Source organism: Pseudomonas mohnii (assembly GCF_900105115.1).
GTDB lineage: Bacteria > Pseudomonadota > Gammaproteobacteria > Pseudomonadales > Pseudomonadaceae > Aquipseudomonas > Aquipseudomonas mohnii.
Genome location: NZ_FNRV01000001.1, coordinates 1090261 through 1147931, shown reverse-complemented (window position 1 = coordinate 1147931; position 57671 = coordinate 1090261). Strand labels below are relative to the sequence as shown.

50 protein-coding genes (1 of these 50 running past the window's edge) are annotated in these 57671 nt (G+C 62.4%); 34 read left to right on the top strand and 16 right to left on the bottom strand.

Annotated features, from left to right (window positions below; all coding sequences use genetic code 11):
* Nucleotides 1-45: 45 nt before the first annotated feature.
* Nucleotides 46-273, bottom strand: a complete 228-nt coding sequence (locus tag BLV61_RS30755) for a hypothetical protein (RefSeq protein ID WP_139213604.1) — start codon at nt 271-273, stop codon at nt 46-48.
* Between the two features lie 159 nt (nt 274-432).
* Between BLV61_RS30755 and BLV61_RS05220 the strand changes: the two genes are divergently transcribed.
* Nucleotides 433-1161, top strand: coding sequence for a hypothetical protein (locus tag BLV61_RS05220; RefSeq protein ID WP_090463161.1), 729 nt, complete (start codon nt 433-435; stop codon nt 1159-1161).
* 60 nt (nt 1162-1221) lie between these two features.
* Here the strand turns inward: BLV61_RS05220 and BLV61_RS05215 are convergent, their stop codons facing one another.
* From BLV61_RS05215 to BLV61_RS05205, 3 genes are all read right to left on the bottom strand, one after another.
* Nucleotides 1222-2130, bottom strand: coding sequence for an alpha/beta hydrolase (locus tag BLV61_RS05215; protein WP_090463158.1), 909 nt, complete (start codon nt 2128-2130; stop codon nt 1222-1224).
* Between the two features lie 180 nt (nt 2131-2310).
* Entirely contained in the window at nt 2311-3309 is a 999-nt protein-coding gene (locus tag BLV61_RS05210; RefSeq protein WP_090463155.1) for an NAD(P)H-quinone oxidoreductase, read from the bottom strand.
* A 142-nt stretch (nt 3310-3451) separates the two neighbouring features.
* Entirely contained in the window at nt 3452-4681 is a 1230-nt protein-coding gene (locus tag BLV61_RS05205) for a YbfB/YjiJ family MFS transporter (protein ID WP_047530751.1), read from the bottom strand.
* Nucleotides 4682-4796: 115 nt separating this feature from the next.
* On the opposite strand from BLV61_RS05205, the gene BLV61_RS05200 reads away from it, so the two are divergent.
* A complete protein-coding gene (locus BLV61_RS05200) occupies nt 4797-5672 on the top strand; it encodes a LysR family transcriptional regulator (RefSeq protein WP_047530749.1) in 876 nt (291 codons plus the stop codon).
* A gap of 42 nt (nt 5673-5714) precedes the next feature.
* On the opposite strand, the gene BLV61_RS05195 is transcribed toward BLV61_RS05200, so the two are convergent.
* The gene (locus BLV61_RS05195) at nt 5715-6437 is read right to left on the bottom strand and encodes a pirin family protein (RefSeq protein WP_047530747.1); all 723 of its coding nucleotides are present in this window, start codon (nt 6435-6437) and stop codon (nt 5715-5717) included.
* A gap of 264 nt (nt 6438-6701) precedes the next feature.
* Here BLV61_RS05195 and BLV61_RS05190 point away from each other — a divergent pair, with 264 nt between their 5' ends.
* Both BLV61_RS05190 and BLV61_RS05185 read left to right on the top strand, forming a co-directional pair.
* Nucleotides 6702-7652, top strand: coding sequence for a GlxA family transcriptional regulator (locus BLV61_RS05190; protein ID WP_090463152.1), 951 nt, complete (start codon nt 6702-6704; stop codon nt 7650-7652).
* A 157-nt stretch (nt 7653-7809) separates the two neighbouring features.
* Nucleotides 7810-9294 carry an ATP-binding protein gene (locus BLV61_RS05185; protein WP_090463149.1) on the top strand — a complete coding sequence of 495 codons (1485 nt, stop codon included), beginning with the start codon at nt 7810-7812 and terminating at the stop codon, nt 9292-9294.
* Here BLV61_RS05185 and BLV61_RS05180 read toward each other — a convergent pair.
* The gene (locus BLV61_RS05180; RefSeq protein ID WP_090463146.1) at nt 9259-12063 is read right to left on the bottom strand and encodes an ATP-binding protein; all 2805 of its coding nucleotides are present in this window, start codon (nt 12061-12063) and stop codon (nt 9259-9261) included. The genes BLV61_RS05185 and BLV61_RS05180 overlap by 36 nt on opposite strands.
* A gap of 358 nt (nt 12064-12421) precedes the next feature.
* On the opposite strand from BLV61_RS05180, the gene BLV61_RS05175 reads away from it, so the two are divergent.
* A complete protein-coding gene (locus tag BLV61_RS05175; protein WP_090463143.1) occupies nt 12422-13018 on the top strand; it encodes a flavodoxin family protein in 597 nt (198 codons plus the stop codon).
* 13 nt (nt 13019-13031) lie between these two features.
* Nucleotides 13032-13856: an alpha/beta fold hydrolase gene (locus BLV61_RS05170; protein ID WP_047530737.1), complete on the top strand. Its 825-nt coding sequence runs from the start codon at nt 13032-13034 to the stop codon at nt 13854-13856.
* Between the two features lie 107 nt (nt 13857-13963).
* Here BLV61_RS05170 and BLV61_RS05165 read toward each other — a convergent pair whose 3' ends face one another.
* The gene (locus BLV61_RS05165) at nt 13964-14380 is read right to left on the bottom strand and encodes a helix-turn-helix domain-containing protein (RefSeq protein WP_090463140.1); all 417 of its coding nucleotides are present in this window, start codon (nt 14378-14380) and stop codon (nt 13964-13966) included.
* Nucleotides 14381-14607: 227 nt separating this feature from the next.
* On the opposite strand from BLV61_RS05165, the gene BLV61_RS05160 reads away from it, so the two are divergent.
* The 5 genes from BLV61_RS05160 (at nt 14608) to ycaC (ending at nt 19509) form a co-directional block, all read left to right on the top strand.
* Nucleotides 14608-15528, top strand: a complete 921-nt coding sequence (locus BLV61_RS05160) for a LysR family transcriptional regulator (RefSeq protein WP_047530733.1) — start codon at nt 14608-14610, stop codon at nt 15526-15528.
* Between the two features lie 429 nt (nt 15529-15957).
* Nucleotides 15958-16374 carry a DoxX family protein gene (locus BLV61_RS05155; RefSeq protein WP_047538863.1) on the top strand — a complete coding sequence of 139 codons (417 nt, stop codon included), beginning with the start codon at nt 15958-15960 and terminating at the stop codon, nt 16372-16374.
* Nucleotides 16367-16978, top strand: coding sequence for an antibiotic biosynthesis monooxygenase (locus BLV61_RS05150; protein WP_047530731.1), 612 nt, complete (start codon nt 16367-16369; stop codon nt 16976-16978). The genes BLV61_RS05155 and BLV61_RS05150 overlap by 8 nt, the downstream gene beginning before the upstream one ends.
* Nucleotides 16975-18813, top strand: a complete 1839-nt coding sequence (locus BLV61_RS05145) for an amidohydrolase (RefSeq protein ID WP_090463138.1) — start codon at nt 16975-16977, stop codon at nt 18811-18813. The genes BLV61_RS05150 and BLV61_RS05145 overlap by 4 nt, the downstream gene beginning before the upstream one ends.
* A gap of 69 nt (nt 18814-18882) precedes the next feature.
* On the top strand, nt 18883-19509 hold the full coding sequence (gene ycaC / locus BLV61_RS05140) for an isochorismate family cysteine hydrolase YcaC (protein ID WP_090463135.1): 627 nt from the start codon (nt 18883-18885) through the stop codon (nt 19507-19509).
* A gap of 221 nt (nt 19510-19730) precedes the next feature.
* Here the strand turns inward: ycaC and BLV61_RS05130 are convergent, their stop codons facing one another.
* Nucleotides 19731-21158, bottom strand: coding sequence for a mechanosensitive ion channel family protein (locus BLV61_RS05130; RefSeq protein ID WP_090463130.1), 1428 nt, complete (start codon nt 21156-21158; stop codon nt 19731-19733).
* Between the two features lie 201 nt (nt 21159-21359).
* Nucleotides 21360-22379, bottom strand: a complete 1020-nt coding sequence (locus BLV61_RS05125; RefSeq protein ID WP_047530719.1) for an alpha/beta hydrolase — start codon at nt 22377-22379, stop codon at nt 21360-21362.
* 160 nt (nt 22380-22539) lie between these two features.
* Here BLV61_RS05125 and BLV61_RS05120 point away from each other — a divergent pair, with 160 nt between their 5' ends.
* Nucleotides 22540-23457, top strand: a complete 918-nt coding sequence (locus tag BLV61_RS05120; protein ID WP_090463126.1) for a LysR family transcriptional regulator — start codon at nt 22540-22542, stop codon at nt 23455-23457.
* Between the two features lie 117 nt (nt 23458-23574).
* On the opposite strand, the gene BLV61_RS05115 is transcribed toward BLV61_RS05120, so the two are convergent.
* The 3 genes from BLV61_RS05115 to gspG all read right to left on the bottom strand — a co-directional run bounded on the left by BLV61_RS05115 (nt 23575) and on the right by gspG (nt 26021).
* Nucleotides 23575-24225 (bottom strand): hypothetical protein, encoded by a 651-nt coding sequence (locus tag BLV61_RS05115; RefSeq protein WP_090463123.1) that lies wholly within the window; start codon nt 24223-24225, stop codon nt 23575-23577.
* 159 nt (nt 24226-24384) lie between these two features.
* Entirely contained in the window at nt 24385-25572 is a 1188-nt protein-coding gene (locus tag BLV61_RS05110) for a type II secretion system F family protein (RefSeq protein WP_090469765.1), read from the bottom strand.
* Nucleotides 25573-25586: 14 nt separating this feature from the next.
* Complete coding sequence (gspG, locus tag BLV61_RS05105) at nt 25587-26021, bottom strand: type II secretion system major pseudopilin GspG (RefSeq protein ID WP_047530712.1); 435 nt, start codon at nt 26019-26021, stop codon at nt 25587-25589.
* A gap of 206 nt (nt 26022-26227) precedes the next feature.
* Between gspG and BLV61_RS05100 the strand changes: the two genes are divergently transcribed.
* From BLV61_RS05100 to BLV61_RS05000, 21 genes are all read left to right on the top strand, one after another.
* A complete protein-coding gene (locus BLV61_RS05100; RefSeq protein ID WP_047530709.1) occupies nt 26228-26836 on the top strand; it encodes a transglycosylase SLT domain-containing protein in 609 nt (202 codons plus the stop codon).
* A 206-nt stretch (nt 26837-27042) separates the two neighbouring features.
* Entirely contained in the window at nt 27043-32862 is a 5820-nt protein-coding gene (gene mnxG, locus BLV61_RS05095) for a manganese-oxidizing multicopper oxidase MnxG (protein ID WP_090463120.1), read from the top strand.
* Nucleotides 32863-33014: 152 nt separating this feature from the next.
* Nucleotides 33015-34967, top strand: a complete 1953-nt coding sequence (locus BLV61_RS05090; RefSeq protein WP_090463117.1) for a YncE family protein — start codon at nt 33015-33017, stop codon at nt 34965-34967.
* Between the two features lie 13 nt (nt 34968-34980).
* The gene (locus tag BLV61_RS05085; protein WP_047530701.1) at nt 34981-35637 is read left to right on the top strand and encodes an SCO family protein; all 657 of its coding nucleotides are present in this window, start codon (nt 34981-34983) and stop codon (nt 35635-35637) included.
* Complete coding sequence (locus BLV61_RS05080) at nt 35634-36260, top strand: SCO family protein (protein ID WP_047530698.1); 627 nt, start codon at nt 35634-35636, stop codon at nt 36258-36260. The genes BLV61_RS05085 and BLV61_RS05080 overlap by 4 nt, the downstream gene beginning before the upstream one ends.
* A 9-nt stretch (nt 36261-36269) precedes the next feature.
* Complete coding sequence (locus BLV61_RS05075; RefSeq protein WP_047530695.1) at nt 36270-37820, top strand: ABC transporter substrate-binding protein; 1551 nt, start codon at nt 36270-36272, stop codon at nt 37818-37820.
* A gap of 13 nt (nt 37821-37833) precedes the next feature.
* The gene (locus BLV61_RS05070) at nt 37834-38787 is read left to right on the top strand and encodes a peptidylprolyl isomerase (protein ID WP_090463113.1); all 954 of its coding nucleotides are present in this window, start codon (nt 37834-37836) and stop codon (nt 38785-38787) included.
* Between the two features lie 223 nt (nt 38788-39010).
* Nucleotides 39011-39544 carry a response regulator gene (locus BLV61_RS05065; RefSeq protein WP_047530689.1) on the top strand — a complete coding sequence of 178 codons (534 nt, stop codon included), beginning with the start codon at nt 39011-39013 and terminating at the stop codon, nt 39542-39544.
* A gap of 84 nt (nt 39545-39628) precedes the next feature.
* A complete protein-coding gene (locus tag BLV61_RS05060; RefSeq protein ID WP_090463110.1) occupies nt 39629-41335 on the top strand; it encodes a GspE/PulE family protein in 1707 nt (568 codons plus the stop codon).
* Nucleotides 41316-42119 (top strand): hypothetical protein, encoded by an 804-nt coding sequence (locus BLV61_RS05055; RefSeq protein ID WP_090463107.1) that lies wholly within the window; start codon nt 41316-41318, stop codon nt 42117-42119. The genes BLV61_RS05060 and BLV61_RS05055 overlap by 20 nt, the downstream gene beginning before the upstream one ends.
* Nucleotide 42120: 1 nt before the next feature.
* Nucleotides 42121-42666: a PilN domain-containing protein gene (locus tag BLV61_RS05050; protein ID WP_090463104.1), complete on the top strand. Its 546-nt coding sequence runs from the start codon at nt 42121-42123 to the stop codon at nt 42664-42666.
* Complete coding sequence (locus tag BLV61_RS05045; RefSeq protein WP_090463102.1) at nt 42653-43201, top strand: GspMb/PilO family protein; 549 nt, start codon at nt 42653-42655, stop codon at nt 43199-43201. Before BLV61_RS05050 ends, BLV61_RS05045 begins: the two co-directional genes overlap by 14 nt.
* The gene (locus BLV61_RS05040; protein ID WP_090463099.1) at nt 43201-43719 is read left to right on the top strand and encodes a hypothetical protein; all 519 of its coding nucleotides are present in this window, start codon (nt 43201-43203) and stop codon (nt 43717-43719) included. The genes BLV61_RS05045 and BLV61_RS05040 overlap by 1 nt, the downstream gene beginning before the upstream one ends.
* On the top strand, nt 43716-45551 hold the full coding sequence (locus BLV61_RS05035; protein ID WP_090463096.1) for a secretin N-terminal domain-containing protein: 1836 nt from the start codon (nt 43716-43718) through the stop codon (nt 45549-45551). Before BLV61_RS05040 ends, BLV61_RS05035 begins: the two co-directional genes overlap by 4 nt.
* A 2-nt stretch (nt 45552-45553) precedes the next feature.
* Nucleotides 45554-46027, top strand: a complete 474-nt coding sequence (locus BLV61_RS05030) for a type II secretion system protein (protein WP_047530670.1) — start codon at nt 45554-45556, stop codon at nt 46025-46027.
* Nucleotides 46028-46031: 4 nt separating this feature from the next.
* The gene (locus BLV61_RS05025) at nt 46032-46406 is read left to right on the top strand and encodes a type II secretion system protein (RefSeq protein WP_047530667.1); all 375 of its coding nucleotides are present in this window, start codon (nt 46032-46034) and stop codon (nt 46404-46406) included.
* Entirely contained in the window at nt 46381-46920 is a 540-nt protein-coding gene (locus BLV61_RS05020; RefSeq protein ID WP_090463093.1) for a type II secretion system protein, read from the top strand. Before BLV61_RS05025 ends, BLV61_RS05020 begins: the two co-directional genes overlap by 26 nt.
* Complete coding sequence (csgE, locus tag BLV61_RS05015; protein ID WP_047530662.1) at nt 46917-47306, top strand: curli production assembly/transport protein CsgE; 390 nt, start codon at nt 46917-46919, stop codon at nt 47304-47306. The genes BLV61_RS05020 and csgE overlap by 4 nt, the downstream gene beginning before the upstream one ends.
* A complete protein-coding gene (locus tag BLV61_RS05010; protein WP_047530660.1) occupies nt 47303-47722 on the top strand; it encodes a curli assembly protein CsgF in 420 nt (139 codons plus the stop codon). Before csgE ends, BLV61_RS05010 begins: the two co-directional genes overlap by 4 nt.
* A 31-nt stretch (nt 47723-47753) precedes the next feature.
* On the top strand, nt 47754-48617 hold the full coding sequence (locus tag BLV61_RS05005; protein WP_047530657.1) for a CsgG/HfaB family protein: 864 nt from the start codon (nt 47754-47756) through the stop codon (nt 48615-48617).
* 256 nt (nt 48618-48873) lie between these two features.
* Nucleotides 48874-50411 (top strand): IS3 family transposase gene (locus BLV61_RS05000; protein ID WP_090463090.1). Its coding sequence is split into 2 segments (ribosomal slippage): nt 48874-49324 and nt 49324-50411, totalling 1539 coding nucleotides; the frame shifts between segments, so codons are not numbered across the junction.
* An 891-nt stretch (nt 50412-51302) separates the two neighbouring features.
* Here BLV61_RS05000 and BLV61_RS04990 read toward each other — a convergent pair.
* Genes BLV61_RS04990 through BLV61_RS04975 form a run of 4 tightly spaced genes read right to left on the bottom strand, consistent with a single transcriptional unit; the run spans nt 51303 to nt 56928 of the window.
* On the bottom strand, nt 51303-52751 hold the full coding sequence (locus tag BLV61_RS04990; RefSeq protein ID WP_090463087.1) for a curlin: 1449 nt from the start codon (nt 52749-52751) through the stop codon (nt 51303-51305).
* A gap of 27 nt (nt 52752-52778) precedes the next feature.
* Nucleotides 52779-53240 (bottom strand): curlin, encoded by a 462-nt coding sequence (locus tag BLV61_RS04985; protein ID WP_090463084.1) that lies wholly within the window; start codon nt 53238-53240, stop codon nt 52779-52781.
* 59 nt (nt 53241-53299) lie between these two features.
* Entirely contained in the window at nt 53300-55546 is a 2247-nt protein-coding gene (locus BLV61_RS04980) for an Ig-like domain-containing protein (RefSeq protein ID WP_090463081.1), read from the bottom strand.
* Nucleotides 55547-55581: 35 nt separating this feature from the next.
* Nucleotides 55582-56928, bottom strand: coding sequence for a hypothetical protein (locus tag BLV61_RS04975; protein ID WP_090463078.1), 1347 nt, complete (start codon nt 56926-56928; stop codon nt 55582-55584).
* Nucleotides 56929-57220: 292 nt separating this feature from the next.
* On the opposite strand from BLV61_RS04975, the gene BLV61_RS04970 reads away from it, so the two are divergent.
* A protein-coding gene (locus BLV61_RS04970) for an ATP-binding protein (RefSeq protein ID WP_090463075.1) crosses the window boundary here: on the top strand, nt 57221-57671 show its beginning. 998 nt of this gene lie beyond the right edge of the window; 451 of the gene's 1449 nt are visible here — the first part of the coding sequence; the start codon lies at nt 57221-57223; its stop codon lies beyond the right edge, outside the window.

The following is a 57671-nucleotide window of genomic DNA, read 5'->3' as shown; positions in this document are numbered from 1 at the left end:
CGTTATGGCCTCCCACCCCTGAGGCTTCTTTTCCTTGAATCTGGATCAGCCAAAAGCCCAGATTGTAAAAGACATCGCCGGTGCTACGCCGGCCACCAGGAACATTCCCCAAAACAATAGCACCGAGCGTACCCCGATATTTTTAAAGCAAGTAATCCACATGATGACGTTCTCATAATTTAAATCAGATGCCAGAAGTAAAAGTTCTGGAGCGGTTGTGCCCAAGCAGGCATCTGTATTTAAGCGTTCTCCTCTTTGTAAAAGACGGTACATATTTATCGCTGGCGTTACAGCAGGCCTTTTATCTTGGTCAGCAACGACCTACTCGAAAATACCTACTTGTTGTTCGGATTTATCCTACGCATTTATCAGGTCATCCATTTCCCGTTCTGGCCGTTATGCAACATGGAATCCCCATGACGAGAAGTTGATATGAATATAAATGCCGCTGCATCAACTCAAATGCCCAACCCGAAAATGGTGAAGGCAACCACTGAACACAACCCACCAGACGAAGCAGAAAAGCCGCTGATTGATAAGAAAGTGAGGTTGGCCATCGAGAAACTCCAGGCGCCTGCTATTACAGGCCTCACCATGGATGACTTGGATGCAGTGGAGGCTTTTATTGATACATCCCCTTTAGGCGCCGGGTACGTTGGTCTATACAGTCGGATAGACAGCTTTAGATTTACAATCCTCTGGGCAAAAGAATCCCGCGCAGCCGATGCGCTCAAAGAAATCGACGCAATCTACTCCGACTTCAAAGCCGATCTTCACAGCAAATGGCCCCAATTGGCCGCAAAACCGTTCGGCTACACGGTCGCCGATAACGGCCAGTTGCAAGTCACTGCGCCCCCGAACGTTCTGACGGACTATGAAAAAGACATGTTGAACATCCTGTTAAACAAGAGAAAGGACCTGCAATCCTTGACGTTCAACCACGCCAAGGCCGTGGTTGAGCTAGTCGAACTGGATAAAAAACAGTTCGAGTGTAAGGTGACGTTGGACCTGAATAACTTCCATAAGATGATTGACTATGGATTGTTGTTTAAAAGAAGCGCGCTGGAACTGACATCAACAGATTCCTGGCTGGATCAGCTACGTAAGAAAGCCAGACAGGAGCCGATCGAGAGAACACAGGGGCTGCACATCGAGGCCTGATTAACGGATCAAGCCCGGCAAAGTGAATCCGCATAACGCTTTGCCGGGTGCGTAACAGGCTTAGCTGGCCTTCATCAAACTGTCGAGTGCCTGGCGATACTGCCTGCCGCCCAGGCTCATGCTGTTGTTGTGCGTACCGCCGGGGATCAGCAACAAGCGCTTGGGTTCGTTGGCCGCATTAAACAACTGCTGGCTGAATCGCGACGGCATGAACGGGTCGGCCAGGCCATGGACCACCAACAACGGCATGTCGATGTCGACGATCTTGTCGATGGAGTCGAACTTCTGCGACAGCAGCCAGCGCACCGGCAGCCAGTTGACCGGCAGGTTGTTGTCGGCGACTTCCGCCACCGCATCGCCCAGCGAGGTAAAGGTGGATTCGATCACCAGGCCGCGCACCGGCACCGCAACATGATCCTTTTTCGCCTGCGCGGCCAGGTCGGCGGCGAGGTCGATGGCCACCGCGCCGCCCAGTGAGTGACCGTAGATCAGACGCTTTCCGGCATCCGGCTGCATGGCCGTGAAACGCTCCCACGCGGCCCGGGCGTCTTCGTAAACGCTGGCTTCCGATGGCAGGTCACCGTGGCTCTGGCCGAACCCTCGGTAATCGATGGCCAGCACCGAATACCCCATGGCGCGCAATTGCTCGATGCGAAACGCCTGGCCGGTCAGGTTCCAGCGCACGCCATGCAGGTAGAGAATCGCCGGCGCATCGCGGCGCGCCGCCGGCCACCACCAGGCATGCAGGTTCTGCCCGGCCTTGAAGCTCGCGGGCTTGATATCGAACTCCTGAACGTCCCCCGGCAAGCCGCGATACCAGCCGGCCGTGCCCGGTTCGATGCGAAACAGCAGCTCGCGCTCTTTGTACTTGAGTGCGCCACAACTCACCGGCAGGCCGACAAGCAGCGCGGCCATGCACAGCAGCGGTAGCCAGCGTGGGCGCAAACGGGTGAGAAAAGCAGAGGGCATCGGGTGGTCTACCGGCACAGACATGAAGTGCGCGTTTTAACAGATGTGTGCCGGCAACAGGAATAATTTCGACTTGTGGGGGCGAGCTTGCTCGCGATGAGGCTGTGACATTCCACATTCATGTCAATTGCCAGGCCGCTTTCGGGAGCAGGCATGCGCCCACAGGGATTTGCGCGGATATCAATCCACACGCAGCACGATCTTGCCAATGTGATCGCCACCTTCCATGCGCGTATGGGCTTGGGCCGCATCGTTGAGCGCATAGACCTGGTCGATCATCGGCCGGCACCGCCCGGCGGCGAGCACGGGCCAGACATACTCATGCAGTTGTTCGGCGATCGAGGCTTTTTCTTCTCGGGTGCGTGCGCGCAACAGCGAGCCGGTGATCACCGCGCGCTTGCCCATGATCGCCAGCAGATCGACGTCCCTGGCATGAGCGCCACCGAGAAAACCGAGCATCACCACTCGGCCGTCCATGCCCAATGCCGCGATGTTCTGGTTCAGGTACGAACCGCCCATGATGTCGAGAACGACATTAACCCCCTGGCCGGCGGTTTTTTCCTGAATGACCTGGACGAAGTCCTGATCGCGGTAGTTGATCGCTTCGGCCCCCAATTGACGGATCGCCGCACACTTTTCCTCGCTGCCCGCGGTGGCGAATGCCTTGATGCCGAACTCGCGGCACAACATGAGTGCAGTGGTGCCGATGCCGCTGGTGCCACCATGAATCAGCGCTCGCTGGCCTTTGCTGGCGCCGCCCATGTCGAACAGATTGGCCCATACCGTGAAATAGGTTTCCGGGACCGCTGCCGCTTGCACCCAGTCCATGCCCTCGGGAGTCGGTAGCGTCTGGCTGGCCGGGACGGCGCAATACTGGGCATACCCGCCACCGTTGGTCAGTGCGCAGACTTTGTCGCCGACCATGAAGTCACTGACTCCTGAACCGATGGCGATCACTTCACCGGCCACCTCCAGCCCCGGAATCGGGTTCATGCCGGGTTTCATCGGGTACTTCCCGGCGCGTTGAAGCACGTCAGGACGATTTACCCCGGCGGCGTGCACGCGGATCAGCACTTCGCCGGGGCCCGCCACAGGCAAGGGTACCTGACGCGGTTGCAGGACTTCGGGTGCACCGGGCTGGGTGATTTCAATCTGGGTCATGGTTTGGGGGAGGGTCATGTTTGTTACCTCTCAGGAATTGAAACATTTGAATAACTGTAGGCGCGAGCTTGCTCGCGATGGCGGTTTGGCAGGCGCGATCAATGTTGAAGGTGTCGACCTCATCGCGGGCAAGCGCGGTCCCGCATGGGGGCTGTCTGGTTCACGCAACGGTCGGTTTGATGCAGGCAGCCTCTTTCGGTTGGCCCGATAAACGCACCGCCAGTTCCAACAGCAATGCAACGACGATAGCCCCGGCCGCGATCACGAACATCAGGGCGTGATGGCCGCCACTGGCGTTGAACAGCGCCGAGTAGGCAAAACCGGCGATGGCCTGGAAGGTGGCAAAGGACACGGTGGCGCGACTCCAGGCGATCTGCTGCTGGTGATGTCCGGGAATCAGTTCGTGAACCCGCGCCAGGGCCAGTGGCACGATGCCGGGCGGGAACGAACCGAGGATCACCGCCAGCAAGGCCAGTGCCCAAAAAGCGCTGGAGATCGACAGCAGGCCAACGGCAATCGCTTGCACTGCCAGCACCAGTCGAATGCTCAATTTCGCCCCCAGTTGATCGGCCAGAAAGCCGTAGCTCACCGGTCCGACAATCGCCCCGAGGCCGTACATCACCCAAATCAGCGCGCCGACATGTTGCCCGGCCCCCAGCCCGCGGGCCACGTAGTCCACCAGGAATACCATGGCCGGCACCAGCCCGGCCGCCATGAACGCGTACTGGGCAAACAACAGGTAGACACTCGGGTTTGTCGCCGTTGACGCGCTATCGGTCGGCGTGGTCGCCAGCGCATGGGGTGTGGCCGATGGCCAGCCGAACCAGCTGACCGCAGTCAGGACCAGCGCCAGCACGCCCAGGCCGAGCCAGGTTTGTTGCAGGCCCAGGCTCAGCAGTGGCGGAACGATCGTCCCCGACCCGGCGATGCCCAGGCCAATCCCGAGAAAGATCGCGCCACTGGCCAGGCCTTTGCGCGAAGCCGGCACATGCGGCAACACCGTTGCCGCCACCAGCACCATGATCGCGCCACCGGCAATGCCGGACAGCAAGCGCCAGGCGAAAAACCAGCTCACCGACAACGGAAAGGCACAGGCGAAAAACGCCAGGGTCACCGCCAGCATCATCAGGCGCAGCGCAGTATTGTTGGAGGTGCGCCGAGCCAGCGGGTGACCGATCAGCGCGCCGATCAGATAGCCCACCAGATTGGCGGCGCCGAGAAATACCACGTCACTGGCGCTGAACCAGTGGGCCTGGATCAGCGAGGGAATCAACGGCGTGTAGGCAAAACGCGCCAGACCGATGCTGACCAGGCTGGCGCAAAGGCCGGCGAAGATCGGCATCCAGATTGCGCTGCGCGGGGCAGGGGTGGGAGATGAGGCGTTGAGCATGAGCTTTGTCCTGTGGGTTTACTCTGGAGGCCAGCATATCGGGGATTTATGATGCAATAATGCTGCAATTTCACGTTGCAGCGATGCGAATGTGCATCAGTCGGGGAGAGGCCTTATGAACTGGGATGACGCACGGGTATTTCTCGCGGTCTGCCGCGAATCAACGCTGCGCGGAGCCGCGCGGGTGCTGGGGGTGGATCAGGCCACCGTAGGGCGGCGAATCACGGCGCTGGAGAAGTCCTTGAGCGCAACGTTGTTTTTGCGTACCTCCGAAGGCTATGCCCTGACGGCGGTAGGCGAAGCAGCGATGCGCGCGGTGGAGAAAATGGAGCTTTCGGCGCTGGAACTGGAGCGCCGAATCCAGGGCCTCGATGATCGGCTCACCGGCACCGTGCGCGTCACCACCACCGATTCCCTGGCCATCGACTTCCTGATTCCGGCCGTCGCCCGTCTGCATCAATTGCATCCTGATGTGCGGGTGCAACTGGACGCCTCGACACAAATCCTCAGCCTGGCCAAACGCGAAGCCGACATCGCCGTGCGCAATACCCGGCCGGATAACCCCGACCTGATCGCCCGGCGAATCGCCCGCTGGCCCGTGGGCCTGTTCGCCTCACAGGATTATGTGGACGCCCACGGCGTGCCGGAGCCGGGAGCGGCCTTCGAGGGGCATGATCTGGTGGTGTATCAGCCTTATTTGCAGGCCGGCAAAGACATGAGCCTGGTCAACGAGCCCTTGGGGCGTGGGCGGATCGTCGCCAGCCTGAGTTCCAGTCTGTTGGTGCGCCGCTCCATCGCGGCAGGCGTCGGGCTGGGGGAGGTGCCGGTGTACTTGGGGGAGAGGGACGGGCTGGTCAGGTTATGGCCCGAGCGGACGCGGCCGCTGCCCTATGACGTCTGGCTGGTGACCCACGCGGACTTGCGGCATACCGCCCGGGTGCGGGCGGTGATCGATGAGATTGTCGCGGGGTTTGCAGGGACAGGGGAATAAACGGTGGCCAGGGAGCAAGCTCCCTGGCCTTACAGTTGGTGTTCAAGGCATTTCTGGCAACTCTTGCGGACGCAGATCGAACACCAGGACTTCGGCATCCACGCCGTTGCTCAAGGTCAACAGCTGTTCCTCGCGAACCCGTACGCCATCGCCTTCCTGCAACGACAAACCGTTAAGTTCGACACTGCCACGAGCCACGTGCACGTAGGCATAGCGGTTGGCGGCCAGTTCCAGGGTCGCACTTTCCTTGCCATCGATCAGTCCTGCGTACACCCGCGCATCCTGACGCACCTTCAACGAACCCTGGGCGCCGTCGGGGGAGATGATCAGCTGCAGGCGACCGCGTTTTTTCTGCGTGCTGAAGTGCTCCTGTTGGTAGCGTGGCTTGGCGCCGCTGACGTCCGGCACGATCCAGATCTGCAGAAAGTGCACCGGCCGGCTGTCCGAATGATTGAATTCACTGTGCGCCACGCCGCTGCCGGCACTCATCAGCTGCACGTCGCCGGGGCGGATCACCGAACCGGTGCCCAGGGTGTCCTTGTGTTCCAGCGCGCCTTCGAGCACGTAGGAGAAAATCTCCATGTCGCGGTGCGGGTGCTGGCCGAAGCCTTTGCCGGCCGCCACGCGGTCGTCGTTGATCACCAGCAGGTCGGAGAAGCCTTGCTCCCGTGGGTTGCGGTAGTTGGCGAAGGAGAAGGTATGGAACGACTTCAACCAACCGTGATTGGCGGCGCCGCGTTCCGAGGCTTTGCGAAGGGTCAGCATGATGAAATCTCCTGTGGGGACGTTGATTCGTCCGAGTGAGGAGAAGGTTAATATTTACTCGTTGATGCAATAAGTAGATGAAAATTGAAATACTGTCCCCCTCAGGTTGACAGTTTTGCGAAATGAATCACCGACGTTCGCCGTGAATTTAGCCATAATGCTCAACACACATTTTTAATGCCGGGCGCGAACCCTGTGGGGGCGGACTTGCTCCTGCGGGTTCGATGCGCGGGTCTTCCTTGATTTCAATGATGATTCAAACCCATGAAAACCGTGGCAATGGTGCTGTTCCCCAACTTTCTCCTGCTCGATATGGCCGGGCCGATGGAGGTATTTTCCATTGCCAACCGCTATCTCAAACCCGCCGACCACTATGTGCTGACGACCATCGGCACTGAACCCGGCGCACTGCGGGCGTCCAATGGCGTGAAGGTGCAGGCCGACCAGCCTATCGACCAGGCCTGTGACGGCTTTGATTTGCTGCTGGTGCCCGGCGGCCCCGGTGCCTACAACGAAAAACATCCGCCCTTGCTCGAGTGGCTCAAGCACAACGTCAGTCGATCCCGAACCTATGGCTCGATCTGCACCGGGGCGTTTGTGCTGGGCCATGCCGGTCTGCTCGACGGCTTTCGCGTGACCACCCACTGGCACTACACCGAGCGCCTGATCAAGGGCTTCCCCAGGGCCACCGTAGAGACTGACCAGATTTACGTCCAGGACCGCAACCTCATCACCTCTGGAGGCGTGACCGCGGGCATCGACCTGGCGCTGGCGGTGGTCGCTGAAGACCATGGCAAAAAAGTCGCCCAGGATGTGGCCAAGGTGCTGCTGGTGGTGATGAAACGCCAGGGCGGTCAGGCACAGTTCAGTCCGTTGATGGCGGCGGTGGCCCCCCATGAAACGGCCATCACCCGGGTGCAGAACCATGTGCTCGAACACCTCGACGAAGCCTTCAGCATCGAGCGCATGGCCAGTCTGGCCAGCATGAGCCCACGGCATTTCGCCAGGGTGTTTGCCCGGGAAGTCGACATGACGCCCATGGAGTTTCTACAAAGTGCCCGCATCGACCGTGCCCGCAACCTCCTGGAAACCGGCGATTTACCGCTCAAGACCGTGGCGTTCAAGAGTGGCTTTGGCAGCGTGCGACACATGCGTTTTCTGTTCAGTGAAAAGCTTGGCCTGACCCCGACCCAGTACCGAGAGCAGTTCAGCTAGCCCGTGTCCGTCGTGCGCACCGTAATGGCCGTGACGCTCCCCCTGTGGCAGTTGTACCGTCACCCAAGCCTGCCAAGATATCGCTGAACTCATTGCAAGGAAGGTACGGAGCCTGGATGGACTCGCGTGCCGGGCAGGTTCCAGCAGGTGACGATGCATGAATAGCCTCAGAGATATCAACGGCGACACGGTGCTGCACTTCGGCCCCTTCGCGTTCCATCTGAATCAACGCCTGGTCGTGGAAGGCGATCAGCCGCTGCGCCTGGGCGGACGGGCCCTGGATATTTTGCAGGTGCTGGTCGAGCACGCCGGCTCGGTGGTCAGCAAAGACGAACTGATCGCTCAGGTCTGGCCAAGGTCGGTGGTTGAGGAAATCAACCTGCGCGTGCACATCGCCGCACTGCGCCGGGCCTTTCGTGACGGGCAGAACGGTCACTGTTACATCGTCAACATTCCCCAGCGTGGTTACAGCTTCGTCGCACCGGTGCGCCAGGCCGCGGCGGCCGCGTCCGTCGCCTTCGAAAACCTACAGAAACCTCAGCACAATCTGCCCGCGCGCCTGACACCGGTCACCGGTCGCGATGCGGTGGTCGGCAGCCTGGTGCGGCAACTGCCGGTACGACGCTTCATGACCCTGGTCGGGCCGTGCGGCATCGGCAAGACCACCGTGGCCGTGCGAGTCGCCGAGCTGCTGCTGCAGCATTACCGTGACGGAGTGTGGCGGGTGGATCTGGCGATGATCGATGACCCGGCGCAAGTGGTCGATCATCTGACCAGCACCCTGGATCTGGAGGTGGGCGCCGACCTCGATGCGCTGGGGCAATGGCATGCGTTGCTGGTTCTCGACAATTGCGAGCACCTGCTCGAACGTTGCCGGACACTGGTCGAGGCGCTGCTGATCGCGGCACCCCGGCTGTCGATTCTCGCCACCAGCCGCGAACCGCTGTTGGCCAAGGGAGAATCGGTCCAGTTGCTGCCACCGCTTCTGGTCCCGAAAGCGTCGGCCCTGGGCAGTGTCGCCGAGGTCATGGGCTATTCGGCGGTGCAGCTGTTTGTCAGCTGTGCCCGAGCCCGCCAACAAAGCTTTGCCTTGCGCGAACAGGACCTCAAGGCCATACGCGAAATCTGTCAGCACCTCGACGGCTTGCCCCTGGCGATAGAGCTGGCGGCGGCGCAGATCGATGCGTTGGCGTTGGTGGGGCTGCAAGCCCAGCTGGGTAACTGTTTTCAACTGCTGACCCAGGGGCGACGCACCGCCGTGCCGCGCCACCAGACGCTCAAGGCCGCCCTGGACTGGAGCTATGAGCGGCTGAGCCCGGTGGAACAAATCGTGCTGCAGCGTCTGGCGGTGTTCAAGTCGGCGTTTACCCTGGACGCCGCGATGGGTGTGATCAGTTGCGCCACCTTGTTGCCCGCCACCCTGCGCCACGTGATGGAGGGCCTGGCGCTCAAATCGCTGCTGTCGCGCGAACAGGTCGATGGGCTGACGCGCTACCGTTTTCTCAACACCACCCGCCGCTATGCCCTGGAAAAACTCGAACACAGTGGCGCCTTATGCACCTTCGAAATGCGTTACGCCACTCACATCGCTCGGGCACCCAAGCCATCAGGCCGGCAAGTGCTCCTGCAACTCGCCGAGTAGGCGTCGCACGGCAATCAGGTCCGGGGTGGCATAGCCTTCGGTAAAGCGCTGGTAGATCGGCGCCAGCAGCTCATGAGCTTGCCGATAGCGTCCCTGACGCTGAAACAGCCGCGCCAGCGAAGTGGCGCTGCGCAACTCCCAGGCCAGGGCCCCCTGGTGCTGCGCTACATTGAGCGCCCTGATCAGCACGCTCTCGGCAGCGTCGTGGTTCACCGGGCTGCCGGCTGCCAGCAGTGCGTCGGCCCGGGCCCGCAGAATCTCTGCCGTGCACCAGCCCGCCGCGCCGGTGTCGGCGCGTTGCAGCAAATCGTCATCGATGAGTGTGCTGTCCAGCGTGACCATGATTTCCTTGATCAAACCCGCGCCCGGGCCTGGCAATGCCGGCGCGTCGGCACGGTGGATGACCCGCGCATAGTGCTGAGCCCAGGAATAGAACAGCTGTACCGAGTGTTTTTGCGCCTGTTCCTGCAGCAGGTACAAGAGCTCGCGGGCGGTGCGGGTGTCGCCGTTGTAGTGGGCGATCAGGCAACCCGACAGTGCCAGGGTGTAGCAGATGGACGTGCCGTGATTGATCTGCAGCGCAATGTCCAGCGCCTGTCGGGCCGTGCGCCAGGCCTGTTCCGGTTGGCCCTGGATCCAGAGGATGCGCGCAAGGATGGTCAGGGCGGCAACGCTCTGGTCATATTGCACACCAAAACCATGGGTGAAACGGTTGAGATGGCCGCTGTGGGCCATGCGCTGGAGGACTTCCTCGGCATTCATCCGTGCCCGATGCTGATCCCCGGCGAAGTGCAGGGCCAGTACCCGCAGGCGGTGGGTACTGAGGTCCAGTACCGCATCGCCGTTGAGCCCCAGGCGGTCGAATTGCTGGCTCTGTTCCAGGGCCATTTGATAGTTGCCGCAGCTGAGGTTGACCGCCAGATGCCCGGACACCGCACGCAATTGCCCGGCCACATCGTCACAGCGCCTGGCCAGGGCGCGGGCGCAGACGAAGGCTTCGATGGTTTCCGCCGTGCCGCCCTGAGCGTGATAACAGGCGCTGCCCAAGGCCAGTTTCAGGGACATTTTCAAGCGCGGGCAGGGCTCGGGCGCCGCTTCGAGCAAGGCCAGCGCCTTGCGCACATACCCGCCGTGCTCCTTGAGCAGCGACAGTTCCTGCCACAGGGGCGTCGAGGTCGCCGTCAGACGGATCGCCAGGGTGTGCGGCCCCGTTACGGCCAAGCCCCAATCGAGTGCCGAACGGACGTCTTCCAGGCTACGGGCATAGCGCTCGATCCACAGGCCGGTCGGAATGTGCTCCCAGTCGTTTTGCGCCTGATGCATCAAGGCCAGGCAGCGTTCGGCATGGCGTTCGCGGGTGGCGGGCAACTCGCCGGCCTGTTCGAGTTTTTCCAGGGCATAGCTGCGCGTGGTGTCGAGCAGACGGTAGAACACCTCTTCGTCACCGACGTCCACGTTCAGCAGGGATTTGGCCACCAGTTGCGTGATCGAGCCAAACACCTCGCGCGTTTCCACCTGTTCGCCGACGATCACCGCCGCTGCCGACGTCAGGGTAAAGCCGCCACGGAACAACCCGAGTCGGCGCAGGCACGTTTGTTCGCAGACACTGAGCAGATCGAAGCTCCAGTCCAGGGTGGCGCGCAGGGTCTGATGCCGACCCAGGGCTGACTGGTTGTGCGGGGTGAGCTGGCGAAAGCTGCCTTGCAGTTGCCTGAGCAAACCTTCGAGGCCAAGGCTGGCGACTTGCCCGGCCGCCAGTTCCAGCGCCAGCGGGATGCCATCGAGGCGACGGCAGATATCGATGACCCGCGGCAGATCGGCATCAGTCAATTCGAAGCTGTCGTGGCTGGCCATGGCCCGTTCGACGAAGAGTTGCAGCGCGGAAAAATTCAGGGCCTGGGCGCGGTCCAGCACGGCGATGGGCGGGGGGCAGTCCAGGGACTCCAGGCGTTGAACGAATTCGCCTTCAGCCCGCAGGTACTCGCGGCTGGTGGCCAGGATGTGCAGATGCGGCGCGCCACGCAGCAGGCTTTCACACAGCAGCGCCACGCTGTCGATCAGGTGCTCGCAATTGTCGATGACCAGCAGCATCTGGCGTTCACGCAGGAACATGGCGAGGTTGTTCAAGGGTTCTGCATCATGCAGGGACAGCTCGAGCAGCGTCGCCAGATGACCGGTGATCATCGACGGATCGTGGATCGGCGCCAGGTCCAGCAGGCGAATTCCGTCCCGATAGCGACCGATCAGCTGTTCGGCGACCCGCAGCGCCACGGTGGTCTTGCCGATCCCGCCGGGGCCGACCAGGGTGATGAAACGCTGGTGCGGCAGGTGCGTCATCAGGCTGTCGACCAGCGCTTGCCGGCCGATCATGCGGGTGCGGCGCAGGGGCAGGTTATGGCTGCTCGATTCAACCGGCTCGCTTGGCCGGTCGAGCTCGATGTGCTCCAGCGAGTACGGCGCGACAAAGCTGTAGCCACGCTGAGCCACGGTGACGATGTAGCGCTGACCGGCCTGACCGTCCCCCAGCGCCTTGCGCAGGGCAGCCATGTGCACCCGCAGGTTGATTTCTTCCACCACGCTGTTGGGCCAGATTTCGGTCATCAGGTGTTGCTTGCTGACCACATTCCCGGCGTGTTCCAGCAGGATCAACAGGATATCCATGGCCCGCCGGCCCAGGCGCAGGGGCCGCTCGGCCTCCATCACGAGGCGTTGTCCGGGGTAGATCCTGTAGGGTCCGAAATGGACAGCCTGCTCGGGGGGAAAGGTCAACGGTTTACTCCTGATCGCATACGTCTAGTTCGCGGCTTTCAAACATGTTTATCAGGTTATTTCCCGAACGCAATGCATGGCTCGGATGACTGCATGATGCCAGTATCGACCGCTGTGTTTGCCAGCCTATTGCCCGGTCCCGTGTTGATTGGGGCCGAAGCTGACAAAGGTGCGGTCGAGGCTTTTGGCGCGCCAGGAAAAATTAACAACGTTTAACTCGTCCTGCGTCCGCTCTACACCCAAAACTCCAATCCTGTAAGCGTTGCCGTCGCCTGCGAATCGTTGATTTTAGCTTCTAAAATCAAGCGCAGCCTGCGGCGGCACCTACATGGATTTTGCCTGTCTGGAGGACACCGCAATGAGCAAGGTGGTCGTGGTCTATCACAGCGGCTACGGCCACACCCGGGTCATGGCCGAAGCCGTGGCGCAAGGGGTGGAGCGGCACCTGGGCAGCACCTGCCGGCTGATCGCGGTAGAAGAGGTGGACGAGCACTGGGAGCACTTGCACCAGGCCGACGCGATCATTTTCGGCGCCCCGACCTACATGGGCAGCGCCTCCGCCGCCTTCAAGGGCTTCATGGAAGCCACGGCCGCGTTTTACCTGGCGCAGCCGTGGCGCGACAAGCTGGCAGCCGGCTTCACCAATTCCGGCTGCCTGTGCGGCGACAAACTCAATACCTTGCTGCAAATGGCCGTGTTCGCCGCCCAGCATTCGATGATCTGGGTCGGCCTCGACCTGTTGCCCGCGCGCTCTGGCACCGGCGTGTTCGACGGGCAATTGAACCGGCTGGGCAGTTCGCTGGGCGCCATGGCCCAGTCGAATGTCGAACAGTCCCCCGACCTGGCGCCGCCCCCTGAAGACCGCTGCACCGCCGCCCATTTGGGTGAGCGGGTGGCGCGGCTGGCCGAGCGCATGGGGCCCGTATCCCATTGCATCACCCCAACCCCGACGTAAAGGAGCACGCCTCATGAGCACGTTCACCACCCGCGATGGCACCGAGATCTACTACAAGGACTGGGGCACCGGTCAGCCGATTGTCTTCAGCCACGGTTGGCCGTTGAATGCCGACAGCTGGGAGTCGCAAATGATCTTCCTGGCATCCGAGGGCTACCGCGTCATCGCCCACGACCGGCGTGGGCACGGCCGTTCCAGCCAGCCGTGGTTTGGCAACGACATGGACACCTACGCCGATGACCTGGCGCAACTGATCGAACACCTGGATTTGCGCGACGCCGTGCTGTTCGGTTTCTCCACCGGAGGCGGCGAAGTGGCGCGCTACATCGGTCGTCATGGCACCGGTCGGGTGGCCAAGGCCGGGCTGATTTCCTCGGTGCCGCCGCTGATGCTCAAGACGGCGGCCAACCCCGGCGGGCTGCCGATCGAGGTGTTCGACGGCATTCGTCAGGCCTCACTGGCGAACCGTTCGCAACTCTATAAAGACCTCGCCAGCGGCCCGTTCTTCGGCTTCAACAAACCTGACGCCAAGCCGTCCCAAGGCATGATCGACTGGTTCTGGATGCAGGGCATGACCTCCGGCCACAAGAACGCCTACGACTGCATCAAGGCGTTTTCGGAAACCGACTTCACTGAGGACCTGAAGAAGTTCGACGTGCCGACCCTGGTGGTACACGGCGACGCCGATCAGGTGGTGCCGATCGAGGCGGCGGGCATCGCTTCGGCGGGGCTGGTCAAGGGTTCTACGTTGAAGGTCTACCCTGGCGCGCCCCATGGCTTGACGGACACCCACAAGGATCAACTCAACAGCGATTTGCTGGCGTTTCTGAAGGGTTAAGTCCTGGAGAACCACCGCAGGGTTGCATCGCGATAACGCAACCCTGCAGCAGCACGGCTTGCCGACGAAGGTGATCGTGAAATCGCCAGCGCCGGCAAACCGTGGGCTTACAGGGACAATTGAAGGACGGAGCGTACCACCCGGCAGCGCCAGGCAAACGGATTGATGCCTTCGCTGCGGGTGAACATGTGACAGAAGTGCGCCTGATCGCAAAAGCCGCATTCGAGGCTGATTTGCGTGAGGCTCAGGTCAGTGTGTTGAATCAACAGCTTGGCCCGGGCGATGCGCTGCTGGCGAATCCATTCCTGGGGCGAATAGCCGGTGCTGCATTTGAACGCACGGGAGAAATGACTGCGCGAGAGGGCGCAGGCCCGGGCCAGTTCGGTGACTTCCAGGCTTTCGCCGAGGCGATCGAGGATCAGTTGTTTCACCAGCCGTTCGCGCTGCGGACTGAGCCCGCCACTGCTGGTGTTGCACGGTTCGCGGACCGGGGCGCGGGCGGCGGTTTGCTGTGAATAAACCATGTCCAATGTCCGTGTCGGTGGGAACGCAACGGCGTACGGCCTGTTGGCCAGTGCCTTCCCTCTGGAAGAAAAACAGCTCTGCGCAGAGGTTTTCATTCTTGGGCGCGGCCCTGTGCCTGACGAGTTAAACGTTGTTAATTCCTCCCGGGTGAAGCGGGCAGTTTTCAGTAAAGTCAGAGACAATCATTGCCTTCGCGCCTGGTTAATCACACAAGGGAACCGTGCCCATGAACCGTAACGATCTGCGCCGTGTAGACATGAATCTGCTAGTGATTTTCGAAGCCTTGATGTTCGAAAAAAACCTGACCCGCGTGGCGGAAAAGCTGTTCATGGGCCAACCGGCGGTCAGTGCTGCCCTGGGGCGGTTGCGCGACCTGTTCGATGACCCGCTGCTGTTGCGCAATGGCCGTGGCATGGAGCCGACCGCGCGGGCGCTGGCGATTCTCAAGGAGCTGCAACCGGCGATGGACACCATCTCCGGGGCGGTCAGCCGGGCCAAGGAGTTTGACCCGGCGACCAGTTGCGAAGTGTTTCGTATCGGCCTGTCGGACGATGCCGAGTTCGGCTTGTTTCCACCGCTGTTGCGTCAGCTGCAAGAAGAGGCGCCAGGCATTGTCGTGGTCGTGCGCCGGGCCAATTACCTGTTGATGCCGGCGTTGCTGGCATCGGGGGAAATCTCCGTGGGCGTGAGCTACACCACGGACCTGCCGGCCAATGCCAAGCGCAAGAAACTGCGCGACATTCCCTGCAAAGTGCTGCGTGGCGACAAGCGGCCGGGGACCCTGACCCTGGACGAATATTGTGAACGGCCCCATGCCATGGTGTCGTTTTCCGGGGACCTGAGCGGCAACATTGATCTGGACCTGGCCAAGCTCGGTCGCACCCGCCGGGTGGTGTTGGGTGTGCCGCAGTTCAGTGGCTTGCGCGCCTTGCTCGCCGGCACCGAAATGATCGCCACGGTGCCGGACTATGCGGCCTGTGCGTTGGTGGAAGGGTGTGGCTTGCGTGCCGAAGACCCGCCGTTCCCCATCGACGCGGCGCAACTGTCGATGGCCTGGAGCGGGGTGCATGACAATGATCCGGCGGAGCGTTGGTTGCGTTCGCGGATCAGTCAGTTCATGTCGGTGCCGTTGCCGATTCCGGCTTGATCGTGGTCGCCTTTGATCTACTGCAGGAGCTGGCTTGTCGGGGCGCCGCATCGCAGCGAAGGCGGCCTCACAGCCAACCAATTACCCGCCGGTGTACCAGATCTACTGTGGGAGCTGGCCTGCCAGCGATGGCGGCCTGACAGCCAACCAATCATCTGCTGGTGCACCTTATCCAATGTAGGAGCGAGCCCGCTCGCGATGAACGTCCGGGCAACGCGGGCATTCAGACAGCCCGCGTCATCGTTGACGACCATCGTCGGAACGCCGCCCGGAGCAGGCTCGCTCCTACAGGCGCCTACGTCGCCCCGTGGCCACGAGCCCCGCGCAAAAAGAGCACGTACATCCAATTTTTCCCGTCCTGGCCCCGTCACTATCGAATCAAGTTCCGGTGCCTTCATGCCGGTCGTTTTTCATTTGTGCGGGGCGGTCATGATTGTTTCGCGTTGGGATGAACGGGCCAGGGACGTCGGGCTGCTTTTCTTGCGGGTCAGCGCGGCGTTGTTCCTGTTGTGGGTGCATGGTTTGCCGAAGCTGCTCAACTACGCTGTCGAGTTGCAGCGCATTGAAGACCCGTTCCACCTGGGGGCGAATCTCACGCTGATGCTGGCGATTTTTGCCGAGGTGCTGTGCCCGTTGCTGATCGTCGCCGGGGTGCTGGTGCGCCTGGCCTGCTTGCCTGTTCTGTTTGTGCTGCTGGTGGCGTTGTTGATCGTGCATCCGCAATGGAGCTTGGCCGAAGGCCAGTTCGGCTGGCTGCTGTTGATTCTGTTCACCAGCATCCTCATCGCCGGGCCGGGGCCGCTGGCGTTCAATCACCGATTTTCCGGAGCCTTTCGTTATGCCTGAATCCAATTTGCTCGACACACCTGTGCGCGGTTTCGAAGAGGTCGTGACACTGATCATCAAGCACCGGGTCAAGGCCGGGTTTGAAGCGCCTTACGAAGCCTGGCTGCGCAACATTGTCCGAGTGGCCGGGCAGTGGGACGGGCACTTGGGGGTGGACGTGGTTCGTGGCAAGCACGCCGGCCTCGACACCTACACCTGCGTCTTGCGGTTTTGCTCCACCGAGGCGATGCAACGCTGGCTCGACTCGGAGCAGCGTCAGGCGCTGATCAGCGAAGCCACACCCATGCTGGCCGACGGTGACCAGACCGAAGTCAACCCGGTGAACGAGTTCTGGTTCGCTCCAGCGTCCGAGGCGGGCTCGCCGCCGCCACGCTGGAAGCAGGCCGTGGTGACGCTGTTGGTGATTCTGCCGCACACCTTGCTGGTGCCGCTGCTCTGGGGGCCGCTGTTGAAGCTCAATGCCTGGCTCTCCAACTACGTGGTCGCGACCTTCCTGATCACCCTGACCATCGTGTTGTCGGTGGTGTACCTGTTCATGCCAATGGCAACGCGTTTGTTCGCGCCTTGGCTATCCTCATCCACCCAGACCAAGGAAACGCGATGAACGCCGATCTGATTCTGTTCAATGGCCAATTTCATACCGTTGACCGTGAGAAGCCACTCGCCAGCGCGGTGGCCATCAGCGACGGCCGCTTCGTCGCCGTGGGCAGCGATGCCGAAGCGATGGCCCTGCGCGGTTCGGCCACGCAAGTGATCGACCTCAAGGGGCGCTGCGTCATTCCGGGCCTCAATGACTCGCACTTGCACCTGATCCGTGGCGGCCTGAACTACAACCTCGAACTGCGCTGGGAAGGCGTGCCGTCCCTGGCCGATGCCTTGCGCATGCTCAAGGACCAGGCCGATCGTACGCCGACGCCGCAGTGGGTGCGGGTGGTGGGGGGCTGGAACGAATTCCAGTTCGCCGAAAAACGCATGCCAACCCTCGAGGAACTGAACCAGGCCGCGCCCGATACCCCGGTGTTCGTCCTGCATTTGTATGACCGCGCCTTGCTCAACCGCGCGGCGCTGCGCGTGGCCGGTTATACCCGCAACACCCCGAACCCGCCGGGCGGCGAGATTGTCCGGGATGCCAATGGCGAGCCGACCGGCATGCTGGTGGCACGACCCAACGCGATGATTCTGTACTCGACGCTGGCCAAGGGGCCGAAGTTGCCACTGGAGTATCAGGTCAACTCGACACGCCAGTTCATGCGTGAACTCAACCGCCTGGGCCTGACCAGTGCCATCGATGCCGGTGGTGGTTTCCAGAATTACCCGGACGACTACCAGGTCATCGAGCAGTTGGCCAAGGACCAGCAACTGACCGTGCGCATCGCCTACAACCTGTTCACCCAGAAGCCCAAGGAAGAACTGACCGACTTCAAAAACTGGACCAGTAGCGTGACCCTGCACCAGGGCGACGATTACCTGCGGCACAACGGCGCCGGGGAAATGCTGGTGTTCTCGGCGGCGGATTTCGAGGACTTCCTCGAGCCGCGTCCGGACCTGCCGCAAACCATGGAAGACGAACTGGAACCGGTGGTGCGTCATTTGGTCGAGCAGCGCTGGCCGTTCCGTTTGCACGCCACGTACAACGAATCCATCAGCCGCATGCTCGACGTGTTCGAGAAGGTCAACCGCGACATCCCGTTCAACGGTTTGCCCTGGTTTTTCGATCACGCCGAAACCATCACCCCGCAAAACATCGAGCGGGTGAGGGCGCTGGGGGGCGGCATCGCGATTCAGGATCGCATGGCGTTCCAGGGCGAATATTTCGTCGAGCGTTACGGCGCCAAAGCCGCCGAAGCTACGCCGCCGATCAAACGCATGCTGGCCGAAGGCGTGCCGGTGGGCGCCGGCACCGATGCGACGCGGGTGTCGAGCTACAACCCGTGGACTTCGCTGTACTGGATGGTCAGCGGCCGCACCGTCGGCGGCATGGAATTGCATGCCGAAGGCCTGTCGCGCCAGACCGCCCTGGAACTGTTCACCCACGGCAGCGCCTGGTTCTCGTCCGAGCAGGGCAAGAAGGGCCAGATCAAGGTCGGGCAATTGGCGGACGTCGCGGCGTTGAGCGCGGACTTTTTCAGCGTCGATGAAGAAGCGATCAAGTGGATCGAGTCGGTGTTGACCGTGGTCGGCGGCAAGGTGGTGTACGCCGCCGGTGATTTCGAAAAACTCGGGCCGGCCAGTGTGCCGGTGCTGCCGGACTGGTCGCCGGTGGTCAAAGTGCCGGGGCACTGGCGGCCGAGCTCGCCGCTGCAGGCGCAGGTTCACCAGTGCAGCGGGCCTTGCAAGGTGCACTCCCACAGCCATGAGCGGGCGCGACTGTCAAATGCACCGGTGAGCGATTTCGCCGGTTTCTGGGGCGCTTTCGGCTGCTCGTGCTTTGCTTTCTGACGAATACAAAAAAGCGCCGGCCCGATGGCCCGGCGCTACCTGCAATATCCATCCACCAAGGAGTTTCTTATGAGCAATGTTCCGTACAAACGCCTGAACAAAGACGATGCCGTTGTACTGCTGGTTGACCACCAGACCGGCCTGATCTCGCTGGTGCAGGATTTCTCGCCCAACGAGTTCAAGAACAACGTGCTGGCCCTGGGTGACATCGCCAAGTTCTTCAACCTGCCGACCATCCTCACCACCAGTTTCGACAGCGGCCCCAACGGCCCGATCGTGCCTGAACTGAAAGAGCAATTCCCGGATGCGCCCTTCATTGCCCGTCCTGGCCAGATCAACGCCTGGGACAACGCGGATTTTGTCAAAGCCGTGAAGGCCACCGGTCGCAAGCAACTGATCATTGCCGGTGTGGTGACGGATGTTTGCGTGGCGTTCCCGACCCTGTCGGCCATCGCCGAAGGCTATGAAGTGTTCGTCGTCACCGACTCGTCCGGTACCTTCAACACCACCGTGCAACAAGCCGCCTGGGCGCGCATGTCGGCGGCCGGTGCGCACCTGCTGAACTGGTTCGCCGTGGCGTGCGAGCTGCAGGGCGACTGGCGCAACGACATGGAAGGCCTGGCGAATCTGCTGTCGAACCGCCTGCCGAACTACCGCAACCTGATCAACAGCTATACCAAGTTCACTGCCAAATAAGCCGTCTCACTGGCACCGCGAAATGCCCGCGCGTTGCGGGTAATGCTGTCCTGTAGGAGCGAGCCTGCTCGCGATGGTCGTTAACGATAACGCGTGTTTACTGGCTAAACGCGGTGTTCTCGAGTCCATCGTCGGAACGCCGCCCGGAGCAAGCTCGCTCCTACAGTGGTTCACTTTCTCCTGGCTGAACAACATCGCACCAACCCGCGGGCATTTTTGCCTCAGCGTTTTTGCAACCAGCCGAGAAAACCGCCTTTCTTGATCGGTACCGGTTTGCTCATCAGCGCCAGCCGGCTGTTCTGCTCCCGAACGGCTTGCAGCTTGTTCAAGGCCTGGCCGACTTCGCTGCGCTGCTCCATGCAGTGGCGGGTGAGGGATTTGTCGAGGCGGTAAATGATGCACGAAGTCAGGGTGGTGAACGTGGCTTGCGAGGGGGTGTCGGCGAGGATGCTTTGTTCGCCCATGACCTCGCTCGGCCCCATCCGGCCGGCTTCGGTTTGACCAGAGCCGTCGGGCACCGAAGCACTGACGACGCCAGTGGCAATCACGAACAGGCTGTCGGGCACTTCGCCCAGTCCCAATACCACCTGGCCCGCTGCGTACTGTTGCGCGGTCATGGACTGCGCCAATTGATCGCGTTCGTCTTCGCTCAGCGAACGGAAAATCTTCACCTCGTCGAGCAAGGCTCGCGCCCGCGTCGAAGGCTCGATCACCCCATCGAGCTGCCGGGAAATACCGGCCGCTTCCAGGTGCCGATGGGCCAGGTCGAACAACTGATTGCGCACTTCGCTTTTTTTGCCGAGTTCGGCGATGAAACCGCTGGCCACATACTCGGACAGGGTTTCGCCAGCCTCTTTCAATACCGCTTTGGGTGCCGGGTTCAAGAGCAGGCTGCTGCTGCCTTGGAGCGTGCGGTCCAACGCGTCGAGGACTCGACGCGGACGAATGTGGTTAGGCACTTGAATACTGATCGACACCCCGTGCATGTTGCTGGGGCGACTGAGGTTGACGATCTTCGCCTTGGCCGCCACCGAGTTCGGCACCACGGCGGTACTGCCGGCGCTGGTGAGCAGGTGGGTGGCGCGCCAGTCGATGTCCAGCACCTTGCCTTCGACGCCGTCGATCGAGATCCAGTCATCCACCTGATACGGCTTGGTGGTGTTGAGCACGATGCCGGAAAACACATCGCTCAAGGTGCTCTGCAACGCCAGGCCGACCACGATGGCCACCACCCCGGAAGTCGCCAGCAGCCCCTTGACCGGAAGCTCCAGCACGTAGCCCGCCGCGGCGACGATAGCGGCCAGAAACACCAGTGCACCGATCACATCCTGTAACAGCCGGCCGCTGTGGCCGATGCGACGCATCAGCACCAGGCCAATGACTTCGGTGAGCACCCGCGCCGCATACAGCCACCAGAGAATCCCGAGTGCGGTGGCCCCCAGTTGCGCCACGCGATCATCGGCGAACAACGGTGCCTGCAACGGGCTGACGCCTGCATTGATGATGAGCGTGCTGAAGGCCAGGAAGAGGCCGGTGCGCCAGCCGATCTGGGTGACGCGGTGCTTGAACGGTGCGAGATGCCAGAGCAGTGCATCGATCACCAGCAACAGGGCACTCCAGGACAGCAGGTGAGCCAGGAGAAAGGACATGGGCAAACTCCATTTAAAAAGGCGGACCGAAAAAAGCCTGCCCGAAGGCCGATGTTGTAGGAGCGAGCCTGCTCGCGATGGTCGTTAACGATAACGCGCGTTTACTGATTAAACGCGGCGTTCTTAAGTCCATCGTCGGAACTCCGCCCGGAGCAGGCTCGCTCCTACAACATTGGTTCGAAGGCAGGCTTTTTACAGGACTCAGTTCAAGTGTGTCTTGAGCTCCAGTGCTGCCTGGCGCACCGCTGCCTGGACTTCGGGAATCTGGCTCAGCGGGTTCAACAGGCCGAAGTCGTGGATCATGCCGTTGTAGCGCACCGCCGTGACCGGCACGCCCGCCGCGTCGAGGTGACGGGCATAGGCTTCGCCTTCATCGCGCAAGACGTCGAATTCGGCTGTCTGCACCAGGGCGGCCGGCAAGCCTTTGAGCTGTTCGGCGCCGGCCTTGAGGGGCGAGGCGTGGATCTGCGCACGTTCGGCCTTGTCGGTGGTGTAGTTGTCCCAGAACCACTGCATCATGCCCTTGGTCAGGAAGTGGCCCTCGGCAAATTGCTGGTAGGAGCCTGTGTCGAACTGTGCGTTGGTCACCGGCCACATCAACAGCTGGAAGCGCAGTGCCGGGGTTTTCTGTTCCTTGGCCATCAAGGCTACGACTGCGGCCATGTTGCCGCCGACGCTGTTGCCGGCCACGCCCAGGCGCTGGCCATCGACGCCGATTTCCTTGCCGTGCTCGGCCACCCAGCGGGTCGCGGCGTAGGCCTGGTTGATCGCGGTCGGGTAATGCGCCTCAGGCGAGGGTGTGTAATCGACATACACCGCGACGGCACCGGAACCCACCACCAGATCGCGAATCAGCCGCTGGTGCGTCGGGAAGTCGCCCAGTACCCAGCCGCCACCGTGGAAGAACATGAACACGGGCAATTCACCGTTGACCTTGGCCGGGCGCACGACCTTGAGGTTGAGGGTCTGGCCATCGACCTTGATCGCGCGGTCGCTCACCTCGACACCGGACAGGTCCACTTTCACCGAGGCCTGGGCGCCGGTCAGCACCGCACGCGCCTCTTTCGGGCTCAGTTGCTCCAGCGGTTTGCCACCCCCGGCAGCGAGGGCTTCGAGGAAGGCCTGGGTGTTGTGTTCGACGCCGGGGCTGCCTGCGGCGAATGCATTGCCGATGGACAGGGCGAGGAGGGAAGCGGTCAGGGTTTTCTTGACGATGTTCATGGCAAATCCTTTTTGAATTCTTGGACGTTAAGTACCTGGGTTTCAGGCTGCTGGTGGCTGTGTGATTCAGGCCTCAGCAACACCGTGAGCACAGATTAATAGGGTGCCTAAACGGGAAAAAGCCGCTATAAAGTGTTTGACTGTCAACCGGGATGTGACAATGAACCCCTTCGAAGATATGCGTATTTTCTGCCAGGTGATGGACTCCGGCAGCTTCACGGCCGCTGCCGATCAACTGGGGCTGTCCAAGCAATTTGTCAGTCGGCGCTTGATGCAACTCGAAGAGCGCCTCGGCGTGCGATTGCTCAATCGATCGACCCGGCGACTGGACGTCACGCCCCTGGGGCAGAGTTATTACGAGTCGGCCCTGCGCTTGCTGAGCGAGGTTGAGCAAGTGGAGCAGGGTATCGCCGGCCAGACCACCGAACCGCGCGGCACCCTTCGCGTCAGTGCGCCGCTGTCCTTTGCCCTGGCCCATCTGGGGTGCTTGCTGCCAGCGTTTTTGCAGCGCTACCGCGAGGTCGCGGTGGAAGTGGACTTGAGTGACCGGCCGGTGGACCTGCTGGGCGAGGGCTACGACCTGGCGCTGCGCATTGGCATTCTCGAAGACTCGACGCTGATCGCCCGTCGCATCGCCTCCATCCAGCGAGTGTATTGCGCCAGCCCGGCTTACCTGAGCGAGCGCGGCACGCCGCTCAAACCCGAAGACTTGCACAACCATGACTGCCTGCCTTATGGCCACGGCCGTCAGGTGCAATGGCGTTTCGCAGGGCAGGGCAAGCCGCTGGCCGTCAACGTCACCGGGCGCATGCGGGTCAACAACGGCGAGTTGCTCAAGGACGCAGCGATTGCGGGAATGGGCATCACATACCTGCCGACCTTCATTGTCGGTTCGGCATTGGAGGATGGGCGGCTGGTGTCGGTGCTGGATGAGTATCGACCCGAGCCGTTGACCCTGTCGGCGGTGTACCCGCAACACCGCCAGTCATCGCGACCGGTGCAGGCGTTGATCGAGTTTTTGCGCGAGCGGCTGGATCAGAGTGATGGGGGCGGGCCATTCAACAGGGATGGGGCCTGATAGACCGTCTTCGCTGGCAAGCCAGCTCCAGGGGATTTGTGTCGGGCGCAGATGTTGTGGGTGCCTTGGATATCTGTGGGAGCGAGCTCCCACAGATCGTGTGTTGATGAGTGAATGTCAGGTCCGTTTGTCATCGCCTGCTTCGCCACCCACATGCACGCCGCGATCGTCCCCGACTTCGCCAGCACGATGGGCTCCGCGGTCGTCGCCTACCTCACCGGCATGATGAGCGCCGTGGTCGTCGCCTGCCTGTTGTCCGGCATGGTGCACGCCGTGGTCGTCGCCCACCTCGCCGGCACGATGAACCCCATGGTCATCACCCGGTTCTGCGTGGCTGCTGTTGCGTCCCGAGCCGGAGGAAGCTGTGCTGCCGCTGTGCCCCGAAGCATGGTCGCTGCCGCTGTTGCCGCTGCTGCCACTTCCACCGTGGCCACTGCCGCTTCCACCACCATTACCGCCGCCGCCACTTCCGCCGCCGCCACCACCACCGTGGCCGCCACCGCCGCCGCCACCGCCACTACCGCCGCCGCCACCACCGTGGCCGCCACCGCCGCCGCCACCGCCACTACCGCCGCCGCCACCACCGTGGCCGCCACCGCCACCGCCACTACCGCCGCCACCACCACCGTGGCCGCCGCCACCTCCACCACTACCCCCTTCTCTTGCGTGAGCGCTCGAAACCCCGGACAGGTTGTCCGGAATCAGTACGGTAGATGCCGACAGAACTGCGCCAATTGCAACAGCCAGCATAAGCTTGTTCATGTGCATATCGATCTCCGTCTTCTTCTTCAGGTGGAACGTTGATAAACAATGCAATGCATTGCTTTATTCAGCAGGAACTGTCGATAAACACCTCAACGTCCCGCTTTATTCATTTGCGACGTCGATAAATCGTCCGTCGCGGTGCCAGGCCCCGTTCCAGAGCGGTCAGTGAATGCTCGAGGCCAGTTCGAAAATGGGGATGTACATCAGGATCACGATCACCCCGATCAACAGGCCAATGAAGGTCATCAGCAAGGGTTCGAACAAGCGCACGAACCATTCGATCCAGCGGCTGATTTCTTCGTCGTAGAAGTCGGCGCTGCGCTCCATCATTTGCCCGAGGTTGCCGGACTGTTCACCGGCACGCAGCAGGCGCAGGGACACCGGGGTCACCAGATGATTGAGCTCCAGCGCCGTCGACAGCGATTGCCCTTCGCGTACCCGCTCGCACGCCTGGTCCAGGCGTGTGCGCGAGGCCACCGTGAGCAGGCCACGGACCATGCCCATGGCGGTGACCAGGGGAATGCCGCCTTGCAAGAGGATCCCCAGGGAGCGATAAAAACGCGCCAGTTCGTACATGAAAATGCGCTGGTGTACCGCCGGGAGTTTTTCGATCAGGTGGTCCACGCCCCGGCGAAAGGCCGGTTGGCGCTTGAGCAGCACCAGGACGACGATGACGGCCAGCAAGGCGCCGAAGAACTCGCCCTGGTGGGCGTGCAGGAACATGCCGCTGCTCATCAGGATCTGCGACAGCCACGGCAGGTTTGACCCCAGTCCTTCGAACACCAGACTGAAGCGCGGCACCACATAGCCCATCAGGAATAGCACCACGCCACCCCCGACCACCAACAACAGCATGGGGTAGATCGAGGCGCTGATGATCTTCTGGCGGACCTCGTCCATGCGCTGGCGATAGCTGACATAGCGGCCCAGTGCTTCGCCGACGGCGCCGGTCTTCTCGCTGGATTGCACCAGAGCCACGTACAACGGCGGGAACACCGCCGACAACTGGGCCAACGCCTGGGAAAACGACTTGCCTTCATAAAGCAGGCGCACCAGCTCGCTCAAGGTCTTGCGGGCCTGGGGCGCGGTTTCTTTTTCCGCCAGGCTTTCGAGGGCATCGATCAACGGCAGGCCGGCATTGAGCAACGTGGTCAATTCCTGGCTGAACAACACCAGGTTGAACGTCTCGCGCTGCTTCAGGCGCAACGCCCGCCAATGACGTTCGGCGTGCAGGCTGACCACCCGCAGGCCCTGGTCTTCGGCGATGCGCCGCGCCTCGCTGTGACCCGGTGCCTCGACGGTCATGGAAACCACGCCGGCCTTGCCGACGGCTTTGAGATGAAATCGCATGGTGGCCATGTCCGTCACTGCCAACTGGTGACTTCAGCGTTCTCGCCTTCGCCGCCGGGTTGCCCGTCCTTGCCCATGGACAGCAGGTCGTACTCGCCGTTTTCGCCAGGGTAGCGGTAGGTGTAGTTACGGCCCCACGGGTCCTGAGGCAGCTTTTTCTGCAAGTACGGACCGGTCCAGTGGGGTTCGTCACTGGGCGCGGTGACCAGCGCCTGCAAACCCTGTTCGGTCGACGGGTAATGGCCGACCTCCAGGCGGTAAAGGTCCAGGGCCTTGCCCAGTCCTTCAATTTGCGCCTTGGCCACCTTCACTTCGGAGCGGCCCAACTGAGCGAAATATTTCGGCGCGACGATGCCGGCCAACAACCCCAGCACCACCAGCACCACCAGCAGTTCGAGCAGAGTGAAGCCGCGTTGGGCACGCGGGGCGAAACACAGTCGCTGATTCATGATGACCTCACACAGTCGGCAGAAGGGTCGCATCAGGGCCTTATGCAATTGCCATGCAAAGGGTTGGTCAAGGCTTGGGCGTCTCCCTGTAACCCGCGTGCCACGGGCTTCTGCGCTTTCGGCACAGTGCTTGCGTATGGCTGATTCACGACTGGCCATTGGGGCATAACCCCCAATTTTCGGGGCCGGGCAGGGGAGGCATAACAATGAAAACACTCACCACGGGAATGCTCGGCTGTCTGCTGCTGGCGGGCGTCGCTCAAGCCGATGTGTTCGTGTCCACGGATGCCAACGGCAACTTCGTCCTGTCCAACGTCCACCGCCCCGGCCGGCACTATGAACGGGTCATTCACGAGCCCGCGGCGGCGGTGGTCAGCCTCGATCAACAGCCGCAGATGATTGCCGCGCAACCCTACGCCGAGCTGGTGTCGGCGGCGGCCACGGCCAACCAGTTGCCGGCCGCCCTATTGCACGCGGTGATCAAGACCGAGTCGGCCTACAACCCCAGTGCGGTGTCCGCCAAGGGGGCCGGTGGCTTGATGCAGTTGATGCCCGACACGGCCCGCGAGATGGGCGTGACCGACGTCTACGACCCCAAGGCCAACATCCAGGGCGGCGCCCGTTATCTCAAGCGGCTGATGACCCTGTTCGACAACGACATCGCCCTCGCCGTGGCGGCCTACAACGCCGGGCCGCAAGCGGTGCTCAGCCGTGGCGGCGTGATCCCGCCGTTCGCCGAAACCCAGCGTTATGTGCCCAGCGTGCTGCGCCAGTACCGGCGTTTGCAGGGCTTGTCGGCCGACGCCCCGCTGTGAACGTAAGCCGTGGGGTGGTTTTCCCCAACATTGGGGCATGGTGGCCCCGGCGAAAAAGTGGGGAATAAGTGGGGAATTATCCCCCGATGTATCAAGTGCCAATCGTAACCGTATGAAAAGTAAACGTAATTTTTATGGCATGCAGATTGCTCAACGGAGTTGTCGAGAATTATTCCCTGTGAGCACCCACAGCGAGGCCCTTGATCATGACCGGCATTTTCCACGTTCCATCCGTCTTTCATTTGTTGCTGCTGGCGGCCTCGATGTTCGGCGTCGAGTTGGCCGAAGCGGCTGCGCGCTGTGAGCGCAATCTGGTGGCCAACGTCGTGGCGCTGGATCAGCCGCTGATGTTCAACCGCCTCGGTGCGCAAAACGTTAACGGCATGATGTTCGCCCTGCGTCGCGATGTGGTCGATGATCATGAGATATCCCTGGCTCAGGGCGGCGCCGCGGTGCCGGGCAAGGTGTCGCTGCGCCCCGACAAGCGTCCGCGTCCGCTGGTATTGCGGGTCGCTGCCGGCGACTGCCTGACCATCAACCTGCAGAACCTCCTGGCCTATCAGGCCAACCCCGGTTCGCACGAAAATGGCGGCGTGGAGGGCGAAGTCGAAGTCGGCAACGAGAATGCCTTCAAGGTCGATGAGCAGGTCACTGACCGCCATGTCGGTTTCCAGGTCAACGGCATGCAAGCGGTCAACAGCATCGACGACATCGCTTCGTTTACCGGACGCAACGCCAATACCTTGATCCCGCCGGGTGCCACGCGCAGCTACACCTTGTACGCCGAGCGTGAAGGCGCATTCGCCGCCAGCAGCCGTGGCGCGACCTTCGGTGGCGAAGGGGCGGCCGGCAACGTGGCCAACGGGCTGTTCGGCGAAGTGGTGGTGGTGCCCAAGGGCGGTCGCACCTACCGCAACACCGTGACCGAAGAAGAGATGCGCCTGGCCACCACCGGGCGCACCCCGGCCGGCCAGCCGATCGTCGATTACCAGGCGCGCTACCCGCAGCGCCAGCCCTGGATACGTGAAGGCAAGGCCGGCACGCCGATCATCAACATGGTCGACGGCAACGAAATCATTTCCAGCGAAAGTGACGCCATTGTCATGGGCAGCAACGCCGACGGCAGCTTCCCGCCCTCGACCTATCCGCTGGAATCCATGGGCAAACGCAACCCGGCGCTGCCCAATCGTCTGGAGCCTTTCCGCGACTTCGCTTCGCAGTTCCAGGATGAAACCGCCGCGACCCAGGCGTTTCCAGGCTACTGGGCCGACCCGGTCATGGCCCACGTGCTGGAGCCGACCCGCGATGGCTTCATGATCAACTACGGTTCCGGCGGCATGGGCGCCGAGGTCGTGGCCAACCGACTGGGCGTGGGGCCGATGCACGATTGCCTGTCGTGTGCCTATGAAGAATTCTTCCTCAGCTCTCACACCGTCGGCGACGTGGCGATGCTGGTGGACGTACCGGCCAACGCCGGGCTGGAAAACATTCGTCCCGGTGAAGTGCCCAGGGCCGATCAGGTCGGGGTCAAGGCGACCATGGCGCTGTATCCGTCCGAGCCGTCCAACGTCAACCACAGCTACATCGGCGACTTCGTCAAATTCCGCAACACCCACAACGGCCATGAGCAGCACATCTTCCACCTGCACGGGCATCAGTGGCTGTTCAACCCCAACGACGACAACTCCGACTACGTGGACGCCCAGGGCATCGGGCCGGGCGCCGGCTACACCTATGAAATCGCCAACGGCGGTTCGGGCAACCGTAACCGGGTAGCGGGCGATGCGATTTATCACTGCCACTTCTACCCGCACTTTGCCCAAGGCATGTGGAGCATGTGGCGGGTCCATGACGTCTTTGAAGAAGGCACCAAACTCGAAGTCTCGCAACAGGGCGCCGACGGTTACCACAGCGAACCCTATGCCCTGCGCAGCGGTAAACCGGCGGCGGGTGCACGGGCCTTGCCCGATGGTGAGATTGTGGCCGGCACGCCGATTCCGGCGGTGGTACCGCTGCCGGGCAAAGCCATGGCGCCGATGCCGGGCAAAGTCGCGGTCGTACCGAAAATCAGCGAGTCCCTGGTGGCCGCCAATGACGATGACGACGATGAAGAGGGCGACGATGACAGCGGGCATCATGGCGGCAACGGGGTGGGCCAGGCGATTGGTTCGCTGGCGCTGGTGGATCGCAGCGAAGCCAACCGCAATGCCGACGGCAGCCTGAAAAACCCCGGCTATCCCTTCTGGATCGGCGGTATGGAAAGTTCGGTCGGCCAACGCCCGCCGACCCCACCGCTGGACATGCTCGACGCGGCCAAGGCCCAGGCCTTGAAATCGAGTGGCAATGCCTTGTGGGCCAACCTCGATCCGGCGCAGTCCGGTGGCTGGGATGGTGGCCTGGGGCGTCACTCGCTGGACGGTTTCGCCTCTGGCGGCGAGGCGCACACGGTGACCACATCCCTGGATTTCTCCAAGGAAGTGACCCGCGCCAAGCCGCTGTACCTGCCCGAAGAAGGCACCGAAGTCGAGCAGGCAGCCATGGCGTTCCACGCCAAAAAAGAACACCCCAGTTTCGCCGTGCTGCCGGGCAACCAGGTGGTGGCGCGCAACTTCCGCACCAACGGCGCGCTGCCGATGGCGGGCGCACCGTACTACGAACCCTGCATGGATGACCGGGCCAAGCGCCTGACCAGCAGTGCCGGCAGCGGTGAGTTCAACAGCGGTGAGCGGATCGACGGCATGTCGTTCAGCGGTGCCTCGACCTTCACCGCCGACCGTCCGCGCATCTACAAGGCGGCGAACATTCAGTTCGACGCGGTGTACAACAAAGTCGGCTACCACTTCCCGCAGGCGCGCATTCTCGCGCTGTGGGAAGACGCCTGGCCGGTGATCACCAAGCAGCGTCCGCCAGAGCCACTGGTGATGCGCATGAACACCTTCGATTGCGTGCAGTACCAGCAAACCAACCTGGTGCCGGCCATCTATGAGATGGACGACTATCAGGTGCGCACACCGACCGACGTGATCGGCCAGCACATCCACCTGCCGAAATGGGACCTGACGGCGGCCGACGGTTCGGCCAACGGCTGGAACTACGAGGACGGCGTCCTTTCACCGGGTGCCGTGCAAGAACGCATCCACGCCATTCGCCAGTTCAACCAGTGCGAAGGCACCGACCCGCGCGACGGCACGGCCGCGTGCCCGAAAGCCAAGGCACATCCGTTCTTCGGCCAATACGGCCGGGCCGACTGGGTCGGCGCGCGCACCGCGATGCAACGCTGGTTCGTCGATCCGGTGGTGAACACCAAGGGTGTCGACCGTGGCCTGGGCACCATCTTCACCCATGACCACCTCGGCCCATCGACGCACCAACAGATTGGCCTGTACGCCACCGTGCTGGCCGAACCGGCCGGTTCCACCTGGTTCCACGCCGAAACCGGCGAGCCGTTGTACAGCGGCGCGCGGCAGGACGGCGGGCCGACGTCGTGGCAAGCGGTGATCTCCACCGGCGACCTGGACGGTGACGGCAAGAACGACAGCTTCCGTGAGTTCTTCCTCGAATACAGCGACTTCCAGCACGCCTATGAAGCGGGGGTGTACGTGGGCGCAGGTCCCAATGGCATTCCTGACGCGCAACGCTTCCCGGCCACCGCCGACAGCTTCCGCTACGCGATCAATCCGCCGGTGCGCAAGGAAGCCGAGACCCTGCTTGAGCAAGTGGTCGAAGCCCGTGGCGGTCTGATGCCGGGCTGCCCGAGCCGGCCTTGCCCGCAAGCGATATCGGTCGATGACCCCGGCATGTTCGTGGTCAATTACCGCAACGAACCGCTGGCCCTGCGGGTGTACGACCCGAACAAGGTCGGCCCTGACGGCAAGCGCGGCATGCAGGCCGATGGCCTGGGCGGCGATCTGGCGTACGCCATGCAAAGCCGTACCGACCGTGCGATCCCGGCGATGAACCTGGCGCCGAACCTGATCAGCGCGGCCACCGGTCCCACCGGCGGCACCACCCTGTTCCCGCCGCACATCAACAAGGGCGGCGCGGAACCGGGCGATCCGTTCACCCCGATGCTGCGCACCTACACCGGCGACAACGTGCGGCTGCGGGTGCATGCCGGCGGTCACGAAGAGGAACACAACGTCACCCTGCACGGCGTGAAGTGGCTGCAAAGCGGTTCCGGTTTCGGCAACAGCTCCAACTCCGGCTGGCGCGCGTCGCAGATGATCGGGATCTCCGAGCAGATGGGCTTCATTGCGCCGGTCTCGATGCTCTCCAGTTCGGCGGCCACCACCGGTGACTACCTGTACTCCATGGACGCTTCGCTGGAAGGTTACTGGAGCGGCATCTGGGGTGTGATGCGCAACTACACGGCCCAGCGCAACGACCTGTTCGCGCTGCCAAACAACCCGAAACCGGCCGGCATGCGCAACACCGTGGCCTTCGATGGCACCTGTCCACGGATCGGCGCCAACCCCAACGGCATCGGCACCCGGCCGACCCCGCAACGCAACTATGAAGTGGTCGCGGCCCTGGCCAACGACATCCTCGGCAACCCCTTGGGGCTGGCCATCGGTGACTCGGCGGGGCTTGGGCAACACGTCGGCGGGCCGTTGAATCCGGCCGGTGGCACCCTGGTCTTCAACTCGCGGGCGGTGAGCATTCCACAAGTCACCGTGACCGACCCTGAAGACGGTCTGACCTTCACCATCGGCGGGCAAAGCGGGCCGTTGCATGACCCGACCGCGATCCTCTATGTGCGCAAGGCCGACCTCGATCCGGTCACCGGCAAACTCAAACCCGGCGTGCCGGTGGAACCGCTTGTACTGCGTGCGGCGGCCGGTGACTGCATCAACATCACCCTGGAAAACCGTCTGCCCAGCGTGATGCCGGACCTGCCCCAGATGGCCACCGTGATGGGCATGGTCAAGCGTGACCGCAACGCCGGCGAGGGCTCGACCACCTTCAGCAATAACCTGCTGCGGCCATCGAGCACCGTGGGCCTGCATGCGCAATTGCTGGCTTACGACATCACCAAATCCGACGGCACCAACGTCGGCACCAACCCGATCCAGACCGTGCCGCCACGGGTGGGCAACACCGGACCGTACCCGACCCGTACCTATCAGTACTACGCCGGGCACCTGGAGCGTGAAGGCAAGCCGATCACCCAACTGGGCCGCAGTGTCGACAACATCAACGCCACGGCGGTGGAGTTCGGCGGGCTGAACATCACGCCGGCAGACGTGATCAAGCAGCCGCAAAAAGGCCTGGGCGCAGCGATGAGCATCCTGCCGGTGGGCGCCACTTGGACGGAAGACACACGCAAGGTCAATGCGACCGTCACCGCGCCGGGGCAAACCCCCTATCGCGACTTTGCCATGGTCTGGCAGAAGGCCTTGAACATGCGCTGGGCCAATGGTCGTCCGGTGGAAGGCATTGCCTCGGAGGCGGGCGTGCCGACCGACCCGCAGGACAACTCCAGCATGGCCATCAACTTCAAGACAGAGCCGATGTGGTACCGCTTCGGTCTCGCCCCGGATGCGCCGTTCGGCCACGCCGACGGTCATGGCTATGGCGATGTGCAGAACGCGCACATGGCTTTCAGCAACGCGTTGGTGGGCGGCGATCCGCAGACGCCGGTGCTGTACGTCAAACCGGGGCAACCGTTCCGCACGCACATCCTGATGCCGACCGGCGGCAGTCGCGGCACCACCTTCCAGCTCGATGGTCACGTCTGGTCGGTCAACCCGTTCCAGCCCGAGAAGAGCGACACCGGTGGCTACCCGATGGGCACGCCTGGCGTGGGTTCGGTGCGGTTTGGCTACAACCCGATGTCGATGTACGTCGGCGCCCACGAAAGCATCCTGCCGGCGGCGCACTTCAGCTTCATGCACCCGAGTGCCGGGGGCAGCAACGCGATACCGGGTGATTACCTGTTCCGCGATTACGGCGCCTATGGCAACACCGCCGGGTTGTGGGGATTGCTGCGGGTGACCAACGAACCGGAGCCGGCACCGGCGCCGTAGGCCGGGCAACAACGCAACACCTGTGGGAGCGAGCCTGCTCGCGATGGCGGAGTGTCAGACACATGAATGTTGGATGTGCTGGCCTCTTCGCGAGCAGGCTCGCTCCCACAGGGGGCGATGAGGCAGACACAGATCTGAAGGGGAGTGTGGGTATGAACAGGACCATCAAAATCGCCAGCGGCGCGTTGATTGTCGGCGTGGCGCTGATCTGCCTCGGAGTATGGCGCCTGTCACCTCCGGCCTTGCTCAGCGACGTTGCGTTGCCCGATCCCCGCAGCGGACAGTCGCTGGAGCGTGACGGCGTGTCGGTGGCGCTCGACGTCAAGCCGCTGGCCGCGGACGGCGTATTGCGCGAAGGGCAGTTCGCCGACGTGCAGTTCCGCATTACCGACAAGGCTTCCGGCCAACCCTTGGCGGGCGTTGCGCCGGGCGCCTGGCTGGACCCGCAAACCCTTGCCGCCGACCAGGCCCAGGGCCGCGAACAGAGTTGCAAGGCGCGGGTCGGGGTGTTCCTCAAGTCGAGCATCGGCGCGCGGCCCCTGCTCGATCTCAACAGCTACTTCCTCATGGTGATGAACCGCGATGCCAGCGTCTCGGTGGTCGATCCGTCGGTGTCGGTGGGTGGCATTACCAGCACCCTGGCGCGGATCGACATCAAGCAACCGCCGATGGACTGGGTCACCCCCAGGGACAACAAGCGGGTGTTCGTGTCGATGCCGACGGCGGGTGAAGTCGCGGTGATCGACAGCGAGCAATTCAAATTGGTGGATTCGGTGGCGGCCGGCACAAACCCGGTACGTGTCGCGCTGCAACCGGACGAACGCCTGCTGTGGGTCGGCAACAACGCACAGACAGCGCAGCGGTCCGGGGTCACGGTGATCGACACCCACAGCCTGAAAACCCTCAAGCACCTGGCGACCGGGGGCGGCCATCACGAAATTGCCTTCAGCAAGGACAGCCGTTTCGCCTTCGTCACCAATCGCGACGACGGCACCCTGAGCATCATCGATATCGCCAGCCTGACCATCGTCAAACAACTCAAGACCGGCTCGCACCCGTTGTCGGTGGTGTACTCGCCACTGTCCGGCGCGGCCTATGTGGCCGACGGCAAGGACGGCACGGTTACGGTGGTGGACGCGGCGAGCCAGTCGGTGCGGCGGGTGATCAAGGTCAAGCAGGGCCTCGGCCCGATGGGGTTCAGCGCCGACGGGCGTTTCGGCATCGTGCTCAATACCCTGGAGAACCAGGCGGCGGTCATCGACGCCGCCACCGACTCGTTGATCCATGAACTGGACGTGTCCGCCGAGCCCTATCAGGTGGTGTTCACCAAGGCCTACGCCTATATCCGCGGACTGGCCTCGCCCAAGGTGACGATGATCAACCTGGCGTCACTCGGCGAAGGCCGTACGCCCATCAGCCAGGGCTTCGAAGCCGGGCCCCAGGCGCCGCGCCTGGCCGGTGACCTGCCATTGGCCGCGAGCCTGGCGGTGTCGCGGGACGACAACGCGGTGTTCGTGGTCAACCCGGTGGACAACACCACCTACTTCTACGCCGAAGGCATGAACGCCCCGATGTCCGGTTACCCCAATCGAGGGCAAGTGGCGCGGGCGGCGCTGGTGATCGACCGCAGCCTGCGCGAAGTCGAGCCGGGGTTGTACAGCGCGCGGATCAAGCTGCCGCCGGCCGGGCGCTTCGACGTGGCGTTCCTGCTCAATCAGCCGAATATCATTCATTGCTTCACCACCGTGGTCGAGGCCGACAAGGACCTCGAGCCTCATGCTGGCGTGCCGAGCGTGGAGTTCATGCTCGACACTTCCACCGCCACGTTGGGCAACCCCTATGTCGTGCGTTTTCGCATCGTCCAGGGCAAGCAGAAAACCGAGCGCAGTGGGCTGAAGGATGTTCAGGTGCGTTACTTCCTGGCCCCGACTTCACGGCCTCGGGAGGTCGCGGCCCTGGAAGTCGGCAACGGGGTGTATGAAGCCCCGGTCAACCTCAATCGACAAGGCGCCTGGTACCTGCACGTGCGGGCGGCGTCACTGGGGGCGAATTTCGGCGACCAGACCTTTGCCAGTGTTCGGGTGACCCCCGGCGAAACTCATTGAAGAGGACATCGACATGAACCGATTTGCACACCGTGGCCTGCTGACCTTCTGCCTGTTGGCTGTCGGCATCGGCCAGGCGCTGGCCCACTCGGCGGATGAACATGCCGGTCACGACATGCAGGCCAAGAGCGCCACCCCCGAGAGCACCCAAGTCAAATTCGCCGACGTGGCGCTGGTGGACCAGAACGGCAAAACCGTCCGCCTGGAAAAAGACCTGGTCAGCAACAAGATCGTGGTCATGAGCTTCATCTACACCAGCTGCACCACGGTCTGCCCGGTGGTGTCTTCGATCATGGGCAAGGTGCAGAAACAGCTCGGCGCACGGGTCGGTACCGAGGTGCAACTGGTGTCGATCAGCATCGACCCGCAGCGCGATGACGCCAAGCGCCTGAACGACTATGCCCGGACCTTCCAGAACGGCCCGGGCTGGAGCTGGCTGACTGGCACCACGCAGTCGGTCAACGAAACCCTCAAGGGCCTTGGCACCTTCAGCGGCGACTTCAAGAACCATGCGCCGCTGATTCTGGTCGGCGATGGCAACAGCCGTCACTGGACGCGTTATTACGGTTTCACCGACCCGGCGGTGCTGAGTCGTGAAGTCGAGAAACTCAGCGGCCAGCGCAATGCCCACGCCAAGCACACGGCCGTTGCCATGGAGAATCAGCCATGAGAACCCTCGAGCGCATTGCCCTGAGTGCCTGCCTTTGCCTGTTCAGTGCGCTGGCCTTCGCCCACGAAGGCCATCAAGAACCGGCACCGGCGTCTGCTGCAACCACGGCACACCCGGCGGGCGGCACCCGCGACGCAAAAACCTGGTTCACCGACACCCCGTTGCAGGACCAGAACGGCAACACCCTGCGCTTCTACAGCGACGCGCTGCAGAACCGGGTGGTGCTGCTCAACGTGATTTTCACCAGCTGCACTGACGCCTGCCCGCTGATCACCCAGAAGCTCAAGGAAGTACGCGAAGTGCTGGGCGACAAGGCGGACGGCATCACCTTTATTTCCCTTACCAGTGATCCGCTGCGGGACACCCCGGCGGTACTCAAGGCTTACACCTTGAAGCAGGGCGTCGATGGCCCCCACTGGCTTTTCCTTACCGGCGACAAGGCGCAGATGGACCTTGTCCTGGGGCGCATCGGCCAGATCGTGCCGACCCCCGAGCAGCACTCCACGCAGTTGATCGTCGGCGACGTGGCCAATAAGCGCTGGAGCAAAATCCGGCCCGATGCACCCGCCGCCGCCATTGCCCAGCGGTTGCAGTTGCTGACAATGCCTGTGGTCGGTCGCTGAGTCCGGGCCATGAAAAAAGCCCTCTTCCTCGGCCTGCTCATGGTGTCTGGCATCAGCCTGAGCGCCCAGGCGATGACGCTGACCCCCAGCGAAAGCGCCGGTAAACGGCTGTACCGGGAGGGCGTGTCGGCCCGTGGCGAGCCGATCATGGCCCGGGTCGGAGCGGCTGGCATGTTGCTGCCGGCCACCAGCCTGCCGTGTGTCAATTGCCATGGCCGCGATGGCATCGGCCGTCCCGAAGGCGGCGTGCGGCCGCCGGACCTGACCTGGACGCGGCTCTCCAGCACCTATGGCCAGCAGCAAATCAACGGGCGCAGTTACCCGGCCTACACCGAGGGCACGCTGGCCAGGGCGATTCAGGAGGGGCGCGATCCCGGCAACAATCGACTCGACCCGGCGATGCCCAGGTTCGTGTTGTCGATGAAGGATCAGCACAACCTCACGGCGTACCTCAAGCGCCTGGCCGATGACCGTGATCCGGGCCTCGACGCTGACAGTCTGCACCTGGGCACCTTGTTACCGGGCACGGGCGCGCTGAGCGAGGAGGGCGCCACGGTGGCGGCGGTGCTCAACGGTTGCGTGGCGCGCATCAATGAGGCGGGCGGGATTCATGGTCGGCAGTTGCGCCTGACCATCCTCGATCCCGGCCCCGACCGCGCCAGCGCCGTGCGCGCGCTGGACCAGTTGATCGACAAGGAGCAGGTGTTCGCGCTGATCGCACCGCTGGCGCCAGCGCTGGAAGCGGACATGGCAGCACGCCTGGAGCAGGCCGGTGTGCCCCTGATCGGGCCGCTGTCGTTGCAAGGCACGACCCAGGCCAGTCGAGAGATCTTCGAGCCGCTGCCGGGGCTGCGCGAACAAATGATTGCACTGGCCAATTACGCCACCGCCACCTTGCGGGTGCTGCAGGGGCCGACGCTGATCGCCTACCCGGACGAGCCTGGTCAACGGCTGGCCGCAGAGAAACTCGCCCAGTACCTGCAAGACAACGCCTGGGAGAAAGTGCGCCTGCAAGCCTATGGGGCGACGCAGGATGAGTTGCCGTTGGGTTCGCGTTCGGTGTTTTACATGGGCAGCAGCGGCGGTTTCAGTCTGCTCGCCGAGCGCTTGCAGACGGCGGGCCAGGTGCCTTACCTGTTCGCCGCTTCGAATCAGGTGGCGGGTGATTTGCTGCAAGTACCCAGCGGCTTTTCCCGTCGGGTATTCCTGGCCTATCCGTTCGTGCCCAGCGACTGGACGCGGGCCGGGCGCCTGGCCCTGACCCAGGTGCGCGAGCGACAGAAACTGGGCGGCGAGCATGCGGTTCTGCAAGTCGGTGCGTTCAGCTCGATGATGCTCTTGAGCGAAGGCATGAAGCAGGCCGGGCGTGACGCCAGCCGCGAAAAACTGATCGAGGCCCTGGAAGGCCTGCATGACTTCGATACCGGGCTGACCCCGCTGATCAGTTTCGGGCCGGGTCGGCGCCAGGGCCTCAGTGGCGCGCACATCGTCACCGTGGACTTGCCTGACCAGCGTTTTTTCCTGGTTGCCCCTTACAAACCGATTGCCGCGATGCCTTGACCGGAGGCCCTAGATGAAACTCAACACTTTGCTGGTTCTGTGGGCGCTGTGGGTGCCAGCGGCATACTGCAGCAACGGTCCGGCCGTGGCGCGGGTCAATGGCGAGGAAATTTCCCAACTGCGCCTGGAGCGTTATTTCGCCGAGTACCTGGAGGATCAGGGGCGCTCGGTGGGCAATATTCGCAATCCCAAGGCTTACAAGCAGCTGCGCAAGGCGGCGCTGGATGCCTTGATTGACAAGGAACTGCTCTGGCAGGAGGCGCTCAAGCGCGGGGTGGTGATCAGCGATGCCACGGTGCAAAGCCAGGTCGAGAAGACCCGCCAGGCCTTCGGTGGTGCCGAGGTGTTCGCCCGGCGCCTGGAAGACGCCGGTTTCGATGAGGCCAGCTATGCCGAATACACCCGCCGTGAACTGGCGGCTCAGCAAGTGTTCGCCGACCTGACCCAAGTCGGCGAGCCGGATGAACAACAGGTACGGGCATTTTTCGAGGAGCACCGCGCCGAGATGAACCGGCCCGAGGAAGTACAGGTCAGGCATATCCTGATCAAGGTGCCTCAGGGAGCGGATGCTTCCACTGTTGAAGCCGCAAGACTACGCTTGGAAGGTATGCGTACCCGAATCACGCAAGGTGCCGATTTTGCCAGTGTCGCCAGGGAGGGGTCTGAAGACGCCTCGGCCAGCGAGGGCGGCGAACTGGGCTACTTTCCCCGGGGGCGAATGCTGCCGGAGTTCGAAGCGACAGCCTTTGCCCTGGCGCCGGGAGCCGTCAGCGACCCGGTGCGCACGGCAGTGGGTTGGCATTTGATCTATCTGGAGAACCGAGTGGAGGCCGCCGATGTCACAGAGGAGCAAGGACTTGACATGGTCCGGGCGTACCTTGCCCGGCAGAAACAGGTTCAGGCTCGTCTACAGGCACTGGCGCAGCTGCGATCCAGTCATCGGATCGAACGGGTTGACGATGATTGAGCTTTTCCCCAAAAGTGGGGAAACGATTCAATGCAAATCCGTTCGGGTTCCCCCGTTTTTGGGGGGAACGGTAAGTGGACGAAAAGGCATTGTTTTTAAATTCAAGGACATGAAGCGATAAAACGACCGGCGCCCGGCCTGGCATGAAGTGTGCGTTAGACCTGTTGAAGGCGCGCACTCCACCAGGTTCGGTAATCGGCCCTGCGGTTTCAAGGAGTCCACCTTGTTAAACAAAGTACTGGTTGTTGAAGACGAACAGCTGCTTGCGGAAAACCTCCAGGGCTACCTGCAGGCACAAGCGCTGGAAGTCCGGATAGCACACAACGGTGAAGCGGCGATTGGCGAAGCCGAACGCTTTTCACCCGATGTGATGGTGTTCGATTACCGCTTGCCCGATATGGAAGGTTTTGAGGTGCTCGATGCCGTCCGCCAGAACAGGAAGTGTCATTTTGTGCTGATCACAGGCCACCCCACCGCAGAAGTTTGCGAGCGGGCCCGGCAACTGGGCGTCAGCCACATCCTGTTCAAACCCTTTCCTTTGGCGGAATTGGCCCGTGCAGTCTGTGATCTTCTGGGGATGAAGCGCGAACCCAAAGCAGGTGTGAAGGATTCCGAAGGATTCGTCGAACGACGCCAGAGCAGGACCGAAAGTTTCCCGCTGCAGTTGTACGACGGTAGCTGGGTGCTTGCCGATCGCCGACGAAGTTCATCGGCCTCCATGGCGCCAGACGACGAACAATTGCTCACCGGGGAGTAGTGGCGCGACAAGACGTTCCGGCCCCCGCCGAACCAGCTCGCCGCGTCGACAGGGCTCAAAGCCCCGGGCGTTGGAGAGCAAGCCATGGACCGTCTATCCCTTGTTGTCGAGCCGTCGCCGTCGGAGTGTCTACCCAGCCGTTTTTCCAGTGAGCAATTAGCCCAGGCACGAGCGCTGGCCGCCAGTTCCGGTGAACGGATGCTGGATGCCCTCGGGGAGCTTTGCGAACTGCCCCCCATGCCCTTCATCCAGTGCCTCGGCGCGACCCTGCATTACCCGGTGCTCGATACCGACAGCCTGTTTCAAGCCACCCCGGTATTCGACCGGGTCACCCTGGCCCAATGCCTCAAGCGTGAATTCACCCTGCTGCGTCACGACGATGCGGTCATCGGTGTGTTTGCCGATCCCTTCGACACCGCCCGTCTGGCCTGGATCGATGATTGCCTGCACGGCGCGCCGCTGTACCTGGTGCACGCCGACGACCTGAAAGCCTACCTGGCACGCCACGAAGAGAGCTTCCACGCCGTGGAGTCACTCAACGCCCAGAGCGACGCCGGCAGCGAAATCGATAACCTGCAAAGCCTGTCCCTGACCAGCATCAGCGAAGATTCGAGTGTCGTCGTCAAACTGGTCAACTCGACCCTGTACGACGCGCTGAAAATGCACGCCAGCGACATCCACCTGGGCACCACCGGCAGCGGCCTGGTGATCAAGTACCGGATCGATGGCGTGCTGAACAACATCAGCAAGATCCAGGGCAACGAGTTCGCCGAACAGGTGATTTCCCGGGTCAAGGTCATGGCTGAACTGGACATCGGTGAAAAACGCGTACCCCAGGACGGTCGCTTCAAGATCGGCATCAGCGGCCGGCAGATCGACTTCCGGGTGTCGATCATGCCGAGCATTTTCGGCGAGGATGCGGTGCTGCGGGTGCTCGACAAACAGGACCTGGCGGACAAGGTCTGCGGTGTGCAGTTGCAAGCCCTGGGCTTTGAAGACGAAACCCTGCGCCAACTGCGCCGGCTGGCGGCCGAACCCTACGGCATGGTGCTGGTCACCGGCCCCACCGGTAGCGGCAAGACCACCACGCTGTACGCGATGATCACCGAGATCAACCACGGCGTGGACAAGATCATCACCATTGAAGACCCGGTGGAATATCAACTGCCGGGCGTGCTGCAAATCCCGGTCAACGAGAAAAAAGGCCTGACCTTCGCCCGTGGCCTGCGCTCGATCCTGCGCCACGATCCGGACAAGATCATGGTCGGGGAAATCCGCGACCCTGATACCGCGCAGATCGCCGTGCAATCGGCACTCACCGGGCACCTGGTGTTCACCACCATTCACGCCAACAACGTGTTCGACGTGATCGGTCGCTTCACCCAGATGGAAATCGACCCCTACAGCCTGGTCAGCGCCCTCAACGCAGTACTGGCCCAGCGACTGATTCGTCTGGTCTGCAGCAGCTGCAGCACGACGTACACCCCGACTGAAGAGGAACTGCAAACCTCGGGGCTCGATCCGCAGCAGGTCGCTCACTACCACTTCGTGCATGGCAAGGGCTGCGGCCATTGCCGTGGCACCGGCTACCGCGGCCGCAGCGCGATTGCCGAATTGCTGCACCTGGATGACGAACTGCGGCAAATGATCGTCGAGCGCCAACCCATTTCGAAAATCAAGGCCCACGCCTGCAAACGTGGCTTGCGCCTGCTGCGCGAGTCGGCGCTGGAACTGGTGCAACACGGCCGGACCACTCTCGAGGAGATCAATCGTGTCACTTTTATCTCGTGAGCGTTATGTCGCCGTCCTCGGCGCCAGTGGTGTCGGCCTGGGTCGGCGTCAGGGCAGCGAAACCCTGTGGCTGGGCAGCGTCGGCTTCATCGATGAAGGTTTCCATGCCTGGGCCGTGGCCCTGGAAACCCTCGACCGGCTGCTGGGCGAGCATGCCCGCGCCGGTGCGGAGTTGACCGTGGTGATCTCCGGGCACTTCAGCCGTTTCTGCCTGGTGCCCTGGAGCGATCAGATCAGCAGCCCCGAAGAACTGCGCGGGTTTGCCCAACTGTGCTTCGAAGACCTTTACGGCGTACCGAGCCAACCCTGGAGCCTGGTGCTCTCGGCCGAACCGGCCGGCTACGACCGCGTCGCCAGTGCGCTGCCGCAGGACTTGCTCGAACGCCTGCGCACGCTGGTCAGCGGTCGCGGCCTGAAATTGCGTTCGGTGCAGCCGTACCTGATGGCCGCGTTCAATCATTTCGACAAGAGCTTCGACGCCGCAGACTTCCTGTTCGTGGTCGCCGAACCAGTGCGCAGTGTGTTGCTGCTGGCGCGCGAAGGGCGCTGGGCGGCGGTGCGTTCGGTGGGCAGCAGTGACAGCGATGCTGCGTTGACCGCTCTGATCGGCCGCGAAAGCCAGTTGCAGGCCTCCACCAGTGAACGGCCGCTGAACGTGTACCTGCATGCGCCGGCCCGTATCGACTCACACCCCGACGTTCCCGGTGTGCACCTGCGCACCCTCGAAGAGGACCGGACAGCCGTACACGATTGCCTGTACGTCATGTCTCGGGCGGTGGCCTGACATGCGCGCCCTGATGCTCGACTTTCAACCGCGTCGCCGCGCCAGCCCCCTGGGCTGGAGCCTGCTGGCCGGCGGTGTGGTGCTGGTGCTGACCTGCGTCGTGATCCAGCAACACCTCAGCGCGGAGGCCGAACAACAGCAAGGTCACCTGCAAACCGCCCAGCGCGTGCTCACCGGCGACACGGGCAGCAAGGCCAGCCTGACCCCGGCGGAAACCCGCGAACAGGCACAGAACCTGGCCGAAATGCGCAAGGTGTCCCAGCAATTGCGCCGCCCCTGGGAGCAGTTGTTCGCCACGCTCGAAGCCATGCCCCGCGACAACATTGCCTTGCTGACCCTGACCCCGGATGCCCGCAAAGGCCAGCTGCGGATCAGCGCCGAGGCGCGGGATCTGGACGCCATGCTCGACTTCCACCGCCGCCTCGAAGCCAGCGACGAGCTGTCCGATGTGTCGCTGCTCAGCCACGAAATCGTCGCCAACGTGCCGGAGCACCCGGTGCAATTCAACTTGTCGGCTACCTGGGAGATTGGCGATGCAAATCCCTAGATTGATCGTCCACGAGTACCTGCAAAGCCTGGGCGTGCCCGGTCTGGCGGGGCTGGCTTTGCTGGTGCTGGCGCTCACCTATGGCCTGGCCGGTTTGCTGCCCGACTGGCAGTCCGTGCAACAGCTCAGCCAGCAGACCCGCGAAGCCCGCGAATACCTGGCCAAAGTCGAAGAAGGCACCGTGGCCGCGCCGGTGGTGCCGCAACGGCAACTGGATGATTTCCGCAGCAAGCTGCCGACCCAGCCGCAGGCCACCGTGGCCATCGACAAGATCTATGCGCTGGCCGCCCAGGAACGCATCACCCTGGCTCGTGGTGAGTATTCCCTGGGCATCGATCCGAAAACCCACCTGGCGCGCTACCAGATCCTGCTGCCGGTGCGGGGCAGCTACCCGCAACTGCGGCGCTTCCTGCACGCCTTGCTCGGCCAGTTGCCGGCGGTGGTGCTGGAGGACGTGGAGTTGCAGCGCAAGAAGATCGCCGACACCGACCTGACCGGGCGGATCCGCATGACCCTTTACCTGTCGAGGTCATGATGAACAGCAAACGCGCAATGGGCTGGGTAGCGTTCTTCGGTGTGGCGGCGGCGCTGGCCTGGTTGCCCGACTACTTGAAACCGGCCGGCGACGGCGAGGCCGATGTCGCGGCAGTGGCCACGCCCGCCAAAGGCAAAACCCGTGGCGAGCTGACGGCCGCGTCAGCCTCGGGCGCGCCGGCGGCGATCAAGGACCTGAGCCCGGCCGGCGACCTGTTCGCCCCCCGCAGCTGGAAGGTTGCACCGACCCTGGCCAGCGTCACCGAACAAGCCGTCAACGTCGCTCCGGTGGTGCAGGTCCCCACTGCACCGCCGATGCCTTTCCAGTTCATTGGCCGCATGGATGACCGTACCGATCTGCAGGTGTTCTTGCAGAGCGGCGAGAAAATCTACGTCGTGCGCAAAGGGGATGTGATCGACGCAACATGGAAGATCGAGGGGATTTCCGACATGGAACTGAGCCTGGTCTATCTGCCTCTGCATTTGTCCCAGACTCTGTCTGTGGGGAGCGCGCAATGAACACATTCCGATTGCTGATGAGCATGGGTTTCTGTGCGGGGCTGGCCGCATGCAGTTCGGCGCAACTGGCCAGGGACGAGGGAGCCGACCTGATGGCGTCGGGTCAGTATGAAGCCGGCCTGGCACGGATCCAGGAAGGCCTGCGCGAAAATCCCCGCGATACCGAATTGCACCTGGCGCTGACCAGCGGGCGGGCCCGTGCGGTGACGGCGCTGTTGAGCCAGGCCGACATGAGCCGCACCCAGCGCGACTTCGCCTCGGCCCGTCTGACCTACGGCCGGGTGTTGTCCATCGAGCCGAACAACCGCCGGGCCCAGGACGCCTTACGCCAGCTCGATCACCTGCGCAGTCTCGACGAAAAACTCGAGCTGGCCCGTGGGGATCTGCGTCGCGGCGACATCTACGCCGCCGACCGTCAGGTCAAACAGATCCTTGAACTGGACCCGAACAATGAGGGCGCCCTGGAACTGCAAAGCAATGTGCGTCTGGTGCAGAGCCGCAATGTGATTCCCTATCCGCAACTGCGCACGCGCCTGGACAAGCCCGTCACCCTGGAGTTTCGCGACGCCAACCTCAAGACCATCTTCGAAGTGCTGTCCCAGGTCGCCGGTCTGAATTTCATTTTCGACAAAGACCTGCGCCCGGACATGAAAGCCACCATCTTCGTGCGTGACGTGCGCATCGAAGACGCGGTGGAACTGCTGCTGCAACAGAACCAGTTGCATCAGAAAGTGGTGAACGAAAACACCCTGTTGATCTACCCGGATTCGCCGCAGAAGCTCAAGGATTATCAGGAACTGGTGATGCGCACCTTTTACCTGACCAGCATCGATGCCAACACGGCCTTGAACATGGTCAAGACCATGCTCAAGACCCGCGACGTGTTCGTCGATGAACGGCTCAACACCCTGACCATGCGCGACACCGGCGATGCCATCCGCATGGCGGAAAAACTCCTGCAATCCCAAGACCAGTCCAACCCTGAAGTGGTGCTGGAAGTGGAAGTCATGGAAGTCGCCACCCAGCGCATTCTCGACCTCGGCCTGCAATGGCCGAACACCTTCGGCGTGGTCAATAGCGACGGTTCGGCGGTCACGCTGCTCGATCAGCTCAAGGGCATCGATTCCAGCCGGATCAGCATCTCGCCGTCGCCGCAGGCCAAGATCAACGCCCAGGACAACGACATCAATACCCTGGCGAGCCCGGTGATCCGCGTCAGCAACCGTGAACAGGCGCGCATCCACATCGGTCAGCGCGTACCGATCATCAGCGCCACTTCGGTGCCGTCGACCCAGGGCCCGGTGATCACCGAAAGCGTGACGTACCTGGATGTCGGTCTGAAACTGGAAGTGCAGCCTACCGTGCACCTGAACAACGAAGTGGCGATCAAAATCGCCCTGGAAGTCAGTAACGCCACGCCGCTGGAGCCGACCCGCCAGGGCACGATTCCGGTGCAGGTCGATACCCGCAACGCCCAGACCACCCTGCGCCTGCATGATGGTGAAACCCAGATCCTCGCCGGCCTGATGCGCAACGACCATGGCGCCACCGGCAACAAAATCCCGGGGCTTGGCGATATCCCCGGTCTGGGTCGCCTGTTCGGCAGTAACAAGGACACCGTCGGCAAATCCGAACTGGTGCTGTCGATCACCCCACGGGTGGTGCGCAACCTGCCGTACCAGAGCCCGTCGGACATGGAATTCACCACCGGTACCGAAACCAGCATGCACATCCAGGCGCCGAATCGTGAGCTGGAATCGTCGGTCCAGCCTCAGCGCCTCGATCGGCCGGTGGCTTCCACCAACGTCGAAGTCAGCGTCGGGAAGCCTTGATCATGAACGCCTCGCAACGCGGTTTTACCCTGATCGAAGTCGTGGTGACGCTCGCTCTGGTCGGCCTCCTGGCCGGCCTGGCTGCGCCACTGACCGAGACCGTGGTGCGCCGGGGCAAGGAGCAGGAACTGCGCACCGCGCTGTACCAGATCCGCGATGCCATCGACGCCTACAAACGGGCTTTCGACGCCGGTTACATCGAAAAATCCCTCGACAGCAGCGGCTACCCGCCGAACTTGAAAGTGCTGGTGGAGGGTGTGCGGGATGTGCGCAGCGCCAAGGGTGCCAAGTTCTATTTCCTGCGGCGCGTGCCCCACGATCCATTGGCACCGGCCAAGCGTGACGACGACGGTGGCTGGGGGTTGCGCGCCTATGACAGCACGGCTCAAAACCCACGGGAGGGCGCGGACGTCTTTGACGTTTACTCCAGGGCCCGGGGCAAGGGTCTCAACGGCATCGCCTACCGGGAGTGGTGAATCTATGCGCCGGGAAAAGGGTTTTACCCTATTGGAATTGATGGTGGTCATGGCAATCATCGCGACCCTGATGACCATCGCCTTGCCGCGTTATTTCAACAGCCTCGAAGCCTCGAAAGAGACCACCTTGCGCCAAAGCCTGTCGGCCATGCGTGAAGCCCTCGATCACTACTATGGCGACACCGGGCGTTATCCCGATTCCATCGAGCAAATGGTCGAGCAGCGCTACTTGCGCAACCAGCCAATGGACCCGATCGCCGAACGCAAGGACGCCTGGGTCCTGGTGGCGCCGCCGGATGGCGTACAGGGCGGGGTGGCTGATATCAAGAGCGGAGCCACCGGGAGGGCGCGTGATGGCAGCCTCTATTCCGAGTGGTAAGCCTGCTGCGCAGGGCGGTTTCACCTACCTGGGTGCGCTGCTGCTGATCATGGTGATGGGCATGGGCCTGGCCAGTGCCGGCGAGTTGTGGGCCACCGCCTCGCGCCGCGATCGCGAACGCCAGTTGCTGTGGGTCGGCACCCAGTACGCCCAGGCACTGCGCAGCTACTACCGCAGTTCGCCAGGCCTGGCCCAGTACCCGAAAGAACTCGCCGACCTGCTGCAGGACGAGCGGTTTCCCAACGCCAAACATCATCTGCGCCAGCTTTATCCGGACCCGATTGGCGGTGGCGACTGGTTCCTGATGCGCGGCTTCGACGGCCGTATCACCGGTATCGCCAGTTCTTCCACGGACAAACCGCTCAAACAGGCGGACTTTCCCAGCCAGTGGTCGGACTTCAACGGCATGGCCAGCTACAAGGACTGGCAGTTCGTGGCCGAGAAGGCCTTTCTCGATGGTGCGTCCGGCCCGGCCAAGGGCCAGAGCAAAACCCCTCAGGCGTTGCAGCCATGAAGCGTTTCTGCCTGGCCTTGATCCTGGTGCTGAGCAGCTGTGTCGCCTCGGCCGGCGAAGAGGACGAAATGCTCGGCTTCATCATCGACGACACGATCTCGCACATCGGCCACGAGTTTTACTACGCGTTCAGTGAACGCCTGCGCGCCACCAGCCCGATGGATTTCAACCTGGTGGTACGCGAACGGCCATCGGCTCGCTGGGGCAGCCTGGTGACCGTGGAATATCAACAGCGTCTGGTTTATCGGCGCTTCCTGCCGCCGAACACCGTGGAGCTCAAGGACGAGGCCTATGACGCCGCCGACTGGGTACGCGGGCAGGTTGTCCAGCGCAAGCTGGAAGCCTTGTTGCAGGACACCACGGACCTTGAGAGGGACGAACTATGAAAACGAAAACGGTCTCGCGGCACCTGGGGCTCTGGTTGCTCGGGCTGGGAAGTTGTGGGCTGGTCCAGGCCACCGAACTGGTCTACACGCCGATCAACCCGTCGTTTGGCGGCAACCCGTTGAATGGCACCTGGCTGCTCAACAACGCCCAGGCGCAAAACGACTACGACGACCCGGACTTGAAGGATCGCACCACCGTGGCCGGGACATCGGCCCTGGAGCGGTTCAGCAGTCAATTGCAATCGAGGTTGCTGGGGCAACTGCTGGACAACATCTCTGCCGGCAATACGGGAAGCCTGTCCACCGATGCCTTCATCGTCAATGTCGTCGACGACTCAGGGCAGCTGACGATTGAAGTGACGGACCGCGCGACGGGCGAACTGTCGGAAATCAAGGTCAATGGCCTGGCCCCTTGATGGGGATTTGGGACGACGGGGAGTAACGGACATGAAAAAAATAATTGTGCTGGGGATGCTGTTGGCGGCGCTTCAAGGCTGCGGTCTGCGCGAGCCGATCGGCGCCGAGCAGGACACCGAAACCCCGACCCTGACCCCCAGGGCCTCGACCTACTACGACTTGTTGAACATGCCACGGCCCAAGGGGCGCTTGATGGCGGTCGTCTATGGTTTCCGCGATCAGACCGGGCAGTACAAACCGACGCCCGCCAGTTCCTTCTCCACCAGCGTGACCCAGGGCGCGGCGAGCATGCTGATGGACGCCCTGCAGGCCAGCGGCTGGTTCGTGGTGCTGGAGCGTGAAGGGCTGCAGAACCTGCTGACCGAGCGCAAGATCATCCGGGCCTCGCAAAAGAAACCCAATACCCCGGTGAACATCCAGGGTGAACTGCCACCGCTGCAAGCGGCGAACATGATGCTCGAGGGCGGCATCATCGCCTATGACACCAACGTGAAGAGTGGCGGGGAAGGGGCGCGCTACCTGGGCATCGACATTTCCCGGGAGTATCGCGTGGATCAGGTCACGGTCAACCTGCGGGCGGTGGACGTGCGCAGCGGTCAGGTGCTGGCCAACGTGATGACCAGCAAGACCATCTACTCCGTGGGCCGTAGTGCCGGGGTGTTCAAGTTCATCGAATTCAAGAAATTGCTTGAGGCTGAAGTCGGTTACACCACCAACGAACCGGCGCAGTTGTGTGTGTTGTCGGCGATCGAGGCGGCGGTGGGGCATTTGTTGGCCCAGGGCATCGAGCGGCGTTTGTGGCAGGTGGCCGGGGATAATTCGCCGGACAATAATGCGACGCTGGATCGTTACTTGACTCAGAACAAGGTGGATCCTGAGGGGCAGGGGGAGTGAGGGTGGGTGGTCTTTGGGCCGCTCATGTTTCTTGTTCCCCTGTAGGTGCTGGCTTGTCGGGGCGCCGCATCGCAGCGAAGGCGGCCTGACAGCCGACCTGTGTGTTGTTGACCGCGTACATATCCGTTGCTGCGGTAACGGCGGCTTAGGGTTTCGCCCTTACGGCGAGTCCCTTTTGTCAAACGCCCTCCGTGTCAGGCTACCTGTCGCCCTTGTTGATTGACTCGTTCATTCAAGAGGGCGAAGGTGCATAACAATGTCCAAGTTAGGTAAACGCTACGACAACGACTTCAAAGACTGGGTCGTTTTGCAAATGATGCCGCCCCTCAATCGATCAGTGGCAGAACTTGCCGTTGCGCTCAATCTCACACCACAGTCACTGCGAAATTGGAGACAAATGGCTAGAGATAAAGGCTTGATCGTGCCGGGAAACGGCAAGACCAGCGACCAATGGTCTAGCGCCGATAAATTCAATGCTGTCATGGAAACCGGGCCGTTGAGCGAGGTGGAGATCTCTCAGTATTGCCGAATTAAAGGCATTTACCCTGAGCAAATCCAGCAGTGGCGACTGGCATGCCAAAACGCCAATCCGGTCGTTGATCTCAACTCCCGAACCTCTAAGACGGCCGAGCAACGGCGTATCAAAATACTTGAGCGTCAATTGATACAGTCTGACGCCGGACGTGCGGAGGCGGTGGCTTTGCTGGAACTCAGAAAAAAAGCCAATGCGATCTGGGGCAAGGACAAGGAAGACTGATCAACGCCTCTGATCGTACGCAAGCCATGAAGTTGATTGCGGACGCGGTGCTCAATGGTGCTCGCCGATATCAAGCCTGTAATGAACTGGGGCTGAGCCTGCGAACAGTTCAACGCTGGCGACACGCGGACTGTGATGGACGACTGTTAGCTCAACGGGCAGCTCCGGCCAACAAGCTCAGTGATACAGAGCGCCAAGCGGTGCTTGATGCTGCCAATCAGGCTGGCTACGCCAGCCTCACCCCGCACCAAATCGTTCCAAAACTGGCTGATGAAGGTATCTACCTGGCTTCGGAGTCGACGTTTTACCGTGTGTTAAAAGCCGCTAATCAAAACGTGCGTCGCGGCCGAGCCAAAGCCCCGAAACGCAGGGTGCTGACAACGCATCGCGCAGACGCTCCCAATCAGGTTTGGTGCTGGGATATCACTTGGCTGCCCAGCACTGTCAGAGGTCGTTTTTTCTATTGGTACATGGTCAAGGATGTCTACAGCCGCAAGCTGGTAGCCAATGAAGTGCATGAGGTGGAATGTGCCGAACACGCGTGTGAGCTGCTTAGAAAGGGATGCTTGCGTGAACATACAGCGGGTCGTCCGTTGGTCCTGCACTCGGATAACGGCCACGTCATGAGAGGTTCCTTGTTACGCGAAAGCATGATTGCCCTGGGCGTCGAGCCATCCTTTAGTCGACCAAGGGTGAGCAATGACAACGCTTACGCCGAAGCACTTTTCCGTACCGCAAAGTACTGCCCCCTCTGGCCGGATCAACCATTTGATACGGTTACTGAGGCAAGGCTTTGGGTGCAGAAATTTATCGAGTGGTACAACGAAGATCACCGCCACAGTGCCCTGAAATACGTGACGCCAAACGAGCGGCACGAAGGCAAAGCAACGGCTCTATTACAAGCTAGGACAGTGCTTTATGAGGATGCCAGGGAGGTTAATCCGAGCCGCTGGAGCACTCGAACACGCAACTGGAAGCTGGCAGATGCGGTGTATTTAAACCCAGAGCGCCCTGAAATTAAGGACGCAACGGGCTAACAACTGTAGGACTAAGGCGACAGTTACCTTGACACGTACCGAACGCCACAAAAGGAACCAAAAGGTCTCGCCCCGGCGTCCGGCCCCTCGCTTGGGCTCGGCGTTCCTTCGCTACGGTATCCATCCGGGGACACTGCCCTCCGGTTGGCTTCGCTTCAACCTACATGCAGCGTGTTCGACTGCGTCGAACGGCGCTGCGCGCCACTCCCCGGATGAACACCTCCACTCAGCCTTCCGAAGGGGCGGGTGGATCAAGATCAAAAGCTGCAGGCGAGCTAACGCTCGGCCTGATGAGTGGTGAAGAGCAGGGTGGCGCGCCTTGCTTTTCTGTGGGAGCTGGCCTGCCAGCGATGGCGGCCTTATAGCCGACCAATCATCCGCAGGTGTACCCAATCCTCTGTGAGAGCTGGCTTGCCAGCGATGGCGGCCTTATAGGCCGATCAATCATCCGCAGGTGTAGCCCGATCCACTGTGGGAGCTGGCTTGCCAGCGAAGGCGGCCTGACAGCCAACCAATCATCCGCAGGTGCACGCGATCCTCTGTGGGAGCTGGCCTGCCAGCGATGGCGGCCTTATAGCCGACCAATCACCCGCAGGTGTACCCAATCCTCTGTGGGAGCTGGCCTGCCAGCGATGGCGGCCTTATAGTCGACCAATCACCCGCAGGTGTACCCAATCCACTGTAGGAGCGAGCCTGCTCGCGATGAACGTCCGGTCAACGCGGGCATTCAGGCAGCCCGCGTCATCGTGGACGAGATCGGCCTGACAGCCGGCCCATCACCCGCAGGTGCACCGATCCACAGTGGCGAGCGAGCTCGCTCGCCATAGATGTTTTGCGCGGCATAAAAAAACCGCGCCCCCACAAAGGGCCGCGGTTTTTCACACCACACAATTACTTCTGCAAAACAGTCGCCGAGTTGGCCGTACCGAACTGCTGCACGTTGGCGGTCTGCGCCACGCCGCTCTGATTGACGCTGGCAATGTTGGCGGTGCCGCCCTGGGTGACGTAGGCCACGTTCATGGTGTCAGCCTGTTTGATGGTGATGACGTTGTCGTCGCCATACAGCTGCGTGGTGAACGCCTGGTTGCCGGTGCCTTCCTGGTTGAACTCGGTGCTGTTGCCGCTGCCGTTGCTGCTGCCCTGGGCCAGGTTGGTGGTGCCGCGCTGGTCGGCGATGAGGATGTTGTCGCTGCCGTTCTGGTCGAAGTACAGCTCGTTGTAGGAATCGGCCTGGGTCACGGTGGTTTTGTTGCCGGAGCCGGTCTGGTAGGTGGTCATGATGTGGCCGGCGCCTTTCTGGGTGAAGTTGGCGACGTTGTTGGTGCCGTTCTGATTGACGGTCGCGCGCTGGTTGCTACCGAACTGACCACCTTTTTCCGGGCCTTTCCAGTTGCTGGCGTAGACCTTGTTGCCGGTACCCACCGACGTGGCGTTGAGGGTATGGTTATCGCCGCTCTGGTAGGTGAAGTGCACGTTGCTCGAGCCGGTTTGATAGAGCGCCAGGGTCGAGCCCATGGACTCGAACTGGTCGGCGTAGATCGCGTTGAGGTCGCCGACTTGCACCACCTGGGCCACGTTGTTTTCGCCGAAGCTCTGGTCGATCACGGTTTCGTTGGTCTGCCCGTATTGGGAGACGGTGGCCTTGGCGCCGATCTGGGTGTCTTGCCAGATTTCGGTGCCGTTGGCGTCGCCGGACTGGTTGATGCTCAGGTCGCCGCCGGTGCCGTTGCGCTGGTCGCCATAGGCATAGTTGGTGCTGCCGGCCTGGTTGATGTCGATCTGGCCACCCATGTGGCCGATCTGTTCGGCCGTCGCGTAGTTGGTGGTGCCGTACTGGATGATCACGGCGTTGTTGCCCGTGCCCAGTTGAATCTGTTCGATGTTGGCTTCGTTGCCATCGCCGTACTGGTAGGTCTTGGCGGTCGTGCCTTCCTGGCTGTCCTGGTAGATGAACGAGAAGTTGCCGGTGCCCTCCTGTTGCTGCAGGGCTTCGCTGCCGCCGATACCGATTGACTGGCTGGCATGGCTGATGTTGGAGCTGCCGGCCTGGTTCTGGGTGATGGTGCTGTTGTCCTCGAACAATTGCTCGGCGTAGCCGGCGTTGTAGTCGCCGATTTGGGTTTGGCTGATGGTCCCGGTGGCCGTGTCTTGCACGGCGGCGGCATCGTTGCCCTGGCCCGTTTGCTGCTGGGTGGCGGTGCTGAGCGGAGCCGCGGTCTGCTTCACATCGGCGATGTTGGCGGTACCGTACTGGGTTTGCGTGGACAGGCTGTCGTCGGCCAAGGCCTGGGCACTGACAATGACCAGGATGGCGGCGGTGAGGGGCGTCAGTTTGAACATGGTGAAACCTCCAAGTGGTGCAGTGCTTTAGCGATATTGTTTGACCGATACGCTCATGCCGTTGCCGGCCTGGGTGACGGCGCTTTGCTGTCCCGAGCCGGCCTGTTCGATGCTGGCGTCGTTGTTGTTGCCGTTCTGGGCGATCTGCGCGCGGTTGTGGCTGCCGCTCTGGATGATCGAAGCGGCGTTGCCAGAACCTTGCTGGGTGATCAAGGCCATCAGGTCGCTGCCTTGTTGCAGGATCCAGGCTTCCTGATTGCTGCCCGACTGCACGATCTGGCCGAGCAGCGACTGACCGTTCTGCTGCAACAGCGCGATGTTGGCCTGGCCGTTCTGGTCGATCAGTGCGTGCTGGCCAATTAGCGGTGGCAGCTCGCCGAGATCGGCGGCAGGGGCGAGGTCCTCGTTCTCCATCAAGTCGTCGGCGCGCACGCCTGCGCTGCTGCAAAGCAGAAGCAGGCAGAGCAGGGTGGCGGTCGACGCATTCATGGCGTTGTCCTGTGGGAGGAGGCCAGCCCCATCGACTCGGGAGTCGATGGGGCGAGGGCTCAGTTCGAGATCACCGACACGGTGCGCACGGTGCCTTGGGACGAGGTGATGGTGGCTGTCGGGTTCGCCGACGGAATCACCGTGGTGGTGTTGTTCACCGTCAGCCTCCAGCGACCGGTCACCGGCACAGTGGTAGTGCCCAGGGTTTGCAGCCCGGTCGGGGTGCTGACCTGAATGGTGATGGTGTTGCCGGTGGTCACCGATGAGGTACCCGCGAAGTCCCAGGTGAAGCGGTTATTGGAACGGGCGGACACCGTGGCCGTGGTCACCGTGAAGGTTTCCGCGGCAGGCCGTGGCGAGACTTGCACCGTGACCGTGGCCGGTGTCGTCGACACAGCACCGAAGCTGTCCCGGGCGAAGTAACTGAAGGTCGTGGTGAAGGCCGTGGTGACTGTGGCCGGTGGGGTGTAGGTCAGGACCGTGCCATTACTGGTGACGGTGCCGCGACCTGTCGGTGGTTGGGTGAAACTGGCGACGGCGAGTGGCACGTTGCCTTCCGGATCGGTGTCGTTGGCCAGCACGCTGATCGGGATCGCCACACCCAGGGTTGCGACGCTGTCGGCGACGGCTACCGGAGGCTGGTTGGGCGCCACGGTAATGGTCACTGTCGCAGGATTGGCCGAGGCCAGGCCTTTGACGTCTTGCGCCTTGTAGGTGAAGGTCGTGGTCAGTGGTGCATTGACCACGGCTGGCGGGGTGTAGGTGACGGCCGTCGATCCGCTCTGCGCCACCGTGCCCTGGCCGGCGGCCGGTTGAGTGAGCGCAGTGATGCTCAGTGGTACGTTGCCATCCGGGTCGTTGTCGTTGGCCAGCAGGTTGAGGGTGATCGGCACGCCGAAGCTGGTGCTCGCGCTGTCGGCCACGGCGATCGGCGCCTGGTTCTCGCCACTGTCCGGTGCGGTGCCGACCACCACAACAGGTTCGGTGTCGCTGCCGCCGGCGGCGGATTTGACGGTGACCCTGGCGGGTGGTTGCGGCAGATCCGCCACCGTCAGGCGTTGCAGGGTGCCGGACTTCGACAGGCGGCCATAGCCTTGAGCGACCATGTCCGGCACCGCCACTTCGTCAGAGGATGTCGCCTCGATCAGCAGGCTGTGATTGCTCCAGTTGTAGCGAGCGGTCTGGATTTTCACCAGGTCATTGAGTTTGCTCGATACGGCGGTCGGGCGAGTGGTGCCGGTTGGATCGGTGGCGGTCAGCACCACCACCGCAGGCACGGGGCCGTTGAACAGACGATGGCCGAAGAACAGACCCGTACCGTCGCCGGTCAGGTTGGTCAGGCAGGGGGTTGGCGGTGGGCCAGGTACCAGGGCGACGGTTTCGCGAAAGCACAGCGTGGAGCTGTTGTCGGCCTTGCCGAAGACTTCGACCCGGGTGCTGGTGCCGGTGCCCGACGAGGTTCGGCGGTAAGTGGCGCGGTTGAGTTCCACCGCTGTTTGCGCCCGGTTATCGAGGACCTTGCCGGACACGGTGAAGAGGTTGGTCTCGATGGTCCCGGCGGGGCCCTGGATGCGCACGAAGTTGGTGTTGTTGGGGCTGCCGGTGACTTGTTCGGTGAGGTTAGGGTCGCCGACGAAGGTCTCGACGGTCCCGGTGTCCGGGTTCACTTCGGTGTAAGGGCCGTTGACGCTGCGCAGGAAGGGTCCGATCGCGCCGTTCAATGCCCCGTTGAAAACCCCCGGTGCCCCGACGCCGATGTCCCGGGTAATGTTGATGGCGCGCCGACCGGGCGTGGTGACATTGACCGTTTCGACACCATAGGGATGGGTGATGGTGTAGGTGCCGGCCACAGGCACGTTAATCCGCATGCGGATCCGCGCAAAGCTGATTTGATCGCCATCGAGCGGGCTGCCCCCGGCGAATGCCGCTTCTATGCCCGCCACATACGCATCCATCCCATAGCCTGCGGCGTTGTTGGGAATGGTGGCGTCGGCGATGAACCAGAACGCTTCGTCTGGCCAGTTGTCCGGGAACACCATCGGCAGGGTGTCGTCGAAAATACCGGGTGTCGGCAGCAGGGTGCACATGTAGGCCGGTGGTGTGGCGGCCGCCACCCGCGAGCTCACGGCCCGGGACTGGCACAGTTCCATCGACAGCAGGTTGTTGTCCTGATACCAGATCGGGAATTTCCCCGTGGCAAAGGTATAAGGGCCGGGGTCAACGGCGGCGAGTTGCGCGAAAGCGCTGCCGGACAGCGATAGAGTCAGTCCCAGGGCATTGAGCGCCAGGCGTGGCAATTTGTTCATGATGCCTCCTGATGAGGATCTGGCCATGTGAGCGTTCATTGCACGATGACCACTTCTTCGGTATCGCTGCCGCCATTGGATGACGTCACCTGAACCTTGGCCGGCGGAATCGGTGAGATCCCGGTGGACAGGGTTTTCACTGCACCGTCGCCACTCAAGGCCCCGATGGTTGCACCGCCTGCGGATGTGGCGGTGAGTACGGGCGGCGATGTTTCATCGCTGGTGGAGGCGACCACGGTGATTTGCCCGGTGCTCAGGCTGTACTCGGCGCGTGAAATCACCACCAGGTCAGTCAGGGGGATGGGCAATGTGGTCGGTGTACTGCTGGGGATGGCCAGGTGATTGTCGGCGGTCACCTGCAGGGTGCTGGGCAACGTCGGGTTGGTTGCGGACTGGGCGTACCAACTGCCGGTGGTGTCGGCCTCGGTCAGGTTGAGCACCGGGTTGTTGCTGTCCAGGGTCACCTTGGCGGGCGGCGGCGGGGCCAGCACGAAAACGTCCTGCTGGGCCACGGGCGCGCTGGCGCCGGCCGTGCGCGAGTAGGTGCTGCGCTGGGCGATCATCGGGGTCGGCCGGACCACCGTCGACAACTTGCCGGAGATGGCCATCACTGTCGTGCGCAGATCCAGCCCGTTGGGGCCTTCAATGCGGATGTAGTTGGTATTGAACGGGCTGCCGGTGAAGGCTTCCACCAGGTTCGGGTCGCCGACGAATTGCTCGGCGGAACCGGTGACCGGGTTGGTTTCGGTGTAGGGACCATTGACGCTGCGCAGGAACGGCCCGACGTCACCTTTGAGCGCGCCGTCGTAGGTCTTCGGCGCGCCGATCCCGATGTCCCGGGTCATGTTGATCGCCCGGCGGCCGGGGGTGTCGACGTTGAAGACTTCGACGCCATAGGGGTGGGTGATGACGTAGGTGCCCGCGGTGGGCACGTCGACGCGAATGCGGATGCGGGCAAAGCTGATCTGGTCCCCTTCGACCGGGTCGCCACCACTGAAGGCAGCTTCGACGGCACTGACGTACGTCAGGTTGACGCCGCGAGCGGCATCGACGATTGAGCCGTCACCGGTGAACCAGAACGCTTCATCGGGGAAGTTGCTCGGGAAGACCACCGGTTGCGCATCGTCGAAGATCCCGGGAGCCGGCAGCAGACTGCACATGTAGGTGGGAGCTCCGGGCGCACTCGGTACTCGCGAACTGACAGCCTTGGACAGGCACAAATCGAGCGTCCGGCCATGGGTGTCCTGGTACCAGGAGGCGAAGGAGCCGATGGCCGGTAAGTAGGGCCCGGGGTCTACGGCAAACAGCGCTGCCTGGGCGATGCCCTGGGCCAGGGCGGTCACAACCAGGGCGGTCGCGGTTTTGGACAGTAAAGGGTGCATGTGTATTCCCTCTATCAGAGTACCTGCCCCTTGGGGATGGGTCAGTTGACAGGGCTTCGGCAACTTCCATACCAACCGCTGGAAATGCCCCTCAGAAGCCCGAGCCAAAGGCTTGCGCGGTGCAAGCGAGGGCGCTGACCCGATCTCGGGAACGGGCCTCTTTCCCCAGCATTGGGGGTAGGTGGGGATAGCGGCATGGGTGGGGAAGGGCGGGGGGGAATCAAGCCCAATGTCGGGCAAACTGCCATTAGTGGGCTATAAATCCTGTAGGGGTTTTGTCGGAAAAACGTCCATGACCACGCAGGCAAAAACACTGGCGTCCGAGAAGGGCGACATCCGCTTGAGCAGGCGCAAGCAGCCGTTCAATCTGCTGCGCTGGTTTTCGTTCATCAGCCTGGTGGTGATCGGCACGGTGGCAGTGGCGTTGGGGTCGGTATCGACCAGGTTCGTGATTACCGAAAGCGTGCAGCGCGATGCGTTATTGACCTCGCAGTTCCTGACCGCGATTGCCTCGGCCGAGGTGCGCCATGTGTCGATCCCCAACGTGCGGACCATGGGCGAATTGCTCGACCCACGCAAAGACCGCGACTTTCCCGACGTCGACCCGATGGCCCGGGCCAATGCCCGCGGTGAATTCCTCGACCACATTTCGCACTTGCCCGACGTGATCCTGGCCAACGTCTATGCCCCCGACCGCATGGTGATCTGGTCGACCAACCCGGCGTTGATGGGCACCACCATTC

Bases quoted from the DNA above. Each gene is read 5' to 3' on its own strand.
- BLV61_RS30755 (WP_139213604.1), bottom strand. From the start codon at position 273: ATGTACCGTCTTTTACAAAGAGGAGAACGCTTAAATACAGATGCCTGC.
- BLV61_RS05220 (WP_090463161.1), top strand. From the start codon at position 433: ATGAATATAAATGCCGCTGCATCAACTCAAATGCCCAACCCGAAAATG.
- BLV61_RS05215 (WP_090463158.1), bottom strand. From the start codon at position 2,130: ATGCCCTCTGCTTTTCTCACCCGTTTGCGCCCACGCTGGCTACCGCTG.
- BLV61_RS05210 (WP_090463155.1), bottom strand. From the start codon at position 3,309: ATGACCCTCCCCCAAACCATGACCCAGATTGAAATCACCCAGCCCGGT.
- BLV61_RS05205 (WP_047530751.1), bottom strand. From the start codon at position 4,681: ATGCTCAACGCCTCATCTCCCACCCCTGCCCCGCGCAGCGCAATCTGG.
- BLV61_RS05200 (WP_047530749.1), top strand. From the start codon at position 4,797: ATGAACTGGGATGACGCACGGGTATTTCTCGCGGTCTGCCGCGAATCA.
- BLV61_RS05195 (WP_047530747.1), bottom strand. From the start codon at position 6,437: ATGCTGACCCTTCGCAAAGCCTCGGAACGCGGCGCCGCCAATCACGGT.
- BLV61_RS05190 (WP_090463152.1), top strand. From the start codon at position 6,702: ATGAAAACCGTGGCAATGGTGCTGTTCCCCAACTTTCTCCTGCTCGAT.
- BLV61_RS05185 (WP_090463149.1), top strand. From the start codon at position 7,810: ATGAATAGCCTCAGAGATATCAACGGCGACACGGTGCTGCACTTCGGC.
- BLV61_RS05175 (WP_090463143.1), top strand. From the start codon at position 12,422: ATGAGCAAGGTGGTCGTGGTCTATCACAGCGGCTACGGCCACACCCGG.
- BLV61_RS05170 (WP_047530737.1), top strand. From the start codon at position 13,032: ATGAGCACGTTCACCACCCGCGATGGCACCGAGATCTACTACAAGGAC.
- BLV61_RS05165 (WP_090463140.1), bottom strand. From the start codon at position 14,380: ATGGTTTATTCACAGCAAACCGCCGCCCGCGCCCCGGTCCGCGAACCG.
- BLV61_RS05160 (WP_047530733.1), top strand. From the start codon at position 14,608: ATGAACCGTAACGATCTGCGCCGTGTAGACATGAATCTGCTAGTGATT.
- BLV61_RS05155 (WP_047538863.1), top strand. From the start codon at position 15,958: ATGATTGTTTCGCGTTGGGATGAACGGGCCAGGGACGTCGGGCTGCTT.
- BLV61_RS05150 (WP_047530731.1), top strand. From the start codon at position 16,367: ATGCCTGAATCCAATTTGCTCGACACACCTGTGCGCGGTTTCGAAGAG.
- BLV61_RS05145 (WP_090463138.1), top strand. From the start codon at position 16,975: ATGAACGCCGATCTGATTCTGTTCAATGGCCAATTTCATACCGTTGAC.
- ycaC (WP_090463135.1), top strand. From the start codon at position 18,883: ATGAGCAATGTTCCGTACAAACGCCTGAACAAAGACGATGCCGTTGTA.
- BLV61_RS05130 (WP_090463130.1), bottom strand. From the start codon at position 21,158: ATGTCCTTTCTCCTGGCTCACCTGCTGTCCTGGAGTGCCCTGTTGCTG.
- BLV61_RS05125 (WP_047530719.1), bottom strand. From the start codon at position 22,379: ATGAACATCGTCAAGAAAACCCTGACCGCTTCCCTCCTCGCCCTGTCC.
- BLV61_RS05120 (WP_090463126.1), top strand. From the start codon at position 22,540: ATGAACCCCTTCGAAGATATGCGTATTTTCTGCCAGGTGATGGACTCC.
- BLV61_RS05115 (WP_090463123.1), bottom strand. From the start codon at position 24,225: ATGCACATGAACAAGCTTATGCTGGCTGTTGCAATTGGCGCAGTTCTG.
- BLV61_RS05110 (WP_090469765.1), bottom strand. From the start codon at position 25,572: ATGCGATTTCATCTCAAAGCCGTCGGCAAGGCCGGCGTGGTTTCCATG.
- gspG (WP_047530712.1), bottom strand. From the start codon at position 26,021: ATGAATCAGCGACTGTGTTTCGCCCCGCGTGCCCAACGCGGCTTCACT.
- BLV61_RS05100 (WP_047530709.1), top strand. From the start codon at position 26,228: ATGAAAACACTCACCACGGGAATGCTCGGCTGTCTGCTGCTGGCGGGC.
- mnxG (WP_090463120.1), top strand. From the start codon at position 27,043: ATGACCGGCATTTTCCACGTTCCATCCGTCTTTCATTTGTTGCTGCTG.
- BLV61_RS05090 (WP_090463117.1), top strand. From the start codon at position 33,015: ATGAACAGGACCATCAAAATCGCCAGCGGCGCGTTGATTGTCGGCGTG.
- BLV61_RS05085 (WP_047530701.1), top strand. From the start codon at position 34,981: ATGAACCGATTTGCACACCGTGGCCTGCTGACCTTCTGCCTGTTGGCT.
- BLV61_RS05080 (WP_047530698.1), top strand. From the start codon at position 35,634: ATGAGAACCCTCGAGCGCATTGCCCTGAGTGCCTGCCTTTGCCTGTTC.
- BLV61_RS05075 (WP_047530695.1), top strand. From the start codon at position 36,270: ATGAAAAAAGCCCTCTTCCTCGGCCTGCTCATGGTGTCTGGCATCAGC.
- BLV61_RS05070 (WP_090463113.1), top strand. From the start codon at position 37,834: ATGAAACTCAACACTTTGCTGGTTCTGTGGGCGCTGTGGGTGCCAGCG.
- BLV61_RS05060 (WP_090463110.1), top strand. From the start codon at position 39,629: ATGGACCGTCTATCCCTTGTTGTCGAGCCGTCGCCGTCGGAGTGTCTA.
- BLV61_RS05050 (WP_090463104.1), top strand. From the start codon at position 42,121: ATGCGCGCCCTGATGCTCGACTTTCAACCGCGTCGCCGCGCCAGCCCC.
- BLV61_RS05045 (WP_090463102.1), top strand. From the start codon at position 42,653: ATGCAAATCCCTAGATTGATCGTCCACGAGTACCTGCAAAGCCTGGGC.
- BLV61_RS05040 (WP_090463099.1), top strand. From the start codon at position 43,201: ATGAACAGCAAACGCGCAATGGGCTGGGTAGCGTTCTTCGGTGTGGCG.
- BLV61_RS05035 (WP_090463096.1), top strand. From the start codon at position 43,716: ATGAACACATTCCGATTGCTGATGAGCATGGGTTTCTGTGCGGGGCTG.
- BLV61_RS05030 (WP_047530670.1), top strand. From the start codon at position 45,554: ATGAACGCCTCGCAACGCGGTTTTACCCTGATCGAAGTCGTGGTGACG.
- BLV61_RS05025 (WP_047530667.1), top strand. From the start codon at position 46,032: ATGCGCCGGGAAAAGGGTTTTACCCTATTGGAATTGATGGTGGTCATG.
- BLV61_RS05020 (WP_090463093.1), top strand. From the start codon at position 46,381: ATGGCAGCCTCTATTCCGAGTGGTAAGCCTGCTGCGCAGGGCGGTTTC.
- csgE (WP_047530662.1), top strand. From the start codon at position 46,917: ATGAAGCGTTTCTGCCTGGCCTTGATCCTGGTGCTGAGCAGCTGTGTC.
- BLV61_RS05010 (WP_047530660.1), top strand. From the start codon at position 47,303: ATGAAAACGAAAACGGTCTCGCGGCACCTGGGGCTCTGGTTGCTCGGG.
- BLV61_RS05005 (WP_047530657.1), top strand. From the start codon at position 47,754: ATGAAAAAAATAATTGTGCTGGGGATGCTGTTGGCGGCGCTTCAAGGC.
- BLV61_RS04990 (WP_090463087.1), bottom strand. From the start codon at position 52,751: ATGTTCAAACTGACGCCCCTCACCGCCGCCATCCTGGTCATTGTCAGT.
- BLV61_RS04985 (WP_090463084.1), bottom strand. From the start codon at position 53,240: ATGAATGCGTCGACCGCCACCCTGCTCTGCCTGCTTCTGCTTTGCAGC.
- BLV61_RS04980 (WP_090463081.1), bottom strand. From the start codon at position 55,546: ATGAACAAATTGCCACGCCTGGCGCTCAATGCCCTGGGACTGACTCTA.
- BLV61_RS04975 (WP_090463078.1), bottom strand. From the start codon at position 56,928: ATGCACCCTTTACTGTCCAAAACCGCGACCGCCCTGGTTGTGACCGCC.